At 62.8% G+C, this 57,115-nt stretch carries 49 protein-coding genes and 2 tRNA genes (2 of these 51 only partly in view); 17 read left to right on the top strand and 34 right to left on the bottom strand.

The genetic code is table 11. From position 1 onward, the window contains the following. The 4 genes from HWX91_RS28705 to HWX91_RS28720 form a co-directional block, all read right to left on the bottom strand. A protein-coding gene (locus HWX91_RS28705) for a polysaccharide biosynthesis/export family protein (protein ID WP_375792419.1) crosses the window boundary here: on the bottom strand, nt 1–577 show its 5' end (the start). It extends 635 nt beyond the left edge of the window; 577 of the gene's 1,212 nt are visible here — the first part of the coding sequence; its start codon is at nt 575–577; its stop codon lies off the left edge, out of view. After that, nucleotides 577–1,032: an arsenate reductase/protein-tyrosine-phosphatase family protein gene (locus HWX91_RS28710; protein WP_028196543.1), complete on the bottom strand. Its 456-nt coding sequence runs from the start codon at nt 1,030–1,032 to the stop codon at nt 577–579. Before HWX91_RS28710 ends, HWX91_RS28705 begins: the two co-directional genes overlap by 1 nt. Before the next feature lie 42 nt (nt 1,033–1,074). Beyond that, the gene (locus HWX91_RS28715) at nt 1,075–2,529 is read right to left on the bottom strand and encodes a UDP-glucose dehydrogenase family protein (RefSeq protein ID WP_028196544.1); all 1,455 of its coding nucleotides are present in this window, start codon (nt 2,527–2,529) and stop codon (nt 1,075–1,077) included. A gap of 98 nt (nt 2,530–2,627) precedes the next feature. After that, nucleotides 2,628–4,025, bottom strand: a complete 1,398-nt coding sequence (locus HWX91_RS28720; protein ID WP_028196545.1) for an undecaprenyl-phosphate glucose phosphotransferase — start codon at nt 4,023–4,025, stop codon at nt 2,628–2,630. A 646-nt stretch (nt 4,026–4,671) separates the two neighbouring features. Here HWX91_RS28720 and HWX91_RS28725 point away from each other — a divergent pair. Further along, nucleotides 4,672–6,225 carry a mannose-1-phosphate guanylyltransferase/mannose-6-phosphate isomerase gene (locus tag HWX91_RS28725; protein WP_028196546.1) on the top strand — a complete coding sequence of 518 codons (1,554 nt, stop codon included), beginning with the start codon at nt 4,672–4,674 and terminating at the stop codon, nt 6,223–6,225. 86 nt (nt 6,226–6,311) lie between these two features. Here the strand turns inward: HWX91_RS28725 and HWX91_RS28730 are convergent, their stop codons facing one another. Continuing rightward, complete coding sequence (locus HWX91_RS28730) at nt 6,312–7,469, bottom strand: transposase (RefSeq protein ID WP_028196547.1); 1,158 nt, start codon at nt 7,467–7,469, stop codon at nt 6,312–6,314. Nucleotides 7,470–8,055: 586 nt separating this feature from the next. After that, nucleotides 8,056–8,352 (bottom strand): YciI-like protein, encoded by a 297-nt coding sequence (locus tag HWX91_RS28735; RefSeq protein WP_028196548.1) that lies wholly within the window; start codon nt 8,350–8,352, stop codon nt 8,056–8,058. A 448-nt stretch (nt 8,353–8,800) separates the two neighbouring features. On the opposite strand from HWX91_RS28735, the gene HWX91_RS28740 reads away from it, so the two are divergent. From HWX91_RS28740 to HWX91_RS28750, 3 genes are all read left to right on the top strand, one after another. Next, nucleotides 8,801–9,097, top strand: a complete 297-nt coding sequence (locus HWX91_RS28740) for a PsiF family protein (protein ID WP_028196549.1) — start codon at nt 8,801–8,803, stop codon at nt 9,095–9,097. 340 nt (nt 9,098–9,437) lie between these two features. Beyond that, nucleotides 9,438–9,887 carry a hypothetical protein gene (locus HWX91_RS28745; protein ID WP_028196550.1) on the top strand — a complete coding sequence of 150 codons (450 nt, stop codon included), beginning with the start codon at nt 9,438–9,440 and terminating at the stop codon, nt 9,885–9,887. A gap of 408 nt (nt 9,888–10,295) precedes the next feature. After that, nucleotides 10,296–10,883: a BPSL1445 family SYLF domain-containing lipoprotein gene (locus tag HWX91_RS28750; protein WP_028196551.1), complete on the top strand. Its 588-nt coding sequence runs from the start codon at nt 10,296–10,298 to the stop codon at nt 10,881–10,883. Between the two features lie 142 nt (nt 10,884–11,025). Here the strand turns inward: HWX91_RS28750 and HWX91_RS28755 are convergent, their stop codons facing one another. The 10 genes from HWX91_RS28755 to mltG form a co-directional block, all read right to left on the bottom strand. Continuing rightward, nucleotides 11,026–12,093 carry a glycosyltransferase family 4 protein gene (locus HWX91_RS28755; RefSeq protein WP_028196552.1) on the bottom strand — a complete coding sequence of 356 codons (1,068 nt, stop codon included), beginning with the start codon at nt 12,091–12,093 and terminating at the stop codon, nt 11,026–11,028. 253 nt (nt 12,094–12,346) lie between these two features. After that, on the bottom strand, nt 12,347–13,513 hold the full coding sequence (locus HWX91_RS28760) for an AAA family ATPase (protein WP_028196553.1): 1,167 nt from the start codon (nt 13,511–13,513) through the stop codon (nt 12,347–12,349). A gap of 73 nt (nt 13,514–13,586) precedes the next feature. Beyond that, nucleotides 13,587–14,999 (bottom strand): alpha,alpha-trehalose-phosphate synthase (UDP-forming), encoded by a 1,413-nt coding sequence (gene otsA / locus HWX91_RS28765; protein WP_028196554.1) that lies wholly within the window; start codon nt 14,997–14,999, stop codon nt 13,587–13,589. 404 nt (nt 15,000–15,403) lie between these two features. Further along, nucleotides 15,404–15,760, bottom strand: coding sequence for a Rap1a/Tai family immunity protein (locus tag HWX91_RS28770; protein WP_028196555.1), 357 nt, complete (start codon nt 15,758–15,760; stop codon nt 15,404–15,406). Nucleotides 15,761–15,997: 237 nt separating this feature from the next. Beyond that, the gene (locus HWX91_RS28775; protein WP_028196556.1) at nt 15,998–16,738 is read right to left on the bottom strand and encodes an ankyrin repeat domain-containing protein; all 741 of its coding nucleotides are present in this window, start codon (nt 16,736–16,738) and stop codon (nt 15,998–16,000) included. Between the two features lie 52 nt (nt 16,739–16,790). After that, nucleotides 16,791–17,582 (bottom strand): TatD family hydrolase, encoded by a 792-nt coding sequence (locus HWX91_RS28780; protein ID WP_028196557.1) that lies wholly within the window; start codon nt 17,580–17,582, stop codon nt 16,791–16,793. Between the two features lie 58 nt (nt 17,583–17,640). Further along, a complete protein-coding gene (locus tag HWX91_RS28785) occupies nt 17,641–18,162 on the bottom strand; it encodes a GNAT family N-acetyltransferase (RefSeq protein ID WP_028196558.1) in 522 nt (173 codons plus the stop codon). Between the two features lie 109 nt (nt 18,163–18,271). After that, nucleotides 18,272–19,306 carry a DNA polymerase III subunit delta' gene (locus tag HWX91_RS28790; protein ID WP_028196559.1) on the bottom strand — a complete coding sequence of 345 codons (1,035 nt, stop codon included), beginning with the start codon at nt 19,304–19,306 and terminating at the stop codon, nt 18,272–18,274. A 93-nt stretch (nt 19,307–19,399) separates the two neighbouring features. After that, a complete protein-coding gene (tmk, locus tag HWX91_RS28795) occupies nt 19,400–20,020 on the bottom strand; it encodes a dTMP kinase (RefSeq protein WP_028196560.1) in 621 nt (206 codons plus the stop codon). Next, on the bottom strand, nt 20,020–21,030 hold the full coding sequence (gene mltG / locus HWX91_RS28800; RefSeq protein WP_028196561.1) for an endolytic transglycosylase MltG: 1,011 nt from the start codon (nt 21,028–21,030) through the stop codon (nt 20,020–20,022). Before mltG ends, tmk begins: the two co-directional genes overlap by 1 nt. A gap of 78 nt (nt 21,031–21,108) precedes the next feature. Between mltG and ygfZ the strand changes: the two genes are divergently transcribed. Continuing rightward, entirely contained in the window at nt 21,109–22,206 is a 1,098-nt protein-coding gene (gene ygfZ / locus HWX91_RS28805) for a CAF17-like 4Fe-4S cluster assembly/insertion protein YgfZ (RefSeq protein ID WP_028196562.1), read from the top strand. 88 nt (nt 22,207–22,294) lie between these two features. Next, complete coding sequence (locus HWX91_RS28810) at nt 22,295–23,158, top strand: NRDE family protein (RefSeq protein WP_028196563.1); 864 nt, start codon at nt 22,295–22,297, stop codon at nt 23,156–23,158. A gap of 10 nt (nt 23,159–23,168) precedes the next feature. Here HWX91_RS28810 and HWX91_RS28815 read toward each other — a convergent pair whose 3' ends face one another. From HWX91_RS28815 to HWX91_RS28840, 6 genes are all read right to left on the bottom strand, one after another. Beyond that, nucleotides 23,169–24,128, bottom strand: coding sequence for an alpha/beta hydrolase (locus HWX91_RS28815; RefSeq protein ID WP_028196564.1), 960 nt, complete (start codon nt 24,126–24,128; stop codon nt 23,169–23,171). 137 nt (nt 24,129–24,265) lie between these two features. Continuing rightward, nucleotides 24,266–25,165 carry an SDR family oxidoreductase gene (locus HWX91_RS28820; protein WP_028196565.1) on the bottom strand — a complete coding sequence of 300 codons (900 nt, stop codon included), beginning with the start codon at nt 25,163–25,165 and terminating at the stop codon, nt 24,266–24,268. Nucleotides 25,166–25,281: 116 nt separating this feature from the next. Further along, the gene (locus HWX91_RS28825; RefSeq protein ID WP_028196566.1) at nt 25,282–26,280 is read right to left on the bottom strand and encodes an NADP-dependent oxidoreductase; all 999 of its coding nucleotides are present in this window, start codon (nt 26,278–26,280) and stop codon (nt 25,282–25,284) included. Between the two features lie 113 nt (nt 26,281–26,393). Further along, nucleotides 26,394–26,879: a PaaI family thioesterase gene (locus HWX91_RS28830; RefSeq protein WP_028196567.1), complete on the bottom strand. Its 486-nt coding sequence runs from the start codon at nt 26,877–26,879 to the stop codon at nt 26,394–26,396. Beyond that, nucleotides 26,857–27,027, bottom strand: a complete 171-nt coding sequence (locus HWX91_RS28835; RefSeq protein ID WP_162181291.1) for a hypothetical protein — start codon at nt 27,025–27,027, stop codon at nt 26,857–26,859. Before HWX91_RS28835 ends, HWX91_RS28830 begins: the two co-directional genes overlap by 23 nt. Next, on the bottom strand, nt 27,011–28,573 hold the full coding sequence (locus HWX91_RS28840) for an aminotransferase-like domain-containing protein (protein ID WP_244144161.1): 1,563 nt from the start codon (nt 28,571–28,573) through the stop codon (nt 27,011–27,013). Before HWX91_RS28840 ends, HWX91_RS28835 begins: the two co-directional genes overlap by 17 nt. 178 nt (nt 28,574–28,751) lie before the next feature. Between HWX91_RS28840 and HWX91_RS28845 the strand changes: the two genes are divergently transcribed. Beyond that, on the top strand, nt 28,752–29,129 hold the full coding sequence (locus HWX91_RS28845; protein ID WP_028196569.1) for a hypothetical protein: 378 nt from the start codon (nt 28,752–28,754) through the stop codon (nt 29,127–29,129). A gap of 51 nt (nt 29,130–29,180) precedes the next feature. Here HWX91_RS28845 and HWX91_RS28850 read toward each other — a convergent pair whose 3' ends face one another. The 3 genes from HWX91_RS28850 to HWX91_RS28860 form a co-directional block, all read right to left on the bottom strand. Further along, nucleotides 29,181–30,359, bottom strand: a complete 1,179-nt coding sequence (locus HWX91_RS28850) for an acetyl-CoA C-acyltransferase (protein WP_028196570.1) — start codon at nt 30,357–30,359, stop codon at nt 29,181–29,183. Nucleotides 30,360–30,597: 238 nt separating this feature from the next. Further along, complete coding sequence (locus HWX91_RS28855) at nt 30,598–32,682, bottom strand: 3-hydroxyacyl-CoA dehydrogenase NAD-binding domain-containing protein (RefSeq protein WP_028196571.1); 2,085 nt, start codon at nt 32,680–32,682, stop codon at nt 30,598–30,600. Between the two features lie 142 nt (nt 32,683–32,824). Beyond that, nucleotides 32,825–34,510, bottom strand: a complete 1,686-nt coding sequence (locus HWX91_RS28860; RefSeq protein WP_028196572.1) for a 3-(methylthio)propionyl-CoA ligase — start codon at nt 34,508–34,510, stop codon at nt 32,825–32,827. A 279-nt stretch (nt 34,511–34,789) separates the two neighbouring features. Here HWX91_RS28860 and HWX91_RS28865 point away from each other — a divergent pair, with 279 nt between their 5' ends. From HWX91_RS28865 to HWX91_RS28885, 5 genes are all read left to right on the top strand, one after another. After that, nucleotides 34,790–36,346, top strand: coding sequence for a protein adenylyltransferase SelO (locus tag HWX91_RS28865; RefSeq protein ID WP_028196573.1), 1,557 nt, complete (start codon nt 34,790–34,792; stop codon nt 36,344–36,346). Between the two features lie 38 nt (nt 36,347–36,384). Beyond that, nucleotides 36,385–36,807, top strand: coding sequence for a peptide-methionine (R)-S-oxide reductase MsrB (gene msrB / locus HWX91_RS28870; RefSeq protein ID WP_028196574.1), 423 nt, complete (start codon nt 36,385–36,387; stop codon nt 36,805–36,807). Between the two features lie 257 nt (nt 36,808–37,064). Beyond that, the gene (locus HWX91_RS28875; protein WP_028196575.1) at nt 37,065–37,595 is read left to right on the top strand and encodes a septation protein A; all 531 of its coding nucleotides are present in this window, start codon (nt 37,065–37,067) and stop codon (nt 37,593–37,595) included. A gap of 1 nt (nt 37,596) precedes the next feature. Then, entirely contained in the window at nt 37,597–37,911 is a 315-nt protein-coding gene (locus HWX91_RS28880; protein WP_028196576.1) for a BolA family protein, read from the top strand. Between the two features lie 11 nt (nt 37,912–37,922). Continuing rightward, the gene (locus HWX91_RS28885) at nt 37,923–38,702 is read left to right on the top strand and encodes a peptidylprolyl isomerase (RefSeq protein ID WP_028196577.1); all 780 of its coding nucleotides are present in this window, start codon (nt 37,923–37,925) and stop codon (nt 38,700–38,702) included. A 100-nt stretch (nt 38,703–38,802) separates the two neighbouring features. Here the strand turns inward: HWX91_RS28885 and HWX91_RS28890 are convergent, their stop codons facing one another. The 3 genes from HWX91_RS28890 to purL form a co-directional block, all read right to left on the bottom strand. Further along, nucleotides 38,803–40,095 carry a HipA domain-containing protein gene (locus tag HWX91_RS28890; RefSeq protein WP_028196578.1) on the bottom strand — a complete coding sequence of 431 codons (1,293 nt, stop codon included), beginning with the start codon at nt 40,093–40,095 and terminating at the stop codon, nt 38,803–38,805. Beyond that, nucleotides 40,085–40,372 carry a helix-turn-helix domain-containing protein gene (locus HWX91_RS28895; protein WP_028196579.1) on the bottom strand — a complete coding sequence of 96 codons (288 nt, stop codon included), beginning with the start codon at nt 40,370–40,372 and terminating at the stop codon, nt 40,085–40,087. Before HWX91_RS28895 ends, HWX91_RS28890 begins: the two co-directional genes overlap by 11 nt. A 339-nt stretch (nt 40,373–40,711) precedes the next feature. Further along, nucleotides 40,712–44,797, bottom strand: coding sequence for a phosphoribosylformylglycinamidine synthase (gene purL, locus HWX91_RS28900; RefSeq protein ID WP_028196580.1), 4,086 nt, complete (start codon nt 44,795–44,797; stop codon nt 40,712–40,714). A gap of 325 nt (nt 44,798–45,122) precedes the next feature. On the opposite strand from purL, the gene HWX91_RS28905 reads away from it, so the two are divergent. The 3 genes from HWX91_RS28905 to pgi all read left to right on the top strand — a co-directional run bounded on the left by HWX91_RS28905 (nt 45,123) and on the right by pgi (nt 50,093). Then, complete coding sequence (locus HWX91_RS28905; protein WP_028196581.1) at nt 45,123–46,430, top strand: FAD-dependent oxidoreductase; 1,308 nt, start codon at nt 45,123–45,125, stop codon at nt 46,428–46,430. Nucleotides 46,431–46,551: 121 nt separating this feature from the next. Next, the gene (locus HWX91_RS28910) at nt 46,552–48,177 is read left to right on the top strand and encodes an NAD(P)H-hydrate dehydratase (RefSeq protein WP_028196582.1); all 1,626 of its coding nucleotides are present in this window, start codon (nt 46,552–46,554) and stop codon (nt 48,175–48,177) included. A gap of 293 nt (nt 48,178–48,470) precedes the next feature. Next, on the top strand, nt 48,471–50,093 hold the full coding sequence (gene pgi, locus HWX91_RS28915; RefSeq protein WP_028196583.1) for a glucose-6-phosphate isomerase: 1,623 nt from the start codon (nt 48,471–48,473) through the stop codon (nt 50,091–50,093). A 76-nt stretch (nt 50,094–50,169) separates the two neighbouring features. Here the strand turns inward: pgi and HWX91_RS28920 are convergent, their stop codons facing one another. Next, the gene (locus tag HWX91_RS28920) at nt 50,170–50,856 is read right to left on the bottom strand and encodes an ABC transporter ATP-binding protein (protein WP_028196584.1); all 687 of its coding nucleotides are present in this window, start codon (nt 50,854–50,856) and stop codon (nt 50,170–50,172) included. On the opposite strand from HWX91_RS28920, the gene HWX91_RS28925 reads away from it, so the two are divergent. After that, nucleotides 50,855–51,559, top strand: a complete 705-nt coding sequence (locus HWX91_RS28925; protein WP_042274939.1) for an arylesterase — start codon at nt 50,855–50,857, stop codon at nt 51,557–51,559. The two genes, HWX91_RS28920 and HWX91_RS28925, sit on opposite strands and share 2 nt — an antisense overlap. 119 nt (nt 51,560–51,678) lie before the next feature. After that, nucleotides 51,679–52,020 carry a hypothetical protein gene (locus tag HWX91_RS28930; RefSeq protein ID WP_028196586.1) on the top strand — a complete coding sequence of 114 codons (342 nt, stop codon included), beginning with the start codon at nt 51,679–51,681 and terminating at the stop codon, nt 52,018–52,020. A gap of 166 nt (nt 52,021–52,186) precedes the next feature. On the opposite strand, the gene HWX91_RS28935 is transcribed toward HWX91_RS28930, so the two are convergent. The 5 genes from HWX91_RS28935 to lon all read right to left on the bottom strand — a co-directional run. Beyond that, on the bottom strand, nt 52,187–54,124 hold the full coding sequence (locus HWX91_RS28935; protein ID WP_028196587.1) for a SurA N-terminal domain-containing protein: 1,938 nt from the start codon (nt 54,122–54,124) through the stop codon (nt 52,187–52,189). An 88-nt stretch (nt 54,125–54,212) separates the two neighbouring features. Next, a tRNA-Asp gene (locus HWX91_RS28940) sits at nt 54,213–54,289 on the bottom strand. A 42-nt stretch (nt 54,290–54,331) separates the two neighbouring features. Continuing rightward, a tRNA-Val gene (locus tag HWX91_RS28945) sits at nt 54,332–54,407 on the bottom strand. A 62-nt stretch (nt 54,408–54,469) separates the two neighbouring features. Then, complete coding sequence (locus HWX91_RS28950; RefSeq protein WP_007585907.1) at nt 54,470–54,742, bottom strand: HU family DNA-binding protein; 273 nt, start codon at nt 54,740–54,742, stop codon at nt 54,470–54,472. Nucleotides 54,743–55,081: 339 nt separating this feature from the next. Continuing rightward, nucleotides 55,082–57,115 carry the 3' portion of an endopeptidase La gene (gene lon / locus HWX91_RS28955; protein ID WP_028196588.1) on the bottom strand. 393 nt of this gene lie beyond the right edge of the window, so only the last 2,034 of its 2,427 coding nucleotides appear in the window; its start codon lies beyond the right edge, outside the window — the gene reads right to left on this strand; its stop codon occupies nt 55,082–55,084.

The raw sequence follows: 57,115 nt of genomic DNA on the forward strand, positions 1-57,115 counted from the left end.
GCGGATTGCGGATGTAGCGCACGAGGCCGGCGCTCAACTGATCGCGCAACTCGCCCACGGTTTTGCCCGCGGCCTTGATCCGGCCGACGAACGGGAAAAAGATCGTGCCGTCGGCGGCAATGGTCTGGCCGTACGGATCGGCCTGGCCCGGCAGCGCGGCCGTGTACGGCTGCTGCAAGGCGCCGCCGACGCTTTGCGTGGTGTTGCCGCCCGCGGACAGCGTGCTGCCCTGCGGGGTAGTCAATTCAGGGTGATCCCATACGGTGATGCCGAGAATGTCCTGTGGTGCAAGCCGGTACACATACTGCGACGGATCGGTGAAACGCGAGACCGGCAGCGCCTGCTGCGCGGCGGCGGCTTGCGCCTGCGCCTGTGCGGCGACGAGCGGGCCGTCGATCAGATGGACCGGATAGGTCTCCTGGGGTTGATTCTGGTGCTGGCCGTCATCTTTCAGACGGGACGTGTCGAGGTAGTTGCCAGGTGCGGTAACGCAGGCCGACAGAAAGGACGTCAGCAAAAGCGAGGCGGCGAACCTCGGCTTGAAATTCGCGAATGTGTGTTCGGTGAGTTTTGTCATCAGCATATTTTTTTCAGCCATCCCATGACCAGATGTTCGATGAGCACGAGACTCTCCCTATAGTCGGCTTCCACATGGCCGTGCGGATCGGCGACGTCGGAGTCGTCTTCCCATTTGCCGAGTGGATAGACCTTGCCGCGCGAGGCCGGATCGAGCGCTTCGACCGCGCTCACCTGCGCGCGCTCGGTGACGAGCACGAGATCGGCGTCGCGCACGAGCTTGCGCTCGAGGCGCCGCGAGTAGTGCGTACTGGCGGCGACACCCCGCTCCGCGAGCAGGCGCTGCATCACCGGGTCCATGCCGTGGCCGTTCACGGCACGCAGGCCCGCCGAATGAAACGCGATCGGCGCTGAGGACGACCGCGACGCCGCGCGTTGCCGCGACTTGAACAGCATTTCGGCCGTGGGCGAACGGCACACGTTGGCGTGGCAGACGATCAGAACGTTGGCGAACATAGCGGGCTCCTTGACGAGGCGCAGCGGCCTCGCGATCTCAGCTTATTGACCGGCTTCGACCGGGTCGGCCGCGTGAACCGTCGCGCTCGAAGCCACCAAACCGTTCGTGCCGGCTCGCGCAGGCGCATTGCGCAGCGCGTGCTGGCGGCCAATCGCGTGATACTCGATGCCGAGTTCGAGCAACGTGTCCGGCTCATACAGATTGCGTCCGTCGAAAATCAGCGGCGTGTTGAGACTCTCGCGGAGCGAATGAAAATCCGGACTCTTGAAGACTTTCCACTCGGTGAGGATCACGAGGGCATCGGCACCCTCGGCCGCTTCCATCTCCTCGTTCACGAACGACAGGCGCGCGTGCTGTTGCGGCACGTCTTTCAGATCGAGTGCGAACACGCGCTTCGATTCGTCGATCGCGACCGGGTCGTAGGCCTTCACGCGTGCGCCGCGGCGCAGCAGTTCGGCGATCAGCGGACGGCTCGGGGCTTCGCGCATGTCGTCGGTGTTCGGCTTGAATGCGAGACCCCACACGCCGAAGGTGCGATCCGACAGGTCCTCGCCCAGGCGCTCGACAATCTTGTGCGCGAGGATCTTTTTCTGCGTGTCGTTGACGGCTTCCACCGCCTCGAGAATGCGCAGGTTGGCCTTGTGATCGGCGGCCGTGCGGATCAGCGCCTGCACGTCTTTCGGGAAGCACGAACCGCCGTAGCCGCAACCGGCATACAGGAAGTCGTAGCCAATCCGCGGATCGGAACCGATACCGCGGCGCACCGCTTCGATATCGGCACCGACACGGTCGGCCAGATTCGCGAGCTCGTTCATGTACGAGATGCGCGTGGCGAGCATCGCGTTGGCCGCGTACTTGGTGAACTCCGCCGAACGCACGTCCATGTACAGCGTGCGCTCGCGATTGCGGTTGAACGGCGCGTACAGGCGCTTCATCAGTTCGCGCGCTTTTTCGCCCGGCACGTCTTCGTCGCAGCCGAGCACGATGCGATCGGGCCGCGTGAAGTCTTCCACCGCCGCACCTTCTTTCAGGAACTCCGGATTCGACACCACGGAGAACATGTGGCCGGCGTTACGCGCGGCCAGTTCCCCGGCGATCACCTCGCGCACGCGCGAAGCCGTGCCGACCGGCACCGTCGATTTGTCGACGATCACCTTGAAACCCGTCATATGGCGGCCGATGTTGCGCGCGGCGGCAAGCACATATTGCAGATCGGCGGAGCCGTCTTCGTCGGAGGGCGTGCCCACCGCGATGAACTGGATGTCGCCGTGCGCGACCGCGGCTTCGATGTCGGTCGAAAACCTCAGGCGGCCGGCTTTGCGATTGCGCGCGATGATTTCCTGCAGACCCGGTTCATGGATCGGCACGCCGCCGTTATTGAGCACGTCGATCTTGCGCTGATCGACGTCGAGACAGAACACGTCGTGGCCGATGTCAGCCAGACAGGCGCCCGTCACGAGGCCTACGTAGCCACTACCGATGATCGTCAGGTTCATGTGTTGCACCTCGGAAAAGGGAGTTGATTCAGGAGGGCCGTTGCGCGATGCATCGCGCGGATGGGGCCCGATAAGCGGTCGAACGGTTAATCCGGCGGTCAGTAAGCGTTGCTGCCCACAAAGCCCTTCCACAACGTCAGCACGACGATCTTGATGTCGAGCCAGAAGGTCCAGTGCTGCATGTAGTACAGATCGAGCTTGACGCGGCCCATCATCTTTTCGATGCGATCGGTTTCGCCGCGATAGCCGTTGATCTGCGCCCATCCGGTGATGCCCGGCTTGATCCGGTAACGGTGCATATAGCCCTTCACCAGATCCTTGTAGATGTCGTCGTGTTCGAGCGCGTGCGGGCGCGGGCCGACCACCGACATCTCGCCGCGCAGCACGTTGATGAATTGCGGCAGTTCGTCGAGGCTGGTGCGCCGCAGGAACGCGCCGACCGCCGTGATGCGCGGATCGCGCCGCGTGGCCTGAGTGATCTTGCCGGCCTCTTCGTGATGCACCCTCATCGAGCGAAACTTGTAGATCTCGAACTGGTGGCCGTCGATGCCCTTGCGCTTCTGGCGGAAGAACACCGGGCCTGGCGAGCTCAGCTTCACCATCACCGCGATCACCAGCATCACCGGCGCCAGTGCGGTCAATGCCGCCAGCGCGAACAGACGATCGAAAATGCGTTTGGGCAGCACCCGCAGATCGGTAATCGGCGAGGCGGCCAGATTGATCGCGGGCACGCCGAGCAGATCGACCATCGGCTGATTGAAGAGCGTCAGGCTGCGCACGTCCGGAATGAAGCGGATGTTCACGAAGTCGTTCTTCAGGTCCATCACGAAGCGGTGGATCGCCTTCTCCTTCGAGATCGGCAGCGCGAGCCACAACTCGCGAATCGCGCGTTGACGCACCAGTTGCAGCATCCGCGCGTAATCGCGCTCGACCGGCACGCCTTCGATCGAGTCGCTGGCATCGGGGTCTTCATAAGGATTGATCGTGCCGTCCTCGTCGAACACCACGACGGGACTGAAGCCCGCTTCCGGGCGGCTGCGCATCTGCGCAATCAGAAAACGTCCATACGGCGCGCCGCCGACGATCGCCACCGCCCGCTGATTGAAGCCTTCGCGGCGCAAGCCGCGCAGGATCGAATAGACGATCACCTTGGTGACGATCAGCAGCACGATCGTGGCGAGCGCCCAGTAGACGAGCCACAGCCGCGACAGGCTGTCCGAACGGTGCAGGCTGAAACTGATCAGCACGCCGGTGACTTCCACGATCAGCCAGCCGCCCGCGACGCGGCACAGCAGGTCGTAAAGCGGCTTGCCGCGCCACGACTGATAGATTCCAAGCGCCGGAAAGAACACCACCACCAGCAGACAATCGAACGCGAGCGACACGCTTTGGACGTCGTCCAGCCACACCAGTTTCCCGCTGTGCACGGCCGTCGCGATGGCGGCGCCGAACGCGACCATGGCGATGTCGATGATTCTCGATAGAACGCTCAGCATGCGCTGCCCCTCAGTTCGTCAGTCAAGTGCCGTCCGTTGGTTAGTTGAATTCGCGTCACACTCATCCGGTCCCCGGCGAGGCAACGCAACGCCGGTATCCGCGCCGGACTGATAAATGCGCGACGCGAAACTGATTGAAGCGGTGCGAATTGCCCTGCTGCTTTCCTGACTAAAAATTGCCTGCCGGCCAATTCGGAAAGCGGATGCCTGAATGAGTGAATACCCTTGTACAGGTATAGATAAAGCGATATTAAAATTCGGACTGCAAGACAGCAAAATATCTCAAATTGTATCGGTCAAATTTCCGTTGTTTTTTCCGATTTTTGTACGGCAATTGTTACCGAATTCGCGTTTGAGATTCGCATTTTTCGCCTTTCTGGATGCGGAAGCGCGCCGATCTTCTTGTTTTCCTACGAAACTTACGCAACCTTCGTGATCTGTAATTTTCCATATTTCGGTGGACAAAAAAATCCACCGCCATTTTTTTCGCTTAATTTTTATTTTTAAAAAATTATCCAGACATTTTTCCTTCACGAAGGGACCAATTTTATTCGACGTTTTATATAGTTTCTATTTAACGCGCTTTTATTGATTCTTTACTTCGTGATAAAACTCGACGCACTCACCCAGCCTCGAGGAGTCAATCATGACAGCTCCGGTTACGGCCACGCCCGCCGACACCCGGTCCACACAAGCTATGCCCCTTAACGTCAAGCTCAAGGTACATCCCGTGATTCTGGCCGGCGGTTCCGGCACACGGTTGTGGCCCATGTCGCGCGAGCAGTACCCGAAACAGTTGATTGGCTTGCTAGGCGAAGATTCGCTATTGCAATCCACGACGCGCCGTCTCGACGGGCTCGAAGCCGGTCATCTCCTCTCCGAGCAACTCGTCGTGGTGGCCAATGAGGAGCATCGTTTCACCACGGCCGAGCAATTGCGCACGAGCGGCAAGCCGAGCCGGCTGATTCTTGAGCCCGTTGGACGCGATACCGCGCCGGCACTGACGGTGGCCGCCCTTTCAATCGCCGCGCAGGACCAGGACGGCATCATGGTCGTGATGCCCGCCGACCACGCGGTGACCGACATCGACGGCTTTCATGCGGCGGTAGCCGCGGGCGTACAGCATGCGGCGGCCGGCCATATCGTGACGATGGGCATCGTGCCGACACGCGCGGAAACCGGCTACGGCTACATTCGTATCGGCGCAGCGCTTGGCATGCCTAACGACGCCTGCGCAACGCATGCCGATGCAAGCGGCAAGATCGGCGCGCACACGCTGGACCGTTTCGTCGAGAAACCGCATCTGGAATTGGCGCAGCGCTATATCGAGTCGCAGGAATACTGGTGGAACAGCGGCATTTTCATCATGCGCGCATCGACCTGGCTGAAGGCGATCCGCCACTTCCAGCCGGCGATTTACGAGGCCTGTGCAACGGCGTTCGCGGGCGGCAAGGCGGACGGCGATTTCTTCCGTCTGCAACGCGACGCGTTCAGCGCCTCGCCGTCCAATTCGATCGACTACGCGGTGATGGAACAACTGGGCAACGATCAGAGCGCTGCGTCCGGCGTGGTTGTGCCGCTGCGAGCAGGCTGGTCGGACGTGGGCTCGTGGGATGCAATCTGGGACATCTCGGAGAAAGACGCCGATCAGAACGTGGGCCGCGGTCACGTGATGTTCGAAGGCGCGGATTCGACCTTCGCACATTCGGAAGGACGCCTGATTGCCTGTGTCGGCACCCATGATCTCGTGGTGGTCGAAACGGCCGACGCGATTCTGGTCGCGGACAAATCGCGCGTGCAGGATGTCAAGAAGATTGTCGGACGGATTCGCACCGATGGCGGCCTGGAAGCGGCCAACCATCGCAAGGTGCATCGCCCGTGGGGCAACTACGATTCCGTCGACACCGGCGAGCGCTTCCAGGTGAAACGCATTGTCGTGAAGCCGGGCGCGCGGCTCTCGCTGCAAATGCATCATCACCGGGCAGAACACTGGATCGTCGTGCGCGGCACCGCGCTCGTCACGCGAGGTGAAGAGCGTTTCATCGTCTCCGAAAACGAATCCGCCTATATTCCGCTGGGCGTCACCCATCGTCTCGAGAATCCAGGCAAGATGCCGCTCGAAATGATCGAGGTGCAATCGGGTTCGTATCTCGGCGAAGACGATATCGTGCGCTTCGACGATACGTACGGACGTCAATGATTCACAACGGATGAAGCGGGAACCTGCGGCGGTTGCTCCTGACTGCCGCGGGGTGCTGCTACTCTCACCGGTCTGTGCCGGCGTCCTCACCCCGCGTGGGAGATGAGTTCCGGAAACGACGGAAAACGATCTGATGCGCTACTGCTTTCCGTTGCGGGTGCAGCCGGTTCGCTGGGATAACGGCGCAGCGGTCCGCGGAACGCGTTGAGCGGACCGTGCAAAGGGCCGCCGTGATTCGCCGAGACGGGTTCCGGCACATGACGCATGGCCGGTAACGGACGCGCCGCTCCCGCCGCCGGGTTGGCAGCCGGCGCAGCGTCTGCTACAGCCTGCGTGCGGCATTCACGCTCGATCCACTGCCGCGCCCATTCAAGCGCGTACTGCTCCGCCGCCTCAGCCTCTGCAAAGCGCGGACCGACGAGGCCGGAACGCTCGACGCGTCTGCCGTCCTTCATGATCTCCGCCCACGCGCGATACATGGCGTTGGGCACCTGCTCCGCGGCGACGTAAATCACATAACCCTGCTGACCGGCGACTTGCGTGCCACGCGGCGCGAGGCTCATTGACAGCGAGCTGCGCTGATCTTCAAGCTGCTGCGCGCGGCGTGCCGACGTAATGACCGAGTCCAGACCGTGCATGGCCGCGTCAACCGCCCGCGCTTCGTCGAAACCCTGCTGATCGGCGCGCATGGCGGGCCGTGCCACCAGTGGCGAGGACACCGGCGGCGGCGAAGGTGCACGAGACACCGGCGGCACGTTCGTCAGCCCCGACAACTGGCGTGTGATATCGGCGATCGGATCGGCCGAGCGCCATTGGCTCAGACTGCTCGATACGCCGGGCGCCTGCCATGACTCAGGACTTTTCCACGACACGCCACGCAGACCTTCGTCGCGCGCGCTGACGGTCTCGGCGACCGGCGCGGCCGGCTTGGCCGCGGCCGGCGGCGCCGGTTGCGGGATGTAGGCGAAGGTACGCCCGGTTTGCGATAACAGCCGAACCATCTCGAGCAGGGTGCCGTTCAACTGCCACTCTTCGAAACGGCGCCGGCAGGTGGGACCCGACGGATAGCGCCCCGGCAGCTTCGACCAGGGTTCGCCAGTTGTCAGAATCCACAGGACGGCATTCGCCACGATGCGCGGTTCGGCGCGGGGCCGGCCGCGCCGGTTCAGACGGACGGCCGGCTCATCAGAGACAAGCGCTGCCAGCAGCGCCCATTCGTCATTGCTTAGCTCATCGAAAAACATTGGGTTTTCTCCACGCAGCCTGGCCCGGCCGCGGCTTTGGGCGGCCACGGATTCAGCGTTCACGATCCGTGTGCAGCCCTCGGTTGCACAAATATGTTTTGTACGTTCTGTTGGCGGGTCAATATCGCACTGGCTTAGTGCGGTTTGTCCCTATTGCGAAGCACAAAACGTGGTCTCACTCGTGCATGGGAGAATTTGTGCACGAAGCATACCATCCCCAGGGTTTGCGTGAATATCGTTGAGACAAGTGTTACGGATGGAAACAATCTTCTTCTTTTGGCCGCATCGCTTCACGCATTGCTGTAACAGAGCAGCCATCAGCACGGGCTTCGAAATCCACTATTGCATAGCACAACGGCATGAAAAAAGCGGCGAATTGACTTTACGAATTCGCGCTTGATCCATCATGCATTTCGATGCGCTTTGAAGCTGTTTTTGCGCAGCCTGGGGGGATGTGGGCGCACCAGATGGATAGTACCTGACCGACATCGAAGCGCCATCGTCGAGGAAGCGAACCGCCGCCTCTGCGCATGCTATTCGCATTCCTTTCGACACCGTACAGTAGGCACCACTCCCGGGCTTGCCTCTAGCGCACGGGATTCGCGGCGCCCTCACCCACCACCGTCATCCATTGGCGCACTCGCCAGTGCGTCACCAGTCCCGCGAGTACGTACGGATCGGCTCTGGCAAAGGCTTCGGCGGCCGCGGGAGAGTCGCCGTTGAAAAGCAGCGCGGCGGTGTCGACCGGGTCGGTCAGCGCGCCGGCCAGATGCAATTCGCCGCGCTCCACCGCCGCCCAGGCAAGTTTCAGATGGGCGTCGCGATATGCGCCACGCCGCTCTAGGTAGTCCGGTACGAGGTCATAGACCAATAGATAGTGCATCGCGTGCCTCCTTTGACCTGCGCGGCGCAGATGCCGGGGCGGCGCCTTCGCGCAGGAGTTCAAGTCAAGATTACCCCGCTGCTCGTCAACGGCATTTTCTGCCGATTTTCTATTCATTTTCACTTGCAGCAATACGCATCGAATCTTTAATGCAGGATCAGACTTTATCGAATGGCGGCAAGCTAATTCATTTGCCTGACTCTCGCAAATTGATCTGGATTGCATAACATATTTTTGACGCCATTACGGACTCGCCGTTTCAGACCCTGGAGCACCGTCGTCGCTGACGTATAGGGGAAAACCTGCGTGAGCGCCTGTCAACCGGAGTGCTCTTTTATCCGTTCTGGCAGACAGCATTTGCCATAATGGACGTGCCGAGGGGTCCTGGACGCCATAGACGCCCGCGCATGAACGACCAAAAACGTTTTCACCACCGATGGAGTGTCCCATGAAAGTCCAATCCGCTATCGCTACGCTGGTGCTGGGTGCTGTCCTCGTCTCGCCGGTGTTCGCACAGAACAGCCAGCAAACGAAAATGGCCGACTGTAACAAGCAGGCCGGCGACAAGAAAGGCGACGACCGCAAAGCCTTCATGAAGACCTGCCTGTCCGCCAAGCCGGCCGCCGCGGCGCCGATGAGCCAGCAGGACAAGATGAAGGCATGCAACGCGCAAGCCACCGGCAAAAAGGGTGATGACCGCAAGGCCTTCATGAAGACCTGCCTGTCGTCAGCCCCGGCTAATTAAACGCGAGGCAAGCGGCGCGGCCCTTATGCCGCGCGTGTAAGCGCATGCTGCTCGAACAGGGTCGCGCCGTTTTCCGGCGCGGCTGCTGCGTTTCCTTCGTGCCCGCCGTTGTATCTGCCTTAGTGCATGCCTTAGCACCTGCTTCTGTCCTTACCCTACGCTCCTTCGTAACGTCTCTCCCCGGCACGCGCCCTCGCGCCACCTACTCTGTCGCTGTCCGTTCGCGCGAACGCGTCGTTTTTCTTCTATGATGGCTGCGGAGACGGCCCACCCTCATACACAACATTAGACGGGCCGCCATCTTGTCGTTGGTGCTGAAGAGCATCGATCGGAGGCAAGGATGGTAACGAAACATAAAAACCGCTGGTTGAGGCGGTGGCTGGTCGTCATCATTTTCTGGGCCGTGCCCGTGGCGATCGTCGCGGTCAGCGAGATCCGGGAGGAAATGGCGTACAACGCCGTCGACCTCGATCGCGCGCTGACCACCTGGAACTTCACCGACGCACAACGCGCGGCCGGCGCGCCCGCGCGCTGCCATGGCAAGCCCGACGAGGCGCAAGCCGCCGGCTGTCCGGCCGACGTACTGGCCGCCAACGCGCCGCGCCAGCAAGACGCCCGCAATGAATACAGCGTACGTCGCTCTACCCTCATGGCTTACCTCTGGCATGCGTTCGTCGGCTACTGGATCGTGCCGGCTGTCACGCTGTTCCTGATTGGCCTGCTGATCGGGATGGTTCGCCGCGCGCTGCGCCGCCCCCCGCCCGTCAAAAGTCCGGCAAACCACGGGTGAGGATGCAAGGGCATGAGGCACGTCCACGAGGCACGACGGACACGCAGGTGGCGTCGCGACAACACTTTCAGTTTGATTTCAACATGGATTTTGACGCCAACTGTGAGCGCGCAAAATCGGTAAAACAGACGCTTGGTGCGGCCTACGTCTAGCGGCCGGTGCGCCGCTCCCGGCTTGGCGCGATGCCCGGAAGCCCATTCGAACGCGCTGTCCGAGCCTCTCGCAACTGTCTTTTGAGGTCGGTCAAAGTTACATCAAGATGCCTTACGGCAGGGCTCAAACCCCCGCCCCACAAGGCTTTTCGCCTGGCGACGAACTACGCTTTCCCCGCTTGCCTGTGATATAACTCAACAACAACCCGGCAAGACCATATGAGGTTGTACCCAGGAACCATGATGGAGAAAAACGATGCAAAGACGAAACTTCATGCTGAAGACTACCGCTGCGCTCGCTTTCGGAGGCCTTGCACTCGCCGGTTGTACAACCAACGGCAGCACCCCGAACACGCCCTCCACTGATGCATCCAAACGCCAGTCGATCGACGCCAGCGTCGACGGCACCATGTCGCGCCTGTTCACCACCGTGAAGGGTTCGCGTGAACTCGTCTCCAAGGCGCGCGGCGTGCTGGTGTTCCCGTCGGTGCTGCAAGTGGGCTTCATCGTTGGTGGCCAGTATGGCGAGGGTGCGCTGCGTGTGGGAGGCAGCTCGGTGGGTTACTACAGCACGATTTCCGGTTCGTTCGGCCTGCAAGCGGGTGCGCAGTCGAAGGCTATCATCTTCCTGTTCATGACCCAGGACGCGCTCGACTCATTCCGCAAAGCCGACGGCTGGTCAGCAGGCGGCGACGCCTCCGTCGCGCTGGTGAAGATGGGCGCCAACGGCGCAATCGACACGACCACGGCAACCGCCCCGGTCGAAGTATTTATCCTGACTAACGCCGGCCTGATGGCTGACGTCTCGCTGCAGGGCACGAAGGTCTCGCGCCTGAAGATCTAGGCGCCCGCCGGATCCCGGGGCTCAGGTCCCGTATTGTTATGCAGCGGCAATAAAAAACGGCGATGCGCATTGCACGTCGCCGTTCTTTTTCATTGCGCAGCGCGAATCGCATAAGCCACGCACGCCACGCGAGCCACGCCGCTCAGCTCCCCGACGTATCGATCACCTTGAAGCGCGAACGCTTCTGTGCGCGAATCACCGACTGATACGCGTCCACATACTGTTGCGCCATGCGGTGTGACGTAAAGCGCTCTTCAAAACGTTGCCGCACACCCGCCCGCGGCATCTTATGCAGGCGGTTGACGGCCGCCACCGCGCCGATCTCATCTTCGACGATGAAGCCTGTCACCCCGTCGTCCAGCACTTCCGGCACCGAGCCGCGGTTAAACGCGATCACCGGCGTGCCGCACGCCATGGACTCGATCATCACCAGACCGAACGGCTCTGGCCAGTCGATCGGGAAGAGCAGCGCATGGGCGCCCGATAGAAATTCGGCCTTCTGATCATCCGCAATTTCGCCGATGAACTCGACATGCGGCAAGTCCAGCAACGGCCGGATTTCGCGCTCGAAATATTCGCGGTCGGCGGCATCCACTTTCGCGGCGATCCGGATGGGCATTCCGCAGCGCCCGGCAATCCGGATCGCGGTATCGACCCGTTTTTCCGGCGAGATGCGGCCGAGGAACGCGAGGTACTTTTGCTCGACCGGTTGCGGCGTGTAGAGCTGCTCCGGCAAGCCGTGATAGACGGTGGTAAGCCACTTGGCCTGCGGCAATGGATGGCGCTGCGCGTTCGAAATCGAGATCACCGGCGCGGTGTTGAAGGTGTCGAATACCGGTTGCTGCTCGGGCAGGTCGAGGCGCCCATGCATGGTCGTAACGAAGGGCGTCTCCTGGCGCTTGAAGACCGAAAACGAGTAGTAGTCGAGGTGAAAATGCAGCACGTCGAAGTTTTCGGCCTGGCGGCGCACCAGTTCCATCAACAGCATGTGGGGCGCGATGCGATCGCGGATCCCTGGGTCCAGCCGCAGCGCGCGCGGCCATACGGCTTCGAGCTTGGCGCTCGTGACGGAATCACCGCTCGCGAACAGCGTCACGTCATGGCCGAGCTCGACAAGCGCCTCGGTGATGTAAGACACGACACGTTCCGTGCCGCCGTAGAGCTTTGGCGGCACCGATTCGGTCAAGGGGGCGATCTGCGCAATCTTCATATTTGTCTCCGTGAACTGACGGCTTGCGCTGATGGCGGTGCACGTCAGCGGCGCTAAACAGCTCAGCACCGTCCTTCTCCACCACTTCTCCAACTTCTCCATCAATGCGGCGAACGCCAGGCGTTCGCCTGCACCATCCGTATCAAAGCATTATTCATCAGGGTGTCACAAAAAGCCCTTGGCTTTGCAATTCCTGTGTGCTGTTACATTCAGCTTACATCCCACGACGCGCCTATTATCCACTGCGCGCCGGTTAACGCGCCGGCCATTTCCAGGCCGGCAGATCGCGATCGTCCGCATCGGCGATGCGCGTCGCGCCAAAGTGCTTCTCAAGGACGATCGACTGACTGCCGTCCTCCCGCTCGAGCGCCGCAATCAGCCGCGCCGCGTGCGACACAACCAGCACCTGGGAATGCGCGGAAGCCCGCGCGATCAGGCGTGCCAATGCCGGCAGCAGGTCCGGATGCAAGCTCGTCTCCGGTTCGTTCAGCACCAGCAGCGCGGGCGGACGCGGCGTGAGCAGCGCGGCCACCAGCAGCAGATAGCGCAAAGTGCCGTCCGAGAGTTCCGCGCCCTTGAGCGGCCGCAGCAAGCCATGCTGCTGCATCGACACTTCGAAGCGGCCGTCCTGCGTGGTGACATCGAGGCGTGAGCCGGGAAAGGCGTCGTCGATGGCGGCGTCGAGCGCCACGGGGTCGCCGATCTCGCGGATCGTTTGCAAGGCCGCGGCAAGGTCCGCACCGTCGTCAGACAGCACCGGCGTGTGCGTGCCGATCTGCGGCAGACGCGCAGCCGCTTCGGCGTCGGTGCGGAAGTGGTCGTAAAAGCGCCACGAGCGGATCTGCTCGCGCACGGTGATCATTTCGGGGGCGGTCCGCGGGTCGGAGAACTCCGTCATCATGCTGTCGAAACTGGCGACAGGCTGAGGAATGGTTTGCCAGTCGCCCTGCTCGTCACGCGTGCGCAGCGTCGCGCCGTGCCGGTCGACCAGCAAGGCCGATGGACGCAGCACCGGACCGCTCCAGATGCACTCGCGTTTGATCGTGGGGTCGAGTGGAAACCAGGTCGCCTTATCGAGTGGCGGCAAGCCCAGATCGATCGCGTAACCGAACTCGTCGCCGGAAAAGCCGAGCCGCAAGCTCACCGGATCTTTGCGGCGCGTGCCCTCCACCGGCAACTCGCCGGCCAGCACTGCACGCGAGAAGCGTTCGGGCCCGGCCCACAACGTGGACTGCAAGCCACCCTCACGCGCCAGCGACGTAATCACGCCGCCGCGCGCAGTTTCGGCCAGCAGGCGCAGCGAGCGATACACACTCGATTTCCCGCTGCCATTCGCGCCCGTGATCACATTCAACTGCCCGAGCGGCACGACCAACTCGCGTAGCGACCGGTACCCCGCGATTGCCAGGGTTCTCAGCATGCGGCCGCCTTTCGGGCCGGCAGGCGCCGTCGGACCTTCGGTAAAACAACTTCGTTCAAACGCATCAATATCATTAGTTATGTCCGCCGCCTTTGCCTGGTTTCTGCATAGGCACGCTGCGCAAATCGTTCAGGAAGGTATCGCGCCACACACCGAGATCGTTCTTGCGCAGCGCCGCCATGTTGATCTCGTGACGCCGCTGGCGCGCATCGAGTGGCATTTGCAGCGCGCGCTGCAAGGCTTCGCACATGCCGATCGCGTCGTGTGGATTGACCAGCAGCGCGCCGCTCAACTCGGCCGCCGCGCCGGCGAAGATCGACAACACTAGCACGCCGGGATCGTCGGGATTTTGCGCGGCGACATACTCCTTCGCCACCAGGTTCATACCGTCATGCAAGGGCGTGACAAAGCCGATCTGCGACTCGCGAAACAGCGACATCAGCTTCCAGCGGTCGTACTGCTGATTCAGATAGCGGATCGGTGTGTAATCGAGGCCCGAATAACGGCCATTGATGCGCCCCGCTTCGTATTCGAGATCCTGGCGGATCTTCTGATAGGTAGCGACGTCCGAGCGGGTGGGCGGCGCGATCTGCACCAGCGTGACGTTGCCGCGCCATTCCGGCGAGCGCTCCAGCAATTGCTCGAAGGCACGGAAACGCTCGACGAGCCCCTTCGAATAATCGAGCCGGTCGACGCTCATGATCAGCTTGCGGCCCTCCAGACTCTGCTTCAGTTCGAGTACGTGCTGGCGGCTTTCGTAGCGTTTGGCCTGTTCGGCGATTTCGTCGGGGAACACGCCGATCCGATAGACGCCCGTGCGCAGCTTGCGGCCGAAGGCCTCGACGTGGTTGCCCTCGCTCACGGTGCCGCGCGCGTGGCGTGTCACGTAGTCATGGAAGGCGAGTTCGTCGGTGGCGGTCTGAAAGCCTAGCAGGTCATAGCAGGACAGCGATTTCACCAACTCTTCGTGCGGCGGAATGTTGAGCAGGATCTGCGGCGCGGGAAACGGAATGTGCAGGAAAAAACCGATGCGGTTCGTGATGCCTTCGGAACGCAGCGCTTCGGCGAACGGGATCAGATGGTAGTCGTGGATCCAAATCACGTCGTCGGGTTCGAGCAGCTTGATCAGCTTGTGCGCAAGCCATGCGTTGACGCGCCGGTAGCCCGCGTATTCTTCGCGCTCGTATCGCGCGAGATCGTTGCGGTAGTGGAACACCGGCCATAGTGTGGCGTTCGAGAAGCCGCGGTAGTACTGGTCGTAATCCTTGCGCGTAAGGCCGACGGTCGCGAAGGTCACCGCGCCGTCCTGCTCCAGCGTCGGCCCGGCATTGGCGACCGTCTCGCTCACCACGTCGCCGCTCCAGCCGAACCACACGCCTCCCGCATCTTTCAACGCGCCGAATACACCGACCGCGAGTCCGCCCGCGGACCCTTTGGTTTCCGTCGGCGTTGCGACACGATTCGACACGACGATCAGTCGGCCCATGTTGGTAGTCCTCCCTGGTTCGTACGGCACGGGGTTCGCCTATCACGCGCTTGCGGCATCTGCTTGTGGCGCCGGTTGTGACATTCCGGACGCTGTAGCATTTTGAGGACCCGAAGCGGGTAAAGCAGGCGACGCCGTGTCAGTTTGATAAGTTCAATCGACAGTTCGACTGCTTCGGCGCCCGGTCGGTTGCAGTCATTTTCGCGTGGGGCGGACGTGTTGTGCGTCGTGGATTGGGGGAAAGCTGCCTGGAGCAGTCGCGTCCGAAGGCGAACGGCCGGCTTTGACCCGGCACGCAAGCGCATTTCCATACATGCGCCAGCCAATCCGTGTGACGTGCCCGATTCGGGCACGTGGCGCAGGCGTCAGCCGCGATTCACATCAGATTCGCCGCAACGACAGACTCAGTTGCCGCTCTTGCAAGGAAATGCCTTACCGAGCCCCAACGAGATTGCCGTGCTGGCGTTATAGCCCGCAACGATCGGGTTGTCCGCGATGTACTTGCGCACCGCGTCGGTGAGTTGCGCCGAGCGTGCGTCCGGCGGAAGGCAGAAGTACTGGCCGACGCGCGGCCCGGTCGTGCCGCCGATTGCGTCGATCGTGTTGAAGATGCCGTCGGCGGCGCCTTCGATATAGGCGGCGCACGCACTGCGCGAAGCCACATCGGTCTTCGTGCAAAGCTTGTTGAGGTCGCCTCCCGTAAACGCGGCTGCCGACAGGGGGACGGCAAGCGCGCTGGCGAAAATCAAGGCCCGCAGCATGGTGTTCCTTTCCAGGGTCGTTTATCAGGCGGTCTTGCGCCGCATCGAACCGGCGCGCCTCGTAGCGCGCCAAGTCGTCATTCTGCACTGTTTTGCGGAGCGGCAGGCATGCCGGCACCGCTATCTTCAGTCAAATTTGGTGGCCGGCATTCCGGTGGCCGGCACTCCGGTGGCCGGCGAGTTCCATATTGCGGCAGCCGGTGTGCCGAAGCGCGGCGCACCGGCTCTCCACTCAGTTCACTTCTGCTGCATTTGCTGCAGGCGCGCCGTGAGTCCCTCGACCACGTCCGGCTCCTTGTAGGTCTTTGCGAAATCGAGCGCGGTCAAGCCGATCTGATTCTTCACCGTGAGGTCCGCGCCGTTGTCGAGCAGCAACTTTACCGTCGACACATGACCGCCGCGTGCGGCCATCATCAGCGGCGTGGTGCCATTCGGCGAGCCGGCGTCGACATAAGCCGAATGATCGAGCAGTACCTTGACGATGTCGTCGTGGCCGTTCGCCGCCGCGTAGTGCAGCGGCGCCCAGCCCTTCTTGTTGACTTCTGCATCCTTCGCGATCAGCAGGTTGACGAAGTCAAGATCGCCGTTCAGCGCGGCCATCATCATCGCGTTCTCGCCGGCCTTGTCCTGGATCTCGATGTTGGTCTTCGGATTGGCGAGCAGCGCGGCGCCCACCTTGTCCGACTTCTCGCGCGCGGCGATCACCAGCAGCGGGTAGCCCTGGTTGTCGACGCTGTTCGGGTCCATACCCTTGGCAAGCAGTTTGTTGACACCGTCGACGTCGTCGAATTTAACCGACTTGATGAGCGAGTCGATCGGCGCGGCCTGAACCGGAGCCGCGACCAGCGAAGTCAGCGCAGCGCAGACGAGCGCGGCGGCCAACGCAAGGCGCGACGCGCTGCGGCGCGCCGAGCCGAGGGCCGTTTGCACTGCTGAAGTCTCTTGCAACACCACGGTCGAAGTCGAGTAATTTGTCATATTCTGCTTTAGGAAACGTCCCTATCCTATTGATATATAAAAACTTTGTAAATCACACGCCGGCCGGCGAAGGGATCTTGAAAAGCCGGAAGAAGTTTTCTGTCGTGGCGGCGGCCAGCGCCGTAGCCGGTATGTCGCGTTGTTGCGCGATGAAGCGTCCGACATAACTTACGTACGCAGGTTCATTAGGCTTGCCGCGATACGGCACCGGTGCGAGGTACGGCGAGTCGGTTTCGATCAGCAAACGATCGAGCGGGACGCGGCGCGCAACATCCTGCACGTCGGTCGCGCTCTTGAACGTGACAATGCCCGACAGCGAAATGTAAAAATTCTGGGCCAGCGCCTGCTCGGCAACCGCCCACGGCTCGGTGAAGCAATGCATGACGCCGCCCGGCTCGCTCGCGCGCTCCTCGGCCATGATGCGCAACGTATCTTCCGCGGACGAACGCGTGTGGATGATCAGCGGCTTCCCGGTGGCGTGCGCCGCGCGGATATGGGTACGGAAACGCTCGCGCTGCCACTCCATGTCGGCGATCGTGCGGCCTTCCAGACGGTAGTAATCGAGACCGGTCTCGCCGATCGCGACCACCTTAGGATGCGCGGCCAGTTCGATGAGCTCAGCGAGGCTCGGCTCGCGCATGTCCTCGTGATCCGGGTGCACCCCGACCGACGCGAACACGTTCTCGTGCCGGCTGGCGATCTCCAGCACGGACGGCAGCGTCTCCAGGTCAACCGAGACGCATAGCGCATGCGTGACCGAATGGCTGCGCATGTTCTCGAGCACCTGTGGCAGACGGTCGGCGAGTCCTTCGAAGTTGATATGGCAGTGCGAATCGACAAACATGATGATGTCCTGCTGATAAATAGCGTGGGGTGAATCTGGCCGTCAGTCCGGCTGCAAATCAGACCGCAGTTGCCGTGTCGAGCCGTTTGCCGAGAATCACCAGATCGCGCTCCACGCCGTCCAGCACCGCGACGCGCGGCAGCGATCCCCACGTGTCGAAACCAAAGCTGCGGAACAGGCGCAGGCTTGCTTCATTGTGGCCGAAGATAAAACCCAGCCCGGTGTCGATGCCGAGCGCCGGCGCCGCCGCGAGCGAAGCCGCCAGCAACTGCTTGCCGAGCCCCTTGCCGCGCGCGCTCTCGTCCAGATAGATACTGACTTCGGCGGTACGCAGATAGGCCGGGCGCCCGTAGAAATCCGAGAAGCTCAGCCATGCGATCACACGGCCGGGATGTTGCTCATCTTCCACCACCCACAGCGGACGCTTTTGCGGGCCATGGGCATGAAACCAGGCCAGACGGCTTTCGACGCTCACCGGCTCGAGATCGGCGGTGACTTGCCGCGACGGCACGGTCGAGTTGTAGATGGCGACGATCGCGGGCAGATCGTCGAACGTGGCATCGCGGTAAGAAAGGCTCATGGTGCTTGGACGTGAGGTGGGATACGAATCGAATCAACGGACGGATGCACGAAGCGGCACAACGCGGTAAAGCGCCCCGCCCTGAGCAAATCGTCCGGCATCAAAAGACTTATGCGAATAGCTCGCGATAACCAATAAACAGTTCTTCAAACACCAGACGCGCATTCAGCGGGTGGTTCTCGACCGCGCGCTGGCGCGTCACGGTGCGCATGAAACGCGCGAACGCGCTGGCGTCGGCTTGCGATGCGCAGCGCGACAACGCCGTCGACGCCTGCGGAAAATAGCGCGGCGCGCCGGCCGTGCGCTGCGCCAGCAAATCGTACATCCAGCGCTGCAACCAGCCGAGCACCAGCGGCACCGGCAGCTTCTGCAGCGCCTCGCCGCAGGCAAAGGCGTCGCATTCGGCGCCGGCGGCCAGTTGCTTCAGAGTCCAGTCACGCAGCGTGCGGTTCTCGTCGCTCGCCAGTGCAAGGGCCGTGAGCGGCGCACCGCCGGCCTCGGCGAGCAGCGCGGGAGCTTCGGCGACGCCTTGCGCGGCGAGCCACTTCGTGGCGACCTCCGGCGCGGGCATCGTCATGGGCCATTGGCGGCAACGGCTGATAATCGTGGGCAGCAGACGGTCGATGCGCGCCGACACCATCAGGAACACCACACCCGCCGGCGGTTCTTCGAGCGTTTTCAGGAGGGCGTTGGCCGCGGCAATGTTCAGGCCCTCGGCGGGATACAACACCACCACCCGCGCACCGCCACGGTGCGAACCGACGCCGACGAAATCGAGCAGCCCGCGAATCTGCTCGATCTTGATTTCCTTGCTGGGCGCACGGGTCTTCTTGCCTTCGTCGCCTTCGGCCTTCTCGGCTTTTTCGTCCGCGGCATTGGCGAGACCCGCTTCGGCAGCCAGCGCCTCGGGGACGACAATCCGATAGTCCGGATGATTGCCCTGCGTGAACCAGTTGCATGCCACGCACGTGCCGCAGGGCTCGCCGTTGGCCTGCTGAGCTTCACACAGGAGTCCTTGGGCGAGGTGCTGCGCGAAGCGCAACTTGCCGATCCCTGCCTGCCCATGCAGCAACAACGCGTGCGGCCAATGTCCACGCAACTGCTGCAGGCGATTCCAGTCGTCGGCTTGCCACGGATAAATCATCGTTTCTCTTTTAAATCAATCGATTGACGACGCCTTCTAAGACAGAAGGCGAACTTCATCGATGTTATGAGTCAGAATTATATTCTTTTAAAATCAAAGAACTGCAATCAATTCTTCAAGTTGCTTCTGAATTCGCACGATGCTCTGCGAAGAGTCAATGATAGCGAACCGGTACGGCGCTTCTTCCGCGCGGCGCAGATATTCGGTACGGGTGCGGTTGAAAAACGCCTCCGATTCGCTTTCGAAACGGTCTGGATCGCGCGCGGCACTGCGGCGTTCGTTGGCGATTTCCGGCGCCAGGTCGAACAGCACGGTCAGGTCCGGCTGGAAACCGCCCTGCACCCAGCGCTCAAGCGTTTCCAGCTTGTCGCGCGGCAGGCCACGGCCGCCGCCCTGATAGGCGAAGGTCGCATCCGTGAAACGGTCGGACAGCACCCAGTCGCCGCGCGCCAGCGCCGGCTCGATCACTTCGGCCAGATGCTGGCGGCGCAGCGCGAACATCAGCAATGCCTCGGTTTCGAGGTCCATCTTCTGATGCAGGACGATCTCGCGAATCTGTTCGCCGAGCGCCGTGCCACCCGGCTCGCGCGTCATCACGACCGAGCGGCCGGTGCTCGCCACCTTCTCTTCGAGGCGCTCGCGAAACCAGCTCAGATGGGTGGTCTTGCCGGCACCGTCGATGCCCTCAAACGTTATGAATTTGCCCCGCGCCATCATTGCCCTCGAATATATTTGTCCACGGCCTTGTTGTGATCGCCGAGGGTGTCAGAAAAGATACTGCTGCCGTCGCCGCGCGATACGAAGTACAGCGCGGTGGATTGCGCCGGGTTCATCGCCGCCTGCAGCGATGCGACACCGGGCAGCGAGATGGGCGTTGGCGGAAGCCCCATCCGGGTGTACGTATTGTAGGGAGTGTCGGTCTGCAGGTCCTTCTTGCGGATGCGGCCGGTGTAGCTGTCGCCCATGCCGTAGATCACGGTGGGGTCGGTTTGCAGCGGCATGCCTACGCGCAGACGGTTCGCGAATACCGCCGCCACCATCGGCCGGTCCGTTGGCTTGCCGGTTTCCTTTTCGATGATCGACGCCATCGTCAACGCATCATACGGGGTCTTGTACGGCAGGTTCGGCGCCCGCGCGGCCCACGCTTCGTCCAGCCGTTGCCGCATCAGACGGTACGCGCGGCGATAAATGTCCAGATCGCTGGTGTTCTTGTCGAACAGATAGGTGTCCGGGAAGAACAGCCCTTCGCCATTGCCGATCGATGCTTCCGGCGCGTTGATCGCGTTCATCAGGTCGGTATCGCTCATGCCGGCCGTGTCGTGCCTGAGCGCCGGATTGGCGTCCAGTTCGGCCCGCATGCGCTTGAAAGTCCATCCTTCGATAATGGTCGCCACGTATTCGTTGACGTCGCCCCGGGCGATTTTCTGCAGCACTTCGTATGGCGTGACGCCCGTCTTGAACTCGTAGTTGCCGGATTTCAGCTCGCTTTGCAGCCCGAGCAGGCGCGTCATGAGCACGAACAGTTCAGGCTCGACCGGCACGCCGCCGCGAATCAGCTGCAGCGTGACGCTGCGCAGGCTGCTATGCGGTTTGACGGTGACGTCGAGTTGCGCGGGGGTCAAATCGAGTGGACTGGTGGCCCAGTGATATCCGCCTGCGATTGCGGCTGCGGCCAGCACAATGACAATTGAGCCGGCGACGAAACATTTCTTCAGAAGGGACATGCGAAACGTGGCTGGGTTGGACCTCATATAATACTTGTTTGCCTTAGCTAAAGTCAGAATTGACTGTTCTCGGAATCCATGAACACACCGCTCGCTACCGCTTCAGGCACGCCCTCCGTCACTCCTGCAGTTGCGCCCTCCGGCGCTGTGGCCACGGCGCACGCTGCCGCGTCTGCCGCACTCCCTACGCTGCCACGCCCCGCCGCCGATGAATTCGACGCCGTCATCCAGGAAGGCGCCTACATGCCGCTCACGCAGTTCGGCGTGATCGACGCGACCGGCGACGACGCGGCGAGCTTCCTGCATGGTCAGTTGACCAACGACACCCAGCATCTCGATGCCGCCAATGCGCGCCTCGCGGGCTATTGCTCGGCCAAGGGCCGGCTGCTGGCGTCGTTGCTGACGTGGCGCACGGGCGAGACGATCCGCCTGCTGGTGTCGAAGGATCTGCAGGCCGCCGTGCAGAAGCGGCTGTCCATGTTCGTCCTGCGCGCCAAGGCAAAACTGGCGGACGCGAGCGGCGAACTGGCGGTAGTGGGCCTCGCGGGCGACGTGCGCAAAGCGCTTTCCGGCGTGTTCGACGCGCTGCCCGACGGCGTGCATGTGCAGGTAGACGGCACGGCGGGCTCGCTGATTCGCGTGCCGGACGCGCTCGGCCGGTTGCGCTATCTGTGGATCGGCCCGAAGGCCGCGATCGAAGCGCATCTGCCGATGCTCGACGAAAAGTTGAAACGCGTGTCGCCGGCGGTATGGGATTGGCTCGACATTCGTGCCGGCGAGCCGCGCATCACTCAACCGGTGGTTGAGCAGTTCGTGCCGCAAATGGTCAATTTCGACGTACTAGGCGCGGTCAATTTCCGCAAAGGCTGCTATCCCGGTCAGGAAGTGGTGGCCCGCAGCCAGTATCGCGGTACGATCAAGCGGCGCACCTCGCTCGCGAACGTGGCGGGTGAACTGGATACGGTCAAGGCCGGCGTGGAGTTGTTTCACTCGGACGATCCGGGCCAGCCGTGCGGCATGGTGGTGAACGCGGCGTCGGCGCCGGAAGGTGGTGTCGACGTGCTGGTGGAGATCAAGCTGGCGGCGCTCGAAGGCGGCTCGGTGCACCTTGGCGCGGCGGACGGTCCGGCACTGACGTTCCTGCCGTTGCCATACGGCTTGCCTACCGAAGTCTAAGCATCCGAACCGCAGCGGCGCAGCAATCAGGCGCCGCTTTTTTTATTGCTCCGGCTCCTCCACCGCCCTCACCGGGAGACTGCCCCCGATGTGCCTGATCGTTTTCGACTGGCGACCCGATGCGCTCGACGGGCCGCTCTTCACACTCGCGGCGAATCGCGACGAATTCTTCCGCCGCACCGCCGAACCGATCAGTTGGTGGCATGACGCGCCGACCGTACTGGCCGGCCGCGATCTGGTGGGCGGCGGCACATGGCTCGGCATGTCGCGCGACGGCCGCTTCGCCGCGCTGACCAATTACCGCGCGCCACATGAAATGCGCGCCGATGCGCCTACCCGCGGCACGCTGGTCAGCGACTGGCTCACCGGCTCCGCGCAAGGCGCGGCCAACGGCAAGGTCAACAGCAAGGGCCGGCACGAAACGCCACTCGGCTATCTGCAACACGTCGCGCAAACCGGCGAGATCTACAACGGCTTCAATCTGCTGGTCGGCGACTGGACGCGCCGCGAGCTCGGCTGGTATTGCAACCGCTCGAACATCGCGCCCACGCTGCTCGCGCCGGGCACGCATGGCATCTCGAATGCGGTGCTCGACACCGCATGGCCGAAGCTGGTCAAGAAACGCACCGAACTGGCCACGATGCTCACGCGCGACGCGATGCCGCCGCTCGAACGCCTGATCGATCTGATGCGCGATCCACGTCTCGCGCGCGATGACGAACTGCCGTCCACCGGCATTCCGCTCGAACGAGAGCGTGCCTTGTCGGCGGCGTTCATCGAAACGCCGGAGTACGGCACGCGCGGCACGACCGCGGTGCGCGTGGTCGCGCATGGCGAGGTTATCAGCGTAGCGGCGGCGGAACGCAGCGACGACAACGGCTCGCACCGGATCGTGCGGCCCGGCGACTTCGAGCGAAGCTTTGCGTTCAACGTTGAACGCGAGATTGCCTGAGGCACGGCGATCATTCGACGCCGAATGCCACCCGCAATGCCGCGGCGGCATCCGAGTGCGCCCGCGCGACATCGGGGACGTAGCCGCCCATCTTGAAGAACTCGTGAATCATGCCGGGATAGCGCTTCAGGGTGACCTGATTGCCCGCCGCGCGCAATTTTTCCGCATACGCATCGCCCTCGTCGCTTAAGGGATCGTATTCGGCGGTCGCGATCCATGCCGGTGCGAGGCCGCTGAAATCGGGCGCCCCACGCGTGCCGTCGAGCGGCGCGAAACGCCAGTCGTCGCGGTCGCTCTTATCGCGCACGTATTGATCGAAGAACCATTGAATCGTCTCGCCCGACAGCAGGAAGCCGTCGGCGAGGCGCGCGTGCGAATCGGTTTGCTGGTGGCCGGTGGCGCCCGGATAGATCAGCAATTGCAGCATCAGCTTGATGCCCGCATCGCGTGCGAGGACCGCACACACCGCGGCCAGGGTGCCGCCCGCGCTATCGCCGCCCACGGCCAGCCGCTCTGCGTCGATTCCATATTCGGTGGCATGCGCGTGCAGCCACGTCAATGCATCGAATGCGTCTTCAACGGCGGTGGGGAATTTGTACTCGGGCGCGAGCCGGTAATCGACCGACAGCACCGCACAACGCCCGTCGCGCGCGAACATCCGGCACAACGCGTCGTGCGTATCGACACTGCCGACCGTGAAGCCGCCGCCGTGAAAATACACCAGCGCCGGCATCGGCTCGGCCCAGCTCGGCTCGACAGGTTGATAAAGACGCGCGCGAATCGCCGCGCCGTCGCGCGTCGGCACGCTCAGGTCTTCGACCCCGAACATGGGTGCGCTTGCGATCTCCAGAATCGGTGCGCTTTTCTCATAGGACGCACGCGCCTGTTGCGGGCTCATCTCGTGAAGCTGCGGGCGTTTCGCCCGCGCGATCATGTCGAGTATCTGCTCGATCTTCGGATTCAGCGGCATTGGGTTTCTGGCGGCGCGTGGGCGCTGGGCATCAAGGGGGCGTTAAGGGATAGAAACTGGTGGATAAAACCCGCGAAAAAGTCAGGGCAAGCGGCAAAAAACACAGCGGCAAACGGCCCGTGTGATGCCACACGCCCCTAGCCCACGTTCTTCACTTCGGGCTTCAGCGACATCGGATCCGTAGGGTTACGCAACTGCTCGATATCCTCGTGACGCAGCTTCACCGTCGCCATGATGCCCGGATGCGTGACGATGTAAAAACGCCGCGCGGCGATCGCTTCGAACGTAATGTCGGCAACGTCGGTCGCGCTCAGCTTGCCCGCTTGCACCGCCCGCTGCAATTGCTTGCCGGCGGCGATCTGCGAGCGAGTCGGTCCGCTCGCGTTGCGCAGTTCAGTAGGCCGCGCGCGTTCCGCGTCGGCGATACCGGTCGGCACGAAGGCCGGACACAATAACGAACAGCCGACCTCGCCGCCACCGGCCGCCGATTCAGGCTTGCCTGCCTGCGCGATTTGCAGGTCGTGATAAAGCGTCTCGGTGAGCGACACCACGGCGTGCTTCGAGGCGTTGTAGACGCCCATCGCGGGTGGCGACAGCAAGCCCGCCACCGACGCCGTGTTGACGATATGCGCGGGCTCGTTCTGCCTCAGCATGATCGGCGTGAAGGCACGCACGCCGTGCGCAACGCCCATCACGTTGACGTTGAACACCCACGCCCAATCGTTCGCCGAGCTTTCCCAGAGGAAGCCGCCCGAGCCCACGCCAGCGTTGTTGAACAGCAGATGCACCTTGCCGAACGCGTCGAGCGCCGCTTGCGCGAGCGCTTCGACCTGGGCCGCGTCGGACACGTCCGTCGGCACGCCGATTACCTCGACGCCGTCGGCGCGCAATGCGTCGACGGTTTGAACAAGCGCCTCGGGATTCAGGTCGGCGAGCACGAGCTTCATGCCGAGCGATGCGCCCTTCTCCGCAAACGCCCGGCCGAAACCGCTTGCTGCCCCCGTGATCACCGCTACCTTGCCGGCGAATTCGAACATCGTTTCTCTCCTGCGTTTATCGGCCCGGAATTATCCACCGGGAATCGTCAGCCGATACGGCGACCGGCTGAGCCTCATCGATCTCTATCGCATGCGCGGCTGGACAGCCGCCGCGCTCAAACCAGCTTGACGAGTTGCTTGCCGAAGTTCTTGCCCTTCAGCAAACCGATGAACGCCTCGGGCGCCGCATCGAGCCCTTGCGCGATCGTCTCGCGATATTGCAGCTTTTTCTGCGCGACCAGCGTGCCGAGCTGCTTGAGCGCTTCGGGCCACACCTCCATATGCTCGCTGACAATGAAGCCCTGCACCAGCAGACGCTGCGTGAGCATCAGCGACGGGTGCTTGAGCGGCAGCGGCTGGCCGTCATAACCGGCGATAAACCCGCACAACGCGATGCGCCCAAAGGCGTTCATGCGCGCGAGCGTAGCGTCGAGCACTTCGCCGCCGACGTTCTCGAAGTAGCCATCGACGCCGTCCGGCGTCACGGCCTTGAGGTCCTGATACAGGTTGCCTGCCTTGTAGTCGACGCACGCGTCAAAGCCAAGCGTCTCGACCACGTAGCGGCACTTATCCGCGCCGCCTGCGATACCGACCGCACGTGCCCCGGCCAGCTTCGCCAGTTGGCCGACCACGCTGCCCACCGCGCCGCTTGCCGCGCTGACCACCACGGTATCACCCGCTTTCGGCGCGATGATCCGGTTCAGGCCGTACCAGGCCGTGACGCCCGGCATGCCGACCGGGCCGAGATATGCCGACAGCGGCACGTGCGTGTCGTCGACTTTCTGCACACCCGCGCCATTCGAGGTGCCGTATTCCTGCCAGCCGAACATCGCGACCACCTTGTCGCCGACCGCGAATTTCGGATTCTTCGACTCGACCACCTCGCCCACCGTGCCGCCGATCATCACTTCGTTCAGCGGTTGCGGGGCTGCATACGATTTGCTGTCGTTCATGCGGCCGCGCATGTACGGATCGAGCGACAGAAAGTGATTGCGCACGCGAAATTCCCCGTCGGCAAGCGGCGCAAGCGGGGTTTCGACGAGCTTGAAGTTATCGGGCGTGACAGCACCTTGTGGGCGCGAAGCCAGCACGAGTTGACGGTTGATCTGGGGCATGACGGTCGTCTCCATGGGTTACCGATGTGATCGGCGAGTGATTCGAACGAACGGTGTATGCAATGACGGAATCCGGCGCGCAGCGGGCTCGCTGCGCGCCATTCATCCGCTGATTAGCTGTCGCTGGGACCGGGTTTCGCCGACGGGTCGCTGCGCAGACGCTGTTGCGTCACGTCGCGGCCCACGGCGAGACGCCGCATATATTTGAAGGTGCCGAGCGCCTTGGCGACGAAGTGGCCCTCGCTATCGCGGATCTCGCCTTCGCAATAGGCCATGGTGGTCGAGCGATGCAGCACGCGGCCGGTGGCGCGCAATTCGCCGCGGCCCGGCTGCATGAAGTTGACCTTCATCTCGACAGTGACGACGCCAATACCGTCGCCGGCCAGGCTGCGCGCGGCCATCGCGAGCGCGACGTCGGCAAGCGTCATGGTTACGCCGCCGTGCGCAACGTCCCACGTGTTCATGTGGTCGTGCTGCAGCGGCAACACGATTTCGCTGACGCCGTCGGCAACCGAGACGAGTTGCGCACCCAGCCGGTCGACGAACGGGCTTTCGGGCAGCGACGCAGCGCCCGCTTTAGATGAAGATGATTCGGTCATTGCTGATTTCAGATTCCGTAGTCGGCGCATTCGCCCGACGCACGCGGTGCGCCTGAAGTGAATATCCGCGGGTTTCGGGCTGCCCGGACGTGCGCTCGACGGCGCACACGTGCAGCAGGAAATGATAACCGCTATGGGGTTCGCGCATGCGCCGCCATCCGTGCCGCCAGCCGCCCCAAACTGCGCACCGCCTCGTCGGCCCGATCGAGATCCGTACTCGGGCAACTGAGGCGAATGAAATGATCGAAGCGCCCTGCGTTCGAAAACACCGTACCCGGCATCACGCGAATGCCTTCGTCCAACGCCGCTTCGAAAAAAGCGGAGGACGACACGTGACGCGGCAACTCGATCCAGTAGAACATCCCGCCGCCCGGTGGCGTGAAGCGCGTTCCGTCGGGGAACGATGCGGCGATCGCCGCGGCCATACGTTCGCGCTGAATCCGCAGCCGGTCGCGCAAACGCCGCAAATGCCGCTCATACGCATTCGTTTCCAGAAATTCGGCGAGCACGACTTGCGACAACTGCTCGTTATGGCGCGACTGCGTGAACTTCAGCATGCCGACGCGCCGATGCCAGCGTCCGCCGTTGATCCAGCCGACCCGCATGCCGGGCGCGAGCGTTTTGTTGAACGACGTGCAATGGATCACCGTGCCGTCGGTGTCCCAGGACTTCAACGACCTGGGCGGCTGAGCAGTGTCGACCAGTTCGCGGTAGGGATCGTCTTCGATCAGCGCAATGCCGGCACGCGAACACAGTTCGACGAGCCGGGCCTTGTGCGTATCGGGCATGACGCTGCCGAGCGGATTCTGCAGATTCGGCACGACCACCACCGTCCTGATATCCGGATGCGTTTGCAGCGCGAACGCCAGGGCTTCGACGGCGATGCCGGTGGTCGGGCTGGCCGGGATTTCGAGCGCCCGCAGGCCGAGGCTTTCGAGCACCTGCAGCAAGCCGAAGAAGCACGGCGACTCCACCGCGACCGTGTCGCCCGGCTGCGTCACGGCGCGCAAGGCCAGGTTCACGGCTTCGATGCCGCCGTGGGTCATGATCACGTCGTCCGCGCCGATCTGAATGCCGACGTCGAGCGCGCGGCGCGCAATGATCGCGCGCAATTCGGGATCGCCCTGATCGTGGCCGGCCGTGGTCAGCAAGGTCGGCCGGCGACGCAATGCGCGCAACGCGGCTTTTTGCAAGGCATCCGTGGGGTAAAGGTCGGGCGACGCAGTCGAGCCGCCGAGATTCAACGCGTCGGGATAGCGCTGGAATTTCGACACGATCGCGGAAATCGCCGAATGGATGCCGACGAACTGCGCGGCGCCGGGGGCGGCCGCGAGATCCGGCTCGGTGGCGGCCGGCAACGTAGCCGCTTGCCGGGCGCGCACAAAGTAACCGGCGCGTGGCCGGGCGTCGATGAGCGCGTCGCGTTCCAGCGTGCGATAACTTTCGGTCGCCGTCGCGAGGCTCACGCCGTGCCGCTGCATGAACGCGCGCATCGACGGCATGCGGTCGCCGGGACGCAGCACGCCTTTATCGATCGCATGGCGGTATTGGTCGGCCAGTTGGCGGTAGAGGGGACGGCCATCCGTGGGGCGGCCATCCGCGGGGCGGCCATCCGCAGGGCTGCCGTCCACGCGCTGTTCCTCCAGCGGCAAAACCGCTGTCGGCGCCTCGGGCATGGAAAGAGAAGAGTTCATGAACCGATGGTGCGGACAGTTCGTGCGCGGCGACAGATACACATCGGCCTGATTCCAACCGATACAGCACACTGAAATCTCGCTTTGTACCGGTTCACATAGTCCATTGCTGCGCCTGTTTTCACGTGGACGAACTCAATAAGCTTTGGGGCATGGAAACGGTTTAAAGGAGTCGATCATGCCCGCTGCAGCACCTCGCCCCGATTTGTCCCGCGCTGCCGCCACCTCCCGCGTCGCGGCCGGCCAGATGGCCGTACACAATCTGCGCGCACGCACCTCGATCGTGGCCGTCGAAGGCGATCTGCAACTCGACTTTCGCGATCACGCCCTCGCGTGGCTCGGCGATACCGTCCCGCTCACCTCGCTCGCGCTGCACGAAGGCGAATGCTATGTCACGCCACAGCGTGGCGTCGTAACGATCAGCACCACCGATGCGCGATCCGCGGTGTTCGCCGTCCAGCCGTGCCGCGCCGAAAACGAGTGGCTCGCTTACCTCATTCAAGCCGGGCGCAATCTGGCGCGCCTCGTCAAAACGCGACTGCGGCGCGCCATCTGATACATCCCTACCGGTGCGTGACCGGGGCGCTCTGCCCGGTCACGCGCCTGATCACACCACTTCAAACAAACCTGCCGCGCCCTGGCCGCCGCCGATACACATCGTCACGACGACCAGCTTCGCGCCACGCCGCTTACCTTCAATCAACGCGTGGCCGGTCAGGCGCGCGCCCGATACGCCATACGGATGGCCCACCGCGATCGCGCCGCCGTTAACATTCAGACGGTCGTGCGGAATGCCGAGCTTGTCGGCGCAATACAGCACCTGCACCGCGAACGCTTCGTTCAGCTCCCACAGGTCGATATCTTCGACCTTCAGGCCGGCCTGCTTGAGCAGCTTCGGCACGGCGAACACCGGGCCGATGCCCATCTCGTCCGGCTCGCAACCGGCCACCGCGAAGCCGCGGAAAATACCGAGCGGTTGCAGACCTTCGCGCTCCGCAACTTTCGCGTTCATCACGACACAAGCCGACGCGCCGTCCGAGAACTGGCTCGCATTGCCTGCCGTAATCACGCCGCCGGGCATCGCGGTGCGAATCTTCGACACACCTTCGAGCGTCGTGTCGGCACGAATGCCTTCGTCGGCGCTGACTGTCACTTCCTTCGTGAAGAGACGCCCGCTCGCTTTGTCGGCGACGCCGGCCAGCACCGTCAGCGGCACGATCTCGTCCTTGAACTTGCCGGCTTCGAGCGCGGCCGCGGCGCGCTGTTGCGAGCGCACCCCGTACTCGTCCTGACGTTCCTTCGAGATCGAGTAGCGCTTCGCGACGTTCTCGGCGGTCTGCAGCATCGACCAGTAGATTTCCGGCTTGTTCTTGCTGAGCCAGCCTTCGGCCATCATGTGGCGATTCATCTCGTTCTGCACGCACGAGATCGACTCCACGCCACCCGCGACGAACACATCGCCCTCACCGGCGATCACGCGTTGCGCGGCCAGCGCGATCGTCTGCAAACCGGACGAGCAGAAGCGGTTCACCGTCATGCCCGGCACACTGACCGGCAAACCGGCGCGCAGTGCGATCTGGCGCGCGATGTTGGCGCCCGTCGCGCCTTCCGGATTCGCGCAGCCCATGATCACGTCTTCGATGCGCGCCGGGTCCAGCTTCGCGCGCTCGACGGCGGCCTGCGTCACATGCCCGCCGAGCGTCGCGCCGTGCGTCATGTTGAAACCGCCGCGCCATGATTTGGCCAGGCCCGTGCGGGCGGTGGATACGATTACGGCATCAGTCATGCATCTCTCCTGTGTCGACCCGAGTTGGCGCTTTAGCTGTCGACCCGAGTTGGCGCTTTAGCGCTTACTCGGGTCCCATGCAAAGCTCTTACTCGGGTCTCATGCAAAGCTCTTACTCGGGTCCCATGCCAGTTGGCTGGTCCTTCCAGATGTTGATGGTGGGCGCGCCGGCGGATCGCTCGGTCGCCCCACTTCACTCATTTCAGTCGCTCGCTCATTGAGCCCGAGCGGCGGCGCTTCAGCCGTTGAACCCACGGCCCTTTGCCGCCAGCTCCGCAATGCTCGGCGCCAGTTGCCACGCGTCGCCATTCGGCCGCGACGCATAGCGGCGAATCGCACGCTCGACGTTGTAGAGGCCGACCGTATCCGCGTACAGCATCGGGCCGCCGCGATAGAGCGGGAAGCCGTAGCCGGTCAGATAGACCATGTCGATATCCGACGCCTTCGACGCAATGCCTTCCTCGAGAATCTTCGCGCCTTCATTGACGAGCGCGAACACGAGGCGCTCGACGATTTCCTCGTCGCTGATCTTGCGGCGCTCCGCGTTGGTTTCCTTCGAGAACGCTGCGATCATGTCGTCGACCACTTTCGACGGATACGCAGTACGGTCCCCCGCCTTGTAGTCGTACCAGCCACCGCCGGTCTTCTGCCCGAAGCGGCCGGTCTCGCACAGACGGTCGGCAATCTTCGAGTAGTGCATGTCGGGATGTTCCTGATAGCGGCGCTTGCGAATCGCCCAGCCGATGTCGTTGCCGGCCAGGTCGCTCATGCGGAACGGGCCCATCGCAAAGCCGAACTTCTCGATTGCCTTGTCCACCTGCGCGGGCAATGCGCCTTCTTCGAGCATGAAGAGCGCCTGGCGGATGTACTGCTCGATCATCCGGTTGCCGATGAAGCCGTCGCACACGCCCGAGACCACCGCGGTTTTCTTGATCTTCTTTGCGAGCTTCATGACGGTGGCGAGCACGTCTTTCGCCGTGGCCTTGCCGCGCACCACTTCGAGCAGCTTCATCACGTTGGCCGGGCTGAAGAAGTGCATGCCGACCACGTCTTGCGGGCGCTTCGTGAAAGCGGCGATCTTGTCGACATCCAGCGTCGACGTGTTCGACGCGAGGATCGCGCCGGGCTTCGCTACTTCGTCCAGACGCTTGAACACCTGCTCCTTGACGCCCAGTTCTTCGAACACCGCTTCGACGATCAGGTCGGCGTTTTTCAGATCGTCGTAGGAAAGTGTTGGCGTGATCAAGGCCATGCGCTGTTCCAGCGCTTCGGGCTTGAGCTTGCCCTTCTTGACGGTGGCTTCGTAATTCTTGCGGATCGTGGCGAGACCGCGATCGAGTGCTTCCTGCTTCGTTTCCAGCAGCGTGACCGGAATGCCGGCGTTGATGAAGTTCATCGCGATGCCGCCGCCCATCGTGCCGGCGCCGATCACGGCCACCTGCTTGATGTCGCGCACCGGCGTATCCGACGGCACATCGGGAATCTTGCTCGCCGCGCGTTCGCCGAAGAATGCGTGACGCAGTGCGTGGCTTTCCGGCGTTTGCACGAGCGCGACGAAGCATTCGCGTTCGAACGCGAGGCCCTTGTCGAAACCGTTCTGCACGCCCGCTTCCACGGCGTCGATACACTTCAGCGGTGCCGGGAAATTCTTCGCCATCGCGGCAACCGTATTGCGCGCGAACTGGATGAAACCGGCGGCATTCGGATGCTCGATCTTGCGGTCGCGCACCTTCGGGTGCGGGCCGGCCTGTGCCCCGACCTTGCGGCCAAACGCGAGCGCCGCTTCAGCCAGATCGCCTTCCACGACCTGGTCGAACAGCCCCGAATCGGCCAGCTTCTCCGACATCACCGGCGCGCCGGAGACGATCATGTTGAGCGCGGCTTCAAGGCCAATTGCGCGCGGCAGACGCTGCGTGCCGCCCGCGCCCGGCAGGATGCCGAGCTTCACTTCCGGCAGCGCGATCTGCGCGCCAGGTGCGGCGATGCGGTAATGCGCGCCGAGCGCAAGTTCAAGGCCGCCGCCCATGGCAACGCTATGAATCGCGGCGACAACCGGCTTGGCGCTCCCTTCGACGGTCTTGATGACCGTATGGAGGGTCGGCTCCTGGGTCGCCTTCGGCGTGTTGAATTCAGTGATATCGGCGCCGCCAGAAAAGGCTTTGCCGGCGCCCGTCAGCACGATCGCCTTGATGGCCGGGTCGTTCTGCGCGCGCTCGATCCCTTCGACGATACCGGCTCGCGTCGAAAGGCCGAGGCCGTTTACGGGGGGATTGTTCAGCGTAATGACGGCCACGCCGTCATGAGTTGTGTAGTCCACTGCCATCTGCCTGCCTCCGTGCGATGAGGCGGCGCATGACGCGCCGCCCGTCCGGGATTATCGAGTCGGCTCATAGTCCGACTTTAGCGCCGATTCCCCGGGGTCAGCAGGCAGAATACACAAAAAAGCACGCTCGTTCAATTTATCGTTAGGCGGGGTTTCCCCTGGCAGGCGGAGTCAGCGGGCAATCCTTTTCGTCTTCGAGCGCGGACGGCAGCACGTGGTCGCGAAAAATGTCGCGCAGCTTGAGCTTTTGCAGCTTGCCGGTGGCCGTGTGCGGCAACTCGTCGACGAAAACGACGTCGTCGGGAATCCACCATTTCGCCACCTTGCCGTCATAGAAGGCGAGCAACTCCTCGCGCGTCACGTCGAAACCCGCCCGCTTGACCACCACCAGCAGCGGCCGCTCGGTCCATTTCGGATGCGCGCAGGCAATGCACGCGGCCTCGGCCACCGCTGGATGCGCGATCGCGACGTTCTCGATGTCGATCGAACTGATCCACTCACCGCCCGACTTGATCACATCTTTCGAGCGATCCGTGATGTGCAGGAAGCTGTCGCGGTCGATGGTGGCGACGTCGCCGGTCGGGAACCAGCCGTCCACGAGCGGCGACTCGTCCTTGCGGAAATACCGGTCGATCACCCACGGACCGCGCACGTGCAGATCGCCGAACGCCACGCCGTCCCAGGGCAGATCGCGCCCGTCTTCGCCGACGATCTTCATATCGACGCCATACAGCACATGGCCCTGCTTTTCGAGCAGTTTGCGCTGCTCCTCGATCGGACGCTGACTCTGTTCCCACGTCAGTTTCGACAGGGTGCCGAGCGGAGACATTTCCGTCATGCCCCATGCATGGATCACCTGCACGCCGTACTCGTCCTCGAAGGTTCGCAGCATGGCCGGTGGGCATGCCGAGCCGCCGATCACCGTGCGATTGAGCGAGGAGAAGCGCACCTTGGCCTCGCGCAGATAGTTGAGCAGGCCGAGCCACACGGTCGGCACGCCGGCCGAATAGGTGACGCGCTCGCTTTCCATCAATTCATACAGCGACTTGCCGTCGAGATCCTTGCCGGGGAAAACCAGCTTGGCGCCGGTCAGCGGCGCGGAGTGCGGAATACCCCACGCGTTCACATGAAACATCGGCACGACCGGCAGCACGGAGTCGCGCGCGGACAGGCTCATCGCATCGGGCAGCGCCGCGCCGAACGCATGCAGCACCGTCGAACGATGCGAATACAGCGCGCCTTTCGGATTGCCGGTGGTGCCGGACGTATAGCAGAGATAAGAGGCCTGACGTTCGTCGATGGCCGGCCAGTCGTAGTGGCCATTCTGGGCGTCCAGCAAGGTTTCGTAGCTCAGCACCGGCGTTTGCATCTTCGGCAGATGCGCTTCGTCGGCCAGCGCGATCCAGCCGCGCACTTTGGGGCAGTGCGGCGCGAGCGCGTCGACGAGCGGTGCGAACGTGGTGTCGAACAGCACGTAGGCGTCGTCGGCGTGGTTGACGATGTAGGCGATCTGATCGGGAAAGAGGCGCGGGTTGATCGTGTGGCAGACGGCGCCGAAACCGGTCGTGCCGTAATACGCTTCCAGATGCCGGTAGCCGTTCCAGGCCAGCGTGGCCACCCGCTCGCCGGGCTCGACACCGAGCGCGATCAGCGCCTGCGCCAGCTGCTTCGCGCGCTTTTCACAGTCGCGATAGGTATAGCGATGCACGTCGCCTTCGATGCGTCGCGACACGATCTCGGTGTCGCCGAAATGCCGCGCGGCATGCGCGAGCAACGAGGACACGGTGAGCGGCACGTCCATCATCTGGCCAAGCAGCGGCGTCGTCATAAAGAGAGGTCTCCTCGCCTTGTGTGCTTCATTGGGGTTACTGTTCGAGGCCGCGCGGCACGTTCAGCTCGAGTTACTTACTCACAGTTACGTGCTCACAGGATTGCGTTGCGCCAGGGTTGCGCGAAACGCGCCGATGAGTCCGTGCGGCATGCTCCGGAACGGTGCGGGCGCGCTCCGGCAGGAGACGCCCGGCACGCGAGCGGCATGGGGCGAAAGGCCGACCAGCAGCGCCGCGGGCGCGGACTTACAATATCGGTTAATCCAGAGGCGCTCAATATGTCGTTTTCCCCAAGCATTGCAGGGTTATCCGAGCCTTTATCGGCTCTTTCCAACGCACTTACCGCCTCGCCCGAAAGCGCGTTCGCGCGCCTCGGCAGCGTGTTTCTGACCCGGCTGCCGGCGGCGCCGCTCAGCGCACCCTACGTGGTCGGGTTCTCCGAAGAAACCGCTGCGTTGCTCGGCTTAGAGCCCGGGCTCCAGAACGATCCGGGCTTCGCCGAACTGTTCTCCGGCAACGCCACACGCGAATGGCCCGCCGAAGCGCTGCCGTATGCATCGGTGTATTCGGGGCATCAATTCGGGGTGTGGGCCGGCCAGCTCGGCGACGGCCGCGCGCTCGGTCTCGGCGAAGTCGAGCACGACGGCCAGCGCTTCGAGCTGCAGCTCAAAGGCGCGGGCCGCACGCCCTATTCGCGCATGGGCGACGGCCGCGCCGTCCTGCGCTCGTCGATTCGCGAATATCTGTGTTCGGAAGCGATGCATCACCTCGGCATTCCGACCACGCGCGCGCTGTGCGTGATCGGTTCCGACCAGCCGGTGCGCCGCGAAGAAGTCGAAACCGCGGCAGTCGTCACCCGCGTGGCGCCGAGTTTCGTACGCTTCGGGCACTTCGAGCATTTCTATTCGAACGATCGCGTCGACGCACTGCGCGCCCTCGCCGACCATGTGATCGATCGCTTCTACCCGCATTGCCGCGAAACCGGCGATCCGTATCTCGCGCTGCTGAATGAAGCGGTGCTGTCCACAGCCGATCTGATGGTGGAGTGGCAAGCCGTCGGCTTCTGCCACGGCGTGATGAATACCGACAACATGTCGATCCTCGGTCTCACGATCGACTACGGCCCATTCGGCTTCATGGACGGCTTCGACGCCGGCTACATCTGCAATCACTCGGATTCGCAAGGCCGTTACGCGTACAAGATGCAGCCGCAGATCGCGTACTGGAACCTCTTCTGCCTCGCGCAAGGCCTGTTGCCACTATTGGGTGAGCAGCATGAGGAGAGCGTGCGCGGCGACAAGGCGATCGAAGACGCGCAACGCGTGCTCGGCGGCTTCAAGGACCGTTTCGCGCCGGCGCTGGAACAACGCATGCGCGCCAAGCTCGGCCTGGAAACCGAACGCGACGGCGACGACACGCTAGTCAACCGTCTGTTCGAAGTGATGCACGCCAATCGCGCGGATTTCACGCTGACGTTCCGCAATCTGGCGCGTATTTCCCGGCACGACGCAAGCGGCGACGCATCCGTGCGCGACCTGTTTCTCGACCGTGCCGCGTTCGACGCGTGGGTGAACGACTACCGCGCGCGTTTGTCCCATGAAACACGCGACGACGCCGCGCGCGCCATTGCAATGAACCGTGTCAACCCCAAATTCGTACTTCGCAATCATCTGGCGGAAACGGCGATCCGCCGGGCGAAAGAGAAGGATTTCTCCGAAGTGGAACGTTTGGCCGCCGTGCTGCGCCGCCCGTTCGACGAGCAACCGGAGAACGAAGCGTATGCGGGGCTGCCGCCTGATTGGGCCAGTTCGCTGGAAGTGAGCTGCTCTTCGTGACGAGCCCCAAAAACAATCTCGAGACAGGAACCCCGACCATGAACAAACCCGACGACCTCAACAGCGGCGCGCCCGCCGTGCAGAAAGACGACGCCGAATGGCGCAAACAGCTCTCCGACATCGAATATCAGGTGACGCGCCACGCGGCCACCGAGCGCCCCTTTACCGGCCGCTATCACGATCACTGGGACCGCGGCGTCTATGATTGCGTCTGCTGCGGCACGCCGCTGTTCGAATCGGACACCAAGTTCGACGCCGGTTGCGGCTGGCCGAGCTACTTCAAGCCGATCAACGGCGAGGTGATCGCCGAAAAAACCGACCGCTCGCACGGCATGCTGCGCATCGAGGTGCAGTGCAAGAACTGCGGCGCGCACCTGGGTCACGTGTTCGAAGACGGACCGGCGCCGACCGGTCTGCGTTACTGCATCAATTCGGCTGCGTTACAATTCGAGCCCAAGTAACGCAGCGCGGAGTTCGGCGCGTTGCCGGCCGGCGTCTGTCATGAAACGCCAACCGGTGGCGGCTCCCTTCATCCGGCTTGCGCACCGATCAACGCAGCGGTCAACGCGGCGCTTACCCGGCACGGCAATCCTGCTACGAATGGCGCAACGCGCCGCTCCGGGCTGCCGCGGCGGGTTTGCGCCGCATTCCCCGCCACCGGGCGCCCCGCGCCGCGTCCCCGTTCCTTCGACCCATTCTCCGTATTCCCGACCAGATAATGAAATTCCTGTTCGATCTGTTCCCGATCATCCTGTTTTTCGTCGCCTTCAAGATATGGGGCATTTTCACGGCGACGGCAGTGGCGATCGTTGCCACGCTGGTGCAGATCGCGTGGGTGGCCTTCCGCCACCGCAAGGTCGACCCGATGCTGTGGGTGAGCCTCGGCGTCGTCACCGTATTCGGCGGCGCGACGCTCGTGCTGCACAACGACACCTTTATCAAATGGAAGCCGACCGTGCTGTACTGGGCGTTTTCGGTCGCGCTGGTCGTCTCGCAACTCGCCTTCAACAAGAATCTGATCGAAGCGATGATGGGCAAGCAGATCACGCTGCCGCACGCGATCTGGGGCAAGCTGAATATCGTCTGGGCGATTTTCTTCGTACTGCTGGGCCTGGTGAATCTGTTCGTCGCGTACAACTACACGACCGATCAGTGGGTCAATTTCAAGCTGTTCGGCGCGACCGGGTGCCTGGTGGTGTTCATCGTCGGACAGAGTTTGTGGCTATCGAAGTACATGAAGGAAGAATGACATGACGAGCGATGTGTTCATGCACGCCACCACCGCCGAGCGCGCCGCGCTGATCGAGGCGCGTCTCACCGCGGCGCTCGCGCCGGTCGCCTCGATCCAGATCACGGACGACAGCGCGCAGCACGCGGGCCATGCCGGCGCGTCTGCCGGCGGTCATTTCACTGTCACGATCGTGGCCGCCGCATTTGCCGGCAAGGCCCGCGTGGCGCGGCATCGCATGGTGTATGATGCGCTGGCCGATGCCATGCAGCGCGGCATTCACGCCCTTGCAATCACGGCGTATACGCCCGAAGAATTCGCTTTGTTGCCCCGCTAGGAAACCTTTCGATGACCTTGAAGAAAACCCGCCTTTGGGTATTGCTGGCTGCCTTTGCGGCCGCACCTGCATTCGCACAGAACATCGCTGTCGTAAACGGCACGCCGATTCCGAAATCGCGCGCCGACGCGTTAATCAATCAACTGGTTCAACAAGGCAAGCAAGACTCGCCGCAGCTGCAAATGGCCGTGCGTGAAGAGTTGGTGAACCGCGAAATCCTGATGCAGGAAGCGCTGCGCCGCGGCCTGCCGAATCGGCCGGACGTCAAGGCGCAAATTGCCGTTGCACAGCAAACCGTCGTGCTGCGCGCGCTGATCGAAGACTTCGTGAAGAACAACACGCCGACCGACGCCGAAGTCACCGCGCGCTACAACGCGTTGGTCAAGGACGCGGGCGGCAAGGAATACCATCTGCACCACATCGTCGTGGACAACGAACAGCAAGCCAAGGATCTGATCGCCAAGATCAAGGGCGGCGCGAGCTTCGAAGACCTCGCCAAGCAATACTCGAAGGACCCGGGATCGGGCAAGAATGGCGGCGACCTGGACTGGTCGGACCCGAAGGCCTACGTGCCTGAATTCGCGGATGCGGCCACGCATCTGCAGAAGGGCCAGATGACCGACACGCCGGTGCATACGCAATTCGGCTGGCACATCATCCGTGTCGACGACATCCGCGACGTCACGCCGCCGCCGCTCGAACAGGTGCGTCCGCAGATCGTGCAGCAGATTCAGCAGGAAAAGCTGCAGGCGTTCGAAGAAGGTCTGCGTAAGAACGCGAAGATCCAGTAAGCTTCTGGCTTGCTGCTTCAGAGCAAAAAAACCGCCCTCGGGCGGTTTTTTGTTTCTGCGGATTTCATGTGGGATTGCCGGCCCCTCGAGGGCACCGATATCAGTTGCGCAAAGCTCTGCTCATCTCCGCGAGCGGCATGGCAGCAATCGAGTCGAGCAGCCGTATTTCGCCGGCATTGGGCTGCGCGATCTCGTCGACCGCGCGCCGGGTGTCCGCCACCCTGGCGTCGACAGTGGCGAGCATCTCATCGAGCAATTTTTCCGCACCTTTTGGCTGGAGGCCAAGCGCTTCGCCGAATATCAGCATGTTTTTTCTGGAAATGTCCGCGAACTGGGTGGCCTCTCCAACCGGCATGGTCAGATCGCAGTGGGGCCAACGGTCCCGCTGATTCGGCTGGTAGGTCGGCGTATGGTAGACGACCGTGCTGACCAGATCGTAAAACGGCGCCAGCATGTAGCCTCGCGCACTCACGAAAAACGAGAGGTTTTTGAGGTGAGAATCCGCGTTGCCGATTAACACGTTGAAGACCGCCCAGCGGAACACATCTAGACGTGCCTTTGCCCGTGTGCCGGTTATTTCGATAGCATCCCTGAGTATCTGCGCCGTCGCGTTCCGATATTTGAAATGACGGTCGTAGTTCAACAGTTGCATTGCGTCGACCGTATGCAGGCGTCGAACCGGCTCTGCGGCCATATCGCGATCGAAGCGGTCGATAACATAGCAGGCCGAGGGCACGCGCATGAAATGCGTAGGCGGCACGCGCACGCCCATCGCTTGCGCGAGGCGCATGCAGAAAAATTCGTTGATCGCCGAATGAGGATAGCCTGTGCTTCGCATGTCAGGTTTGAGCAGATGCATCGACGGCTCATTGCCCACGGGCTCGGAAAGCTCGTAATTCGGTGCGTCACCTCGCAAGGACAGCAGCAGCTTTTGTTGGGCGCCCGCCGCGGACATGCGTTTGGGTGCGGTGGTGCTGAGCGCACGCTGCGGCATGGCCTGAATGCGAGCCTCCAGTTCCGCATATGACAAGGGCTGCAAACCGGCGGATGCCTCGCGCTCGCCCTCCGCGAGCAGCGTCAAGGCTCCTGCCGACTCCCGTCCGTAGTAGGCAAGCAGACCCCACGCATCGCTCGCATTGACTTTGGCTTCACGAGCAAGCGCCGTGCGCATTTCCTCTTCAGGCAAAAGATTGTCGAAGAACCATTGCACCGGCCGCTGGCTCGACCCGTCGACGAAAGGCCCGGCGTGTAGAGGAAAAGCAGGTGAAAGCGCGAATGCGTCTTCGCGGCCCAGCCAGTCCTCATCGTAGGTAAATGACCAGATGCCGCTGTCATCACTCACGACGCCGACGCGCCGGCCATTCGCGTAGGCGACGAGCGTTCTAGCTGCCATGAACTGCTCGTCTGCGCTTGGGGGCCTTCGCGGCCAGGGCCGGAGGAATATCGACGGAAACCTGCGCGCGCAGCGTGATGCCCAGTTCGCCAAGAAGGTGGAGCACCTTGCCGATCTGGGCGGTCGGCTTACCCGCCTCGATGTGCGTAATGAATTTTGGAGAAAGGCCGGTGGCGATGGCGACGTCGTCGCGCGTCAACCCTTGTGCGAGCCTTGATGCCCGCACAAGATCGCCCAACTCCGTCATGCCGCTGATGTAAACCTCAGACTGACGCATTCTCTACCCCACCCGTTCGTACCCGCTCGGGAACATTATGCCAGAGATAGATCCAGGAGCCCAAGTTCGTACCCGACCGGGTACGAACCCTCGAATTGAAAAGTGCTATAGCCATTTCGTACCCGAGCGGATACGAGCGGCACCAACCCTGCAAGTATCACGTTCACTCGTACCTGATCGGATACGAAGAACACGAGAAGAACACGAACTGAACGTCGCCAATCTAATGGCAGCAACGCGGCGGTCCAGCACAGAAGCCGCCCGCTGTCGGCTGACGACAGCCGTCGTACCGGCAGACCGCCACGCCCGGATAACGCGGCGATCTGCATTACAACGCTATTAGCCCAGCCAGCGGCGGGCGTTCTGGAACACGCGCAGCCACGGGCTCGCGTCGGTATCGCCCTCGCCCCAGCCTTCCGGATGCCAGCTCATCTGCACCGCACGATGCACGCGCTCGGTGTGCGGCATCAGCACGGTGAAGCGGCCATCCGGCGTTGTGACCGAGGTGATGCCGTCCGGCGAACCGTTCGGGTTGAACGGATACTGCTCCGTTGCCTGACCACGGTGATCGACGAAGCGCATCGACACGTCGACCTTCGACGCATCGCCTTGCTGCGAGAAGTCCGCGTAACCCTCGCCGTGCGCGATCGCCACTGGAATGCGCGAGCCTTCCATGCCGGCAAAGAAGATCGACGGCGAAGCCTGCACTTCGACCAGCGAGAAGCGCGCTTCGAATTTCTCCGACTTGTTGCGCGTGAACTTCGGCCATGCTTCGGCGCCCGGAATCATCGACGCGAGGCTGCTCATCATCTGGCAGCCGTTGCAGATGCCCAGCGCAAACGTGTCTTCGCGGCCAAAGAACGCGGCAAACATATCGGCCAGTTGCGAGTTGAAGCGAATCGCCTTCGCCCAGCCTTCACCGGCACCCAGCGTGTCGCCATACGAGAAACCACCGCACGCCACCGCGCCGGCGAAATCCGCCAGATTGGCGCGGCCGGCCAGCAGGTCACTCATGTGCACGTCGTGCGCGTCGAAACCGGCGCGATCGAATGCATAGGCCGTTTCGAGGTGCGAGTTCACGCCCTGCTCACGCAGGATCGCGACACGCGGACGTGCGCTCTTGCCGATGAACGGCGCAGCAACGTCTTGTGACGGATCGAACGTGAGAACCGGCGAGATGCCCGGATCAGCGGCGTCGGAAAGCGCATCGTATTCGGCATCTGCACAGGCCGGGTTGTCGCGCAGACGCGAAATACGCCAGCTCACTTCGCTCCACGCGCGATGCAATTCGGTACGCGGTGCTTCGTAGATCTTCTTGGCGTCGCGATAGATTTCGATCGTGTCGCGTTCATTGGTCTTGCCGATCACGTGCGAGCATGCCGACAGACCGTGTTCACGCAACGCGCCCAGCACCGCGTCGCGGTCTGTCGCACGCACCTGAATCACCGCGCCGAGTTCTTCGTTGAAGAGCGCGCGGATCGTGCGGTCTTCACGACGGCCGCTGGTCTGCTTCGCCCAGTCTTTCGCGTCGCCGTAATCGGATTCGTGGTTCGGATCGAGCACCAGCATGTCGACGTTCAGCGACACGCCGACGTGACCCGCAAACGCCATTTCGCACACCGTTGCCCACAGGCCGCCATCCGAGCGGTCGTGGTACGCAAGCAGCTTGCCGTCGCTATTGAGCGACTGGATCGCGGTAAAGAAACGCTTGAGATCTTCCGGATCGTCGACATCCGGCACCGTATCGCCGACCTGCTGCGTAACTTGCGCGAGGATACTGCCGCCCAGACGATGCTTGGCGCGGCCAAGGTCGATCGCGATCAGCACCGAATCGCCCACCTCATTCGCGCGGCGCAGTTGCGGCGTGAGGTGGCGGCGCACGTCTTCGACCGGCGCGAACGCCGAGATGATCAGCGAGACCGGCGCGACGACTTCCTTCGCCACGCCACGGTCTTCCCACTTGGTGCGCATGGACAGCGAATCCTTGCCGACCGGAATGCTGATGCCGAGCGCCGGGCACAGCTCCATGCCAATCGCCTTGACCGTGTCGTACAGCGCGGCGTCTTCGCCCGCTGCGCCGCAGGCGGCCATCCAGTTCGCCGACAGCTTGAGCTTGTCGAGCGACGCGATCGGCGCCGCCGCGATATTGGTCACCGCCTCGCCGACCGCCATACGGCCCGAGGCCGGCGCGTTGATCACGGCGAGCGGCGTGCGCTCGGCCATGGTCATCGCTTCGCCGCGGAAACCCGCGTAATCCATGGTCGTGATGGCGACGTCGGCCACCGGCACTTGCCACGGCCCGACCATCTGGTCACGCGCTGTCGTGCCGCCCACCGAGCGGTCGCCGATCGTGATCAGGAACGACTTGCTGGCAACCGTGGGGTGCCGCAGCACGCTCACCGCGACCTCCGGCAACGCGATGCCGGTGACATCCACCGGTTCAAACTTCTGTTCGACGCGCTTCACGTCGCGATGCATGCGCGGCGCCTTGCCGAGCAGCACTTCCATCGGCATGTCGACCGGCTGGTGTACAGCGTCGCCATCCGCTTGCGAATCGATCACCTTCAACTGACGCTCGGCCGTGGCCGTGCCGACCACCGCGAACGGGCAACGCTCGCGCTCGCACATGGCTTTGAAGGCCGGCAGATCGGCCGGCGCAATCGCCAGAACGTAACGCTCCTGCGCCTCGTTCGACCAGATTTCGCGCGGCGACAAACCGCTCTCTTCCAGCTGGATCTTGCGCAGGTCGAAGATCGCGCCCTTGCCCGCACCATCCACCACTTCCGGGAACGCGTTCGACAACCCGCCCGCGCCCACGTCGTGAATGCTCAGAATCGGATTCTTCTCACCGAGTTGCCAGCACGCGTTGATCACTTCCTGCGCGCGGCGCTCGATTTCCGGATTGCCGCGCTGGACCGAGTCGAAATCGAGTTCGGCCGTGTTGGTGCCGGTCGCCATCGAACTGGCGGCGCCGCCGCCCATGCCGATGCGCATACCCGGACCGCCGATCTGGATCAGCAGCGAGCCTTCCGGCAGATCGTGCTTGTGCGTGTGTTGATCGGAGATATTGCCGATGCCGCCGGCGATCATGATCGGCTTGTGATAACCGCGCACCAGACCCGCGACGTTCTGCTCATAGGCGCGGAAATAGCCGCCCAGATTCGGACGGCCGAATTCGTTATTGAACGCGGCGCCGCCGAGCGGGCCGTCGATCATGATTTGCAGCGGCGACGCGATACGGTCAGGACGGCCGTACGCTTCGAACTTGTCGTCCGGGTTCCGGTGCGCCAGCGGCTGGGCGGCGTCGCGCGCGTTTTCCCAGGCTTCCACGCCGTCCGGCAATTCCAGATTCGACACCGTAAAGCCCGCCAGACCCGCCTTCGGACGCGCACCGCGGCCGGTCGCGCCTTCGTCGCGGATTTCGCCGCCCGCGCCGGTCGAGGCGCCCGGGAACGGCGAGATCGCGGTGGGGTGATTGTGCGTTTCCACCTTCATCAAGGTGTGCGTCAGTTCAACGCCGCGGCGATAGTGCTCGGGCAATTCGTTCGCGCCGAGCTCAGCCGGCGTGCGCGGGAACCAGCGCTCGGCCATGCCGCCCGCCATGATCGCCGAGTTATCCGAATACGCGACGATCGTGCCCTGCGGGTTCAGCTTCTCCGTGTTGCGGATCATGTTGAACAGCGAGATGTCCTGCTTCTCGCCGTCGATCGTCCATTCAGCGTTGAAAATCTTGTGACGGCAGTGCTCGCTGTTGGCCTGCGCGAACATCATCAGCTCGACGTCGGTCGGATTGCGGCCGAGTTTCGTGAAGGCGTCGACCAGGTAGTCGATTTCGTCGTCGGCGAGCGCGAGGCCCAGTTCGGTGTTCGCCGCTTCCAGCGCGCCACGGCCGTTGCTCAGCACGTCGACGGTTTGCAGCGGCTTGGCCGGCAGTTCGTCGAACAGATGCAACGCATGGTCACGCGAGGGCGCCACGCTTTCGGTCATGCGGTCGTGCAACGCCGCGGCGACGGCCGCGCGGGCCTCATCTGAGAGCGCTTTCTTGCCGCCTAACAGACCGCTTTTCAGGGTGACCGTGTATTCGACCCCGCGTTCGATGCGGCGCACCTGCGTCAGGCCGCACAGGTGGGCAATATCGGTTGCCTTGCTGGCCCACGGCGACACGGTGCCGAAACGCGGCACCACGAGGAAAGTTTCAGCCGTGCCGCGCTCTTTGGTTTCTTCGAGCGGATCGCCGTAGTGAATCAGCGCTTCGATCTTCGCGTTGTCTTCCGCGGACAGCGGGGTTTGTGCGTTGACGAAGTGCAGATACTGCCCGCGCACGCCGGTGATGTTGGCGTCGATGCGCGTGAGCGTGTCGAGCAGGCGGGTTTGACGGAAATCGGAAAGGGCCGAAGCGCCGGGGAAACACGAGAAGTGGGCCATGGACTTGACGTTGCGTCGCTAATGATGCCGATGAGTCGCGCGTGCAGGCGACGTGAGGCGGAAAGGAAGTCCGAGATTATACCCCGGGAACGGGCTTCCGACGGGCTTCGCACCAGGGTTTTGGTGGGGTTTGCGTGGTGGATCGGGCCGGCCGTGGCGGCGCTTCGGCGTAGCGCTCGCGTGGCAGAGCCATCCGTTTGACTGCTATCATTCGGCGTTTCACCAGATCGGCGCGAGCGGCCTGAGCAATGCCGGGCAGCGCGCCGCATGCCACGCTTAACGGGAACGCGGCGTTTCGGCCTCCCGCCGGCAAATCGAATCAGATATGGATGTCATCGTCATTGGCGGCGGGATTGTGGGCGTCGCCACCGCTTATCAGCTGCGCGCGGCCGGCCACCGGGTATGCGTCGTCGAGCGCCACGCCACGGTCGCGCAAGGCGCGACCTATGGGCACGGCGGCACCGTGCTGCCGACCCCGCTCGACGTCTGGTTCGGCCCGACTTTCATGGCGAGCCGCCAGGGCGCCAAAAACGGCGTGATCAGCAAGGCCGGCTTTAACGGGCCGGCACGCCAGTTCGTCAAGCAACTGGCCGCCTTGCAGGAGCCCGAGGCGTTCAGCCGCCAGTATGCGCGCCTGCGTCCGCTGATCGAAGCCTCGCGCGAAGCCATGGCCGATATCGAAGCGCGCTTCGGCCTGGAATTCGAACAGGCCAGCGGCCTGCTCTATCTGGTGCGTTCCGAGCAGGAATGGCAGCAGACCCAGACGGCGCTCGATCTGCTGCGCCAATTCGAAGTCCCGCACCACGTGCTGACGCCGGCCGAATGCGCCGCGTTCGAGCATTCGGTACGGACCGAGCCGGAATTCGCCGGCGGGGTGCTGTTCGACCACGAGCGCACGGCCAACTGCCCGCTTTTCGCCAAACTGATCAAGCAGACCCTCGATACGCAAGGCGGCGTGCAATTCATGCTGGGTTGCGAGGTCTCGGCGATCCGCCTCGAAGGCCCGCGCGCCGCGGTGGAGCTGGCGCCACGGCCCGGCGCCGCTTCTGCCGCCGCACGTTCACGCGAAGTCGACGTGATCAACGCCGACGCAATCGTCGTCGCCGCGGGTTACGGCAGCCTGCCGCTGCTCGAGCGCCTAGGGTTGCGGCTGCCGCTGCATCCGTTGCGCCTGCATAACCTGGTGGCGCCCATCGCGCATGAGGAATGCGCGCCGCATGTCGCGATTGTGGACGCGGTCAAGCGGATTACGGTCAGCCGCATGAATCATCGCCTGCGGGTTGCGGGCGGCGCGGTTTTGCAAAGCGCCGCGCAGATCGACAAGCCGCTGGGCGAGGCGCTCACGAAAGAAGCGCTGGCGTTGCTGGGCCAGGCGACGCACGACTGGATTCCAGGTGCTGCGCGAATCTCCGCCGCCTTGCCGTGGGAAGGCGTAAAACTGCTGTCGCCGGACGGCTTGCCGGTGATCGGCAACGTGCTTCATCCGCGCCTGTTCGTGAATGCCGGCCATGGGCCTGCCGGTTGGGGCCTGGCATGCGGAGCGGGCAAACTGGTCGCCGACCTGATCTCGGGTAACACCCCCGAGGTCCCCGCCGACACCCTGGCGGCGCTGCGCGCGGACCGTTTCCAGTGAAAGGCGGACCCGCTCAGCAGCGGGTCCTTGCCAATACGGTGCGCGCCCGACGCCTATCGGCACTACCATAGTGGCTCCTCAAGCTTCGTCGCCTTGTCCAAGGTGAACCCCAAGCCTCGCCATGACCGCGCCCGAATCCACGCCCCCGACCTTGATCAGCCCGCGCGACCGGGCCTTGCCGCTGCTCACGCTGACCGATCTGCGAATCCTTGAAAACCAGGCCGCGGCGACGCTGCCTGAGCACACGCTGATGTCGCGCGCCGGCAAAGCCGCCGCAAGCTACCTGCAGGAACAGATCAGCCGCGATACGTCGATCGAAAAATCGAAGCACAAGGTATGGATCGTGGCCGGCCCGGGCAACAACGGCGGCGACGCCCTGGTGATGGCCGCGGAGCTTCACCAGGCCGGCATCGCCGTCGACCTGTGCATGCCGCTTGAAGTCAAACCAGCCGACGCCCGCTGGGCGCTCGACATGGCCCGCGTGGCGGGCGTCGCCATGACCGCGGCGCCGCCGGCCTCGCTGGAAAGCTATACGTGGCTGGTGGACGGCATGTTCGGGATCGGCCTGACCCGCCCTCTGGAAGGCATCTTTGCGGGCATCGCCCGTCAACTGTCGCAACGCACCAAGGCAAAGCGGGCAAGAGGCGGCGTCCTTGCGCTCGACACACCCAGCGGTCTCGATACCGATACCGGCATGGTGATCGGCGGGCAGCGGGATCAGGACAAGGGCGGCAGCGCAAGCTCGAGCGATGCTTGCGCGGTGCATGCCACCCACACGATCACCTTTATCGGCGCGAAACCCGGTCTTTTCACCGCGCAGGGCCGCGATCTCGCCGGCCGGGTGACGGTGGCGCCGATCGGCGTCGACAGTAGCGCTCGCACGGCCGTGCAACTCAGCGCGCCCGAGCTGTTCGCCGCCTTCCTGCCGGCACGCGACTTCGCCACCAACAAGGGTACGTTCGGCAGCCTCGCCGTGGTCGGCGGCGACACCGGCATGTGCGGCGCGCCGATCCTCGCCGCACGCGCGGCGCTTTATACCGGCGCGGGCAAAGTGCACGTCGCGTTGCTTGGCGACGGCGCCCCGCCCTACGATCCGCCGCATCCTGAACTGATGTTGCATGCAACCGACACTCTGCCGCTCGACAAGATGGATGCGCTCGCCGTCGGCTGCGGCATGGGTCAGCGCGATCGGGCCACACATGTCATGCACGACGTGCTGCCGCTCGACGTGCCCAAACTGTTCGACGCCGACGCACTCAATCTGATTTCCACCGACCCGTCGCTCGCCGCCGAAGTCACCGCGCGCGGCGTACAAGGCGACCCGTGCGTAATGACGCCGCATCCACTCGAAGCCGCGCGCCTGCTCGGCACCGACGCGCCGGGCGTGCAACGCGACCGCCTCGCCGCCGCGCGCGCACTGGCCGCGCGCTTTGCCGCCGTGATCGTGTTGAAAGGCACGGGCACCGTGATCGCCGCGCCGGATGGCCGCGTCGCAATCAATCCGACCGGCAATGCCGCACTGGCGACAGGTGGCACCGGCGACGTGCTCGGTGGCATCATCGGCGCGCTGCTCGCCCAGCATCTGCCGCGCTACGAAGCTGCGCTGGCGGGCGTCTATCTGCACGGCCTCGCCGCCGACACATTGAGCGCACAAGGCCACGGCCCAGCGGGTTTGACGGCGGGCGAACTCGCCCCGATGGTGCGGACGTTGCTAAACCGGATGTTCTATCCGGCGGCCGCTGAATAAACCAACCCGTCCCACAGTTTGCGTCGAGCGACTCAACACAGCCGAACCGCTGCCACCCTGCTGTCACCTGTCACGCAACGCCGCTATACTGACTAACTGCGCCGCGCGTCGGGTCATCGCGGGCTGCAGCGAGACTTCGGTGGCCGCCTCGATTACGAGGCAGGCTCGCGAAGCTTCACGGCAACCCATCGCGAACCCGGCCGCGCGGCATCGCTCTAACAGCATCGTTGCTTCATCCTCGGCAGCGCTTCACGCGCGCGCCATTCTTCGTGCCCCTTCGTTAGACGGACGCTATGACGCAGAACTCGCTCCCCTCCTGGTCCTCGCTGCAAACGCATTACGAGAAGATTCGCGATGCGCACATGCGCGACTGGTTCGCCCCCGCGAACGATCCCGCCCCTACCCGTGCCGAGCGCTTTGCGTTCGCGGGCGGCGGTCTCGCGGCCGATTTCTCGAAGAACCGCATCATCGACGAAACCCTGAAACTGCTGGTGCAACTCGCGCGCGAAGCCGGCGTCGAGAAACGCCGCGACGCGATGTTCGCGGGCGAAATCGTCAACCCGACCGAAGGCCGCGCCGCCTTGCATACCGCGCTGCGCGCCACCGATCCGAAAGCGCCGTTCCATGCTGAAATCCAGGCCGAACGCGCGAAGATGGCCGCGTTCGCCGACCAGGTGCGCAGCGGCGAGTGGACCGGCTATACGGGCAAGCGGATTCGCTACGTCGTGAATATCGGCATCGGCGGCTCGGACCTTGGGCCGAAGATGGTCGTGCACGCGCTGCATCATCTGGCCACGCCGGAGATCACCACGCACTTCGTGTCGAATGTGGACGGTGCGGATCTGTACAACGTGATGCAGATGATCGATCCGGAAGAAACGCTCGCGATCATCGTCTCCAAGACCTTCACCACGCTCGAAACGATGACCAACGCGCGCTCGCTGCGCGACTGGTTCATCGAGAAAGGCTGCCCGGAAAGCGCGCTGGCGAAGCACTTCGTCGGCGTGTCGGCGAACCCGGCCGAGGTAGTCAAGTTCGGCATCGCGAAAGAGAATGTGTTCGAGATGTGGGACTGGGTCGGCGGGCGTTACTCGCTGTGGTCGGCGGTGGGTCTTTCGATCATGATCGCGATCGGCCCGCAACAGTTCGACGAACTGCTGGCCGGCGCCAACGAGATGGACCAGCATTTCCGCGACGCGCCGCTCGAAAAGAACCTGCCCGTGCTGCTCGGCATGATCGGCATCTGGTATCGCAACTTCTTCGGCTCGCAAAGCTATCTGGTCGCGCCATATTCGGAAGCGCTGCATTTCCTGCCGTCGTACCTGCAACAACTCGAGATGGAAAGCAACGGCAAGTCGGCGCGCCTCGATGGCGCGATGGTCGACTATCCGACTGCCGCCGTGACCTGGGGCGAACCGGGCACGAACGGCCAGCATGCGTTCTTCCAGATGCTGCACCAGGGCCCGACGATCGTGCCGATCGACTTCATCGCCGTATTGACGCCGGAGCATCCGCTCGTCAGCCATCACCCTAAGTTGCTGGCGAACTGCTTCGCGCAAAGCGAAGCGCTGATGCTCGGCCGCACGCTTGAAGAAGCGAAGAAGGTGGCCGGTGCCGACAAGCCTGAGCTGGCGCCGCACCTGGTATTTCCGGGCAACCGTCCGACCACCACACTGCTCGTCGACGCACTCACCGCGCGTTCGCTCGGCGCATTGATCGCGCTGTACGAGCATAAGGTGCTGGTGCAGGCATCGGTATGGGACATCAATCCGTTCGATCAATGGGGCGTCGAGTTGGGCAAGATCCTCGGCAAGGTGGTCGAGGCGGATCTGACGTCGGCGAGCGTCGACGAGAAAAAGCATGATTCGTCGACCTCGGCATTGATCGCACGGGCACGTGCGGCGTTGAAGCGCTGAAAGCTTGACGCGTTCAGAGCGTTGAAATAAAAAGCGGGCCTTTGCGGCCCGCTTTTTATTTCAACGCCCCGGATGATCAGGCGAGGCGCCCCGCCTCGATCGTCACCGTCGTATCGCAACGGCGCGCGAGTTCGACGTCGTGCGTGACGAGGATCAGCGTGGCGCCGTTCGCGCGGTTCATCTCGAACATCAAATCGATCACCGCATGGCCGGTGGCCGCATCGAGACTGCCGGTCGGCTCGTCGGCGAACAGGATCGCCGGATGCGTGACGAAGGCACGCGCCAGCGCGACCCGTTGCTGTTCACCGCCCGACAGCAGCTTGGGATAGTGTCCCGTGCGTTTGGCGAGCCCCACCTGCTCAAGCAAGCCGCGCGCACGCGCCGCGGCTTCGCGCGTGCCGATGCCGCCTTGCAGTTCGAGCGGCAAGGTAACGTTTTCGAGCGCTGTCAAATGCGGCATCAATTGAAACGACTGGAACACGAAACCGACCGAGCCGCTGCGCAACGCGGCGCGCTCGTCTTCGTTCAGTTCGGTCAGTTCGCGACCGAGCAGCCGAACCGAGCCCGAACTCGCGCTGTCCAACCCTGCAAGCAAGCCGAGCAGCGTAGACTTGCCCGACCCGGATGCACCGACGATCGCCACACTGCTGCCGGCTTCGATAGCAAGATCGATGTCCTCGAGAATCGTCAGTTCGCCCGTTGCATCCTTAACCTTCTTGCACAAACCCCGCACTTCAATGACTGGATCAGTTTTGTTTAGCATGGTGAAGCGTAGGTTGAAAGTGCGCGCCGCAGCGTCTCGCGCACCGGCGCTGACTACGGCATTCGGCTCGGCCGTGCTGGCCGCAACCCTGTTTTCGCTGCCCTTCCCGGCCTTTGCGGCCAACGCGCCGGAACAGGCCAAGCCGGTGATCGTCGTGCTCGGCGACAGCATCTCCGCCGAATACGGCTTGCCCCGCGACACTGGCTGGGTTGCCCTGATGCGCCAGCGTCTCACCGACGAGCGAATCGATTATAGCGTTGCCAACGCGAGCATCAGCGGCGACACCACGAGCGGCGGCCGGGCCCGCTTGCCGGCGCTTCTGCAGCGCCTCAAGCCGAGCATCGTGATCGTCGAGCTTGGCGCCAACGATGCCTTGCGCGGCGTGCCGCTCGCCACGACCGAAGACAATCTGCGCACGATCATCGAGCAGGCTCAACAAAGCCATGCGAAAGTCGTGCTGGTCGGCATGTATGTGCCACCCAATTACGGCCCCGACTACACGCAAAAGTTCCATGGTCTGTACGGCGAACTCTCGAAGCAATTGCGAGTGCCGCTAGTGCCTTTCCTGCTCGCCGGCATCGCCGACAAACCGGAGATGTTCCAGGCGGATCAGATCCATCCCACGCAGCAGGCACAGCCAATGCTACTCAACAACGTGTGGCCGGCTGTCAAGCCACTCCTTCGCACAAGTTCGCCGCACTGAAAAGCTCGCTAACAACTTGTTTCCGGTAATTGGGGAACGCGGATCGGCAAAGTCGTTCTGACACTTTAGTAATCCCGCGTAACCCGGCTCGAATTCTGAGCGACTTCTGAGGAGATAACGTGAAATATTTACCGTTAATCGCTTTGACCGTGGCAATTTCTGCATGCGCCGCTCAACCGCCTGCGGGCGTTCAATCCGTCGGCGAAAGCCAGCAACCGCCGAAGGCCGTCGCTACCTGCATCGCGCAAAAGTGGGCCGATGGCTCGCAACAGCAGGTGGTCTCGCAAGACACGCTGGCGAACGATCAGGCAGTGGACGTGTATGTGCCGGGCCAACAACCGCCTAACGGCGCGGCCGCGGTGGTACGGCCCTCGTACAAGGGATCGGGTTCGTGGGTCGGGTTCCGCGCCAATGGCGGTGCGGGCAGCGACGCGACCAGCTCGATCAGCGCTTGCCTTTAAGCCGGAGACGACTGAGCGCATGGCAAGCCGTGCTCAAGCCGTGCTCGTTCGCGAGCAAACTGTTTGACGAGCTTGCATGTATCAAATAAAAAAGCCCCGCAGATTGCGGGGCTTTTTTTGTGCGGCGCGGCTTTATCGGCTTGCGCGCAGCGGATGGAATCGAGCCTTAGTCACCGTTCGCCTGGGCATTGCTGCTGTCGAGCGAGCCATAGAACTTCACCTTCGAACGGGCGCGCAGCGCTTCGACATACGCCTCGGCTTCAGACTGAGCGTCCACTTGCGCAATCTGTTGCTGCGCAGCAGCCAAGCGCTGCGGATCGATCGGCGCACCCGCAACAACCGCGTTCACGCGATAGATCGCATAGCCGTCGTCACCCAAGTCCACACCGACGTACGCAGGTAATTTTTGCGCGTCTGCCTTGTAGATTGCACTCAATGCGGCCGGCGGCACGCCTTGCGCGTCGTTGCGCGAAACCTTCAGCGGCGACGAAAAACCTGCCGTGGACTTCGACTTCTCGAACTCAGCGAGCTTCGCGATGCCATCCTTGTGAGCGGCCTCGTCCGACTGAGCGGCAATCACCTTTTGACGTACTGCATCCTTGATGGCGTCGAGCGCCGGCACGGCTGCGGCCTTGTAGTCGGTCACACGCGCTGCGATCAGCGTGTTACCGCCGACGTCGATCGCCTGCGTGTTGTTGTGCGCGGTCACTGCATCGTTTGCAAAGACAGCAGCCAGGAACTTCGGATTGTTCAGCGGGCTGTCAGGCGGCAGCTTCGGATTTGGCTGCGGCGTTACCGTGGCCGTTTGCAGTTGCAGCTTGTACTTGTCGGCGGCCGGCTGCAGGCTCTTCGCCTTCTCGTAGACGATCGACGTGAAGCCTTCCGAGTCGTCGCTGAATGCCTTGCTTGCCAGTTGCGTCTTCAGGTCTTGTGCGATCTGATCTTTCACTTCGTCGAACGGCTTGGTGACGGCCGGCTTCACGTCCGTGACCTTGACGATGTGATAGCCGAAGTCGGTCTGCACAATGCCGCTGATTTCGTCTTTCTTGAGACCGAACACGGCGTCGTCGAATGCCTGGCCACCGGCGATCATGCCCCGGCCGAAGTAACCCAGATCGCCGCCCTTCGACGCCGAACCCGGATCCTGCGAATCCTGTTGCGCGATCTGCGCGAACTGATCAGGATGCGCCTTGACCTGTGCGAGCACCTCTTCGGCCTTCTGCTTCGCCTTGGCCTTGTCAGCCGCGCTCGCATCTTTCGGCGCCGAGATCAGGATGTGACTCGCACGCACCTGACCGTCCGTGCGGTAATGTGCGATGTTGTCGTCGTAGTATTTTTTCAGATCAGCATCGCTCGGCTGCACGGCGGCAGACAGCGTTGCCGGCGACATCACCAGGTACTGGATCGTAGCCGTGGCCGGCGTGGCGAAGTCGTTGCGATGCGCGTCATAGTACGCCTGCAGTTGCGCATCCGTCGGCTGGATCTTCGCGGCGTAATCACGCGGATGGAATGCGATGCCCTGCACTTCGCGCTGCTGTTCGGCGAGCTCGGTCAAATGCTGCGCGAGGGTCTTCGACGTGAACGCGCTGCCTTGAATGCTGGCCGGCAGTTGCTGCGTGGCGAGGCTGTAGCGCACACGTTCGTCGTATTGATCGGGCGTCATGCCCTGCATTGCAAGCAACTGCTTGTAGCGGTCGACGTCGATCGAGCCGTCAGGATTCTTCAGCGACGAAATCACCGGATCGCTCAGCAACACGCGGCGCACGGCGTCGTCGGATGCGGTCAAATGGAGGCGTTGCGTTTCATCGGCAAGCACGCGTTGCTCGATCAGGCCGTCGAGCATTTCGCGACGGCGTTCAGGCGTATCGAACGACTTCATGTCGAACTGCGCGCCGAGCATCTGACGGGCACGGTCGAGTTGCTGACGCATCGCGTCGTCATACTCCGCGCGCGTGATCTTATGACCGTTGACGCTGGCGACGTTTGCACTTTCGTCAAAGAAGCCGCGGAAGCCTTGAATGCCCACGAAACCCAACCCCGGCACAATGACGAGGATGAGCATGAACATCATCAGGCGTTTGTGATTGCGGAAAAAATCGAGCATGCGTAAAGGGAGTGCCAAAAACAGAACGCCCGATCTTACAACAGCGGGCAATAAAAAAGGCGAACCGGAGTTCGCCTTTCGAGGATACTGGCGGAGTGGACGGGACTCGAACCCGCGACCCCCGGCGTGACAGGCCGGTATTCTAACCGACTGAACTACCACTCCTTATATTCCGACTGCGCTGAAGCACTTGAACGAATCTGAAACTGGTGGGTGCTGAGAGGCTCGAACTCCCGACCTACGCCTTGTAAGGGCGCCGCTCTACCAACTGAGCTAAGCACCCGTTTCACGATTCAGTGCTTCTGCATTTGCCGCCTGATTTGCATCCCTCAAGCAGCAAGCCCGTTAGTTTAGCGCATCCTTCAGAGCTTTGCCAGGCCTAAATTTAGGGACCTTTGCCGCCTTGATCTTGATCGCGGCACCGGTGCGCGGATTACGTCCCGTACGCGCGGTACGTTTGCCTACGGCGAACGTACCAAAACCGACCAACGTCACCGAACCGCCCTTCTTCAACGTACCTTTGACCCCGCCGATCACGGCATCCAGTGCGCGGCCCGCCGCGGCCTTCGAGATATCGGCTTGCTGCGCAATGTGATCGATCAATTCCGTTTTGTTCATTCCAACCCCCGAGAATGTTTATGGCAATCGTGACGGCGCTCTGTAGCACCTGGCATCACGCGGCTGGCGGCTAATGCCGAGCCGACTCATTAGAATTGGCCGAAACCCTTGTGTCAAGCGGGGTTGAGCCTGATTCAAGAGGATCTGCGATGGGTTTTTATAACCGGCTGTTGTCGCGAATCGATGCTCGCACAACCAATCAATGACAAAAGACGCTCGGTGCTCACAAGGTGGGACGGAGCACGTGCCCAGCCGGTATTTTCATTTCTCGTGGGCAAAAAAAACCCGCGACCGAAGTCACGGGTTTTTTGGAGCAAACAGCTTTCGCTGTCAACCGGCTTAGTGCTTCACGACTTCCGTCGCGCCGGCGTCCTTACCGGGCTCCCCCGCTGCGACGGGCGCAGCCGGCTTCACCTCCTCTTCCGGCAATGCCTGAGGCACACGTTCGAGCGCCAGTTCGAGCACCTTGTCGATCCACCGGACCGGCACGATCTCGATCGCGTTCTTCACGTTGTCCGGAATTTCCGTCAAGTCTTTGACGTTTTCCTCCGGAATCAGCACCAGCTTGATACCACCGCGATGCGCCGCCAGCAGTTTTTCCTTCAAGCCGCCGATCGGCAGGACTTCACCGCGCAACGTGATTTCACCCGTCATCGCGACATCGGCACGAACCGGAATACCGGTCAATACCGACACCAGCGCCGTGGTCATCGCGATACCGGCTGACGGACCGTCTTTCGGCGTCGCGCCTTCCGGCACGTGAATGTGAATGTCCTGCTTCTCGAACGCTTCGTCCTTGACACCCAGACGGCGCGAACGCGAGCGGACCACCGAGCGCGCAGCTTCGACGGATTCCTTCATCACGTCGCCGAGCGAACCCGTGCGAATCACATTGCCCTTGCCCGGCATCACCGCGGCTTCGATAGTCAGCAAATCGCCGCCCACTTCCGTCCACGCCAGACCCGTGACCTGACCGACCTGATTTTCCTTGGCGGCCAGACCGAAGTCGTACTTGCGCACGCCGAGGAAGGTGTCGATATTGCCACCGTCGACCTTCACCGCGCCTTCCGCTTTCTTCAGCAGAAGCATCTTCACGACCTTGCGGCAGATCTTCGAAATTTCACGCTCGAGCGAACGAACGCCCGCTTCACGCGTGTAGTAACGAATGATGTCGCGGATCGCCGCTTCGGTTACATCGACCTCGCCATCCTTGAGGCCGTTGTTCTTCTTCTGCTTAGGCAACAGATAGCGTTGCGCAATGCTGACCTTTTCGTCTTCCGTGTAACCCGACAGACGGATCACTTCCATCCGGTCGAGCAGCGGCGGCGGAATATTCAGCGAGTTCGACGTTGCCACGAACATCACGTCCGACAGATCGAAATCGACCTCGACGTAGTGATCGGCGAACGTATGGTTCTGTTCCGGATCGAGCACTTCCAGCAGCGCCGAGGACGGATCGCCGCGGAAATCCTGGCCCATCTTGTCGACTTCGTCGAGCAGGAAGAGCGGATTGCGCACGCCGACCTTGGTCAGGCTTTGCAGAATCTTGCCGGGCATCGAACCGATATACGTACGACGGTGACCGCGAATCTCGGCTTCGTCGCGCACGCCGCCGAGCGCCATACGCACGAACTTGCGGTTCGTAGCACGTGCGATCGACTGACCCAGCGACGTCTTACCGACACCCGGAGGCCCAACGAGGCACAGGATCGGCGCCTTGACCTTGTCGACACGTTGCTGGACCGCGAGATACTCGAGAATGCGTTCCTTCACTTTCTCGAGACCGAAGTGGTCTTCGTCGAGCACGCGTTCCGCATTCGAGAGGTCGTTGTTGACCTTGCTCTTCTTGCGCCACGGCAAGCCGATCAGCGTATCGATGTAGTTGCGCACGACCGTTGCTTCAGCCGACATCGGCGACATCAGCTTGAGCTTCTTCAGCTCCGCGTCGGCCTTCTTCTTGGCTTCTTTCGGCATGCGGGCAGCCGTGATGCGCTTCTCGAGTTCCTCGAGATCCGCACCCTCTTCGCCTTCGCCCAGTTCCTTCTGAATCGCCTTGACCTGTTCGTTCAGGTAGTACTCGCGCTGGCTCTTCTCCATCTGGCGCTTCACACGCCCACGGATGCGCTTTTCAACCTGCAGGATGTCGATCTCGGCTTCGAGTTGCGCGAGCAGATGCTCGAGGCGCTCGATCACCGGGAACATCTCGAGGATGTGCTGCTTCTGGTCGAGCTTGAGCGGCAGATGCGCCGCGATCGTATCGGCCAGACGGCCAGCCTCGTCGATGCCTGACAGCGACGTCAGGATCTCCGGCGGGATCTTCTTGTTCAGCTTCACATACTGGTCGAACTGCGACACGATCGCGCGGCGCAGCGC

The sequence above is a fragment of the Paraburkholderia fungorum genome (assembly GCF_902833645.1).
In the GTDB taxonomy this organism is placed as follows: Bacteria; Pseudomonadota; Gammaproteobacteria; order Burkholderiales; family Burkholderiaceae; genus Paraburkholderia; species Paraburkholderia fungorum.

Excerpts from the sequence above, each read along its gene's own strand:
- HWX91_RS28710 (WP_028196543.1), bottom strand. The coding sequence starts at position 1,032 with ATGTTCGCCAACGTTCTGATCGTCTGCCACGCCAACGTGTGCCGTTCG.
- HWX91_RS28715 (WP_028196544.1), bottom strand. The coding sequence starts at position 2,529 with ATGAACCTGACGATCATCGGTAGTGGCTACGTAGGCCTCGTGACGGGC.
- HWX91_RS28720 (WP_028196545.1), bottom strand. The coding sequence starts at position 4,025 with ATGCTGAGCGTTCTATCGAGAATCATCGACATCGCCATGGTCGCGTTC.
- HWX91_RS28725 (WP_028196546.1), top strand. The coding sequence starts at position 4,672 with ATGACAGCTCCGGTTACGGCCACGCCCGCCGACACCCGGTCCACACAA.
- HWX91_RS28730 (WP_028196547.1), bottom strand. The coding sequence starts at position 7,469 with ATGTTTTTCGATGAGCTAAGCAATGACGAATGGGCGCTGCTGGCAGCG.
- HWX91_RS28735 (WP_028196548.1), bottom strand. The coding sequence starts at position 8,352 with ATGCACTATCTATTGGTCTATGACCTCGTACCGGACTACCTAGAGCGG.
- HWX91_RS28740 (WP_028196549.1), top strand. The coding sequence starts at position 8,801 with ATGAAAGTCCAATCCGCTATCGCTACGCTGGTGCTGGGTGCTGTCCTC.
- HWX91_RS28745 (WP_028196550.1), top strand. The coding sequence starts at position 9,438 with ATGGTAACGAAACATAAAAACCGCTGGTTGAGGCGGTGGCTGGTCGTC.
- HWX91_RS28750 (WP_028196551.1), top strand. The coding sequence starts at position 10,296 with ATGCAAAGACGAAACTTCATGCTGAAGACTACCGCTGCGCTCGCTTTC.
- HWX91_RS28755 (WP_028196552.1), bottom strand. The coding sequence starts at position 12,093 with ATGAAGATTGCGCAGATCGCCCCCTTGACCGAATCGGTGCCGCCAAAG.
- HWX91_RS28760 (WP_028196553.1), bottom strand. The coding sequence starts at position 13,513 with ATGCTGAGAACCCTGGCAATCGCGGGGTACCGGTCGCTACGCGAGTTG.
- otsA (WP_028196554.1), bottom strand. The coding sequence starts at position 14,999 with ATGGGCCGACTGATCGTCGTGTCGAATCGTGTCGCAACGCCGACGGAA.
- HWX91_RS28770 (WP_028196555.1), bottom strand. The coding sequence starts at position 15,760 with ATGCTGCGGGCCTTGATTTTCGCCAGCGCGCTTGCCGTCCCCCTGTCG.
- HWX91_RS28775 (WP_028196556.1), bottom strand. The coding sequence starts at position 16,738 with ATGACAAATTACTCGACTTCGACCGTGGTGTTGCAAGAGACTTCAGCA.
- HWX91_RS28780 (WP_028196557.1), bottom strand. The coding sequence starts at position 17,582 with ATGTTTGTCGATTCGCACTGCCATATCAACTTCGAAGGACTCGCCGAC.
- HWX91_RS28785 (WP_028196558.1), bottom strand. The coding sequence starts at position 18,162 with ATGAGCCTTTCTTACCGCGATGCCACGTTCGACGATCTGCCCGCGATC.
- HWX91_RS28790 (WP_028196559.1), bottom strand. The coding sequence starts at position 19,306 with ATGATTTATCCGTGGCAAGCCGACGACTGGAATCGCCTGCAGCAGTTG.
- tmk (WP_028196560.1), bottom strand. The coding sequence starts at position 20,020 with ATGGCGCGGGGCAAATTCATAACGTTTGAGGGCATCGACGGTGCCGGC.
- mltG (WP_028196561.1), bottom strand. The coding sequence starts at position 21,030 with ATGTCCCTTCTGAAGAAATGTTTCGTCGCCGGCTCAATTGTCATTGTG.
- ygfZ (WP_028196562.1), top strand. The coding sequence starts at position 21,109 with ATGAACACACCGCTCGCTACCGCTTCAGGCACGCCCTCCGTCACTCCT.
- HWX91_RS28810 (WP_028196563.1), top strand. The coding sequence starts at position 22,295 with ATGTGCCTGATCGTTTTCGACTGGCGACCCGATGCGCTCGACGGGCCG.
- HWX91_RS28815 (WP_028196564.1), bottom strand. The coding sequence starts at position 24,128 with ATGCCGCTGAATCCGAAGATCGAGCAGATACTCGACATGATCGCGCGG.
- HWX91_RS28820 (WP_028196565.1), bottom strand. The coding sequence starts at position 25,165 with ATGTTCGAATTCGCCGGCAAGGTAGCGGTGATCACGGGGGCAGCAAGC.
- HWX91_RS28825 (WP_028196566.1), bottom strand. The coding sequence starts at position 26,280 with ATGCCCCAGATCAACCGTCAACTCGTGCTGGCTTCGCGCCCACAAGGT.
- HWX91_RS28830 (WP_028196567.1), bottom strand. The coding sequence starts at position 26,879 with ATGACCGAATCATCTTCATCTAAAGCGGGCGCTGCGTCGCTGCCCGAA.
- HWX91_RS28835 (WP_162181291.1), bottom strand. The coding sequence starts at position 27,027 with ATGCGCGAACCCCATAGCGGTTATCATTTCCTGCTGCACGTGTGCGCC.
- HWX91_RS28840 (WP_244144161.1), bottom strand. The coding sequence starts at position 28,573 with ATGAACTCTTCTCTTTCCATGCCCGAGGCGCCGACAGCGGTTTTGCCG.
- HWX91_RS28845 (WP_028196569.1), top strand. The coding sequence starts at position 28,752 with ATGCCCGCTGCAGCACCTCGCCCCGATTTGTCCCGCGCTGCCGCCACC.
- HWX91_RS28850 (WP_028196570.1), bottom strand. The coding sequence starts at position 30,359 with ATGACTGATGCCGTAATCGTATCCACCGCCCGCACGGGCCTGGCCAAA.
- HWX91_RS28855 (WP_028196571.1), bottom strand. The coding sequence starts at position 32,682 with ATGGCAGTGGACTACACAACTCATGACGGCGTGGCCGTCATTACGCTG.
- HWX91_RS28860 (WP_028196572.1), bottom strand. The coding sequence starts at position 34,510 with ATGACGACGCCGCTGCTTGGCCAGATGATGGACGTGCCGCTCACCGTG.
- HWX91_RS28865 (WP_028196573.1), top strand. The coding sequence starts at position 34,790 with ATGTCGTTTTCCCCAAGCATTGCAGGGTTATCCGAGCCTTTATCGGCT.
- msrB (WP_028196574.1), top strand. The coding sequence starts at position 36,385 with ATGAACAAACCCGACGACCTCAACAGCGGCGCGCCCGCCGTGCAGAAA.
- HWX91_RS28875 (WP_028196575.1), top strand. The coding sequence starts at position 37,065 with ATGAAATTCCTGTTCGATCTGTTCCCGATCATCCTGTTTTTCGTCGCC.
- HWX91_RS28880 (WP_028196576.1), top strand. The coding sequence starts at position 37,597 with ATGACGAGCGATGTGTTCATGCACGCCACCACCGCCGAGCGCGCCGCG.
- HWX91_RS28885 (WP_028196577.1), top strand. The coding sequence starts at position 37,923 with ATGACCTTGAAGAAAACCCGCCTTTGGGTATTGCTGGCTGCCTTTGCG.
- HWX91_RS28890 (WP_028196578.1), bottom strand. The coding sequence starts at position 40,095 with ATGGCAGCTAGAACGCTCGTCGCCTACGCGAATGGCCGGCGCGTCGGC.
- HWX91_RS28895 (WP_028196579.1), bottom strand. The coding sequence starts at position 40,372 with ATGCGTCAGTCTGAGGTTTACATCAGCGGCATGACGGAGTTGGGCGAT.
- purL (WP_028196580.1), bottom strand. The coding sequence starts at position 44,797 with ATGGCCCACTTCTCGTGTTTCCCCGGCGCTTCGGCCCTTTCCGATTTC.
- HWX91_RS28905 (WP_028196581.1), top strand. The coding sequence starts at position 45,123 with ATGGATGTCATCGTCATTGGCGGCGGGATTGTGGGCGTCGCCACCGCT.
- HWX91_RS28910 (WP_028196582.1), top strand. The coding sequence starts at position 46,552 with ATGACCGCGCCCGAATCCACGCCCCCGACCTTGATCAGCCCGCGCGAC.
- pgi (WP_028196583.1), top strand. The coding sequence starts at position 48,471 with ATGACGCAGAACTCGCTCCCCTCCTGGTCCTCGCTGCAAACGCATTAC.
- HWX91_RS28925 (WP_042274939.1), top strand. The coding sequence starts at position 50,855 with ATGGTGAAGCGTAGGTTGAAAGTGCGCGCCGCAGCGTCTCGCGCACCG.
- HWX91_RS28920 (WP_028196584.1), bottom strand. The coding sequence starts at position 50,856 with ATGCTAAACAAAACTGATCCAGTCATTGAAGTGCGGGGTTTGTGCAAG.
- HWX91_RS28935 (WP_028196587.1), bottom strand. The coding sequence starts at position 54,124 with ATGCTCGATTTTTTCCGCAATCACAAACGCCTGATGATGTTCATGCTC.
- HWX91_RS28950 (WP_007585907.1), bottom strand. The coding sequence starts at position 54,742 with ATGAACAAAACGGAATTGATCGATCACATTGCGCAGCAAGCCGATATC.